The sequence below is a fragment of the Trichocoleus sp. DQ-A1 genome, from assembly GCF_039961955.1.
GTDB lineage: Bacteria > Cyanobacteriota > Cyanobacteriia > Cyanobacteriales > FACHB-T130 > FACHB-T130.
In genome coordinates this window covers 57,672-109,845 of record NZ_JAMPKE010000020.1, presented here as the reverse complement: position 1 = coordinate 109,845, position 52,174 = coordinate 57,672, and the positions used below count along the sequence as shown (strand labels likewise).

Sequence of the window (52,174 nt, the reverse complement as noted above, 5' to 3'; positions counted from 1 at the left end):
TTCTCGATTAGTCCGCAAAACCCTGTCGTTTTCAAAGTCATTAGAGAATCACCTTGGCGCAATTTGGTACTTCATCCATCATTACAATGCATCATTACTTCTTTAGCACTACCCATATGCCCAATCTACCCTAGAGCACTTTCCTGCTCGCTGGATCTTGCGGTTTCTAGGTGCCCTTCTGCCTGATTTACTGACAGCGAGGATGACGCCCTCCTTGGTCGCAAATCAAGCCAATTTGCTTGGCATCTAAATTTTTCACTTGAGAAAAATCGACGCCTTGAACGCGAGCTAAGGATGCTGCATTGGGTGCCTCTTGAATGAATTGATCCGACTGCACGGGTTTTGGGGCGGCAAAGGTTGCCCCCTTCAAATTAGCTCCTGCGAGATTCGCCCCGCGCAGGTCTGCCGCACTCAGATTTGTGTTTTGTAAATTGGCATTTTGCAGCTGAGCCTGAGCAAGATTGGCACCAACCAGCCTGGTGGCGCTGAGATCGGCTTTTTGGAGATTGGCGTTCTGAAAATCTGCTTCCGAAAGGTCTGCTCCTTGCCAGTTGGAGTTCGTCAGCAGCGCAAAGGGAAACTTAGCCCCGACAGCGCTAACTTGTCCGAGACGGGCGCTAGAGAGATTGGACTGGGTAAAGTTGGCATTGGCTAAATCTGCACCCGTCAGGCTGGCATTTTCTAAGACGGCTTGACGCAAATCTGCACCGATTAGCTTGGCACTACTGAGGTTGGCTCCGACGAGTTGAGCCTGGGACAAATTAGCCCGATTCAAGGTGGCACGGATTAGGTTGGTGCGATTCAGGGGGACACGGCTCAAAAGAGCGCCACTGAGGTTCGCTTCTTTAAGATCGGCTCCATTGAAGTCGGTAATCCAATCGTCAAAGGTGCCCAGACGCCCATCCTCACCGGCACCCAAGAAGCGGCTATTCCGTAAACTGGCACCTGTGAGGGAGGCTCCTTTGAAGAGAATCCCAGAAAGGTCAGCTTTGTCTAGAACCAGAGTAAATGGAGCAGGCTCTTGGCGTACCTGTGCGAGGTCGGTGCGACTGAGATCGACCTTGTGGACTTGAGTGGGGTAGATGCTGAGAATTTTAGCGATCGCGCGTTGAGTGCCCACGAGCCGCCTTGCAATCAACTGTCGCTCTACGAATCCACTTCCTTGCAGCAGCGCTTCGTCCTTTTGCAGGGAAAGATTTAAGCGCTGCAAGTAGGGTAAAGCTTCCGGACCCGTACTGACTAAGGTTTGCCCAATTGTCTCCATCAAAGCAGGTACCCTTTCTTGACCCAGCAAATCTACTAAGAAGGGAATCGCCCGCGAGTCGTCCAACCTTGCCAGCGCCAGAATAGCACTCCGTCGTTCTTCTAATTGGTTAGGGGAAGATTGACTTAACCGCTCGACCAGCGCCAAAAACACTTTGTTATTCTGTTGCTTGGACGAGCGCCAATTTGCCTGACTTTGAATGTACATTTGAGTGCCGACGAAGGTTCCCAAGACAGCACTCATGCAAGAAAAGCCGACAATTATCAGCGTCAGACTGGGGTTTTGGCGCATCCAATCCCAAAGATGCAGCGATCGCTTGGAAGAGGGTTTGGAAGATTGAGAAGTCAGGGCAATGCTTGTGATGGTTTCCCTTGCTCGCTTCGCTGGCTGTTCGGTTCCCGGCAATTGGTTTAACTGAGGAGCATTCCGCGACCGATCGGGTACAAAAGCCCTGGCTCCATCGATGACAAAGGTTCCAGCGATTCTATCGTGCAAGGTGCGACGTTCGGGATTGAACAGCGCGATCGCATTTTCCCCCAGCCACATCAAAGCAGACAATCCCAGCAAAATCCCCAAATCCGGAAAAGCACCGCTGTAGCGCCAAATCAGATAAGCCGTCGAAAGCGGCAATCCCCACCTGCCGACTCCCTCTCTCCAAATCGCGCGAATCAATCCTGGCGGGTCACCTGATGCTTGTACTACTTGGACGCCTAGCCAGCCCTTGGGCGAAGTTTGCCCGGTTTTTCCCAATTTATACAGTTGCCAGCCTACGACCAGGACAGGAGCCACCAGCGCCCCGCACCAAAACAAATTGGTGAGTGGAGCAACCCGTTGGTTGCTTGCGCGCCGGGGAATTGCCAACGTTTGAGCGATCGCATCCTCGGTGGTTGCTAGCACTGGGTTGAGAGGAACGGTTTCCGGAGAGACACACGCGCCAGCATTCGTACAAAACTTGGCGGCAAGACCGATGCTATAGGGAACTAAAGCACTCGCAACCACCAGCGAGACTTCCACAATCGTGGCAGCACCCCGTCGGGTACCCAGTGGTAGTCGGTGCATCTGTATCCGCCAAGACGGGCTTTTGCGATTCGAGCTTTTTTTCACGCTTTGGGTAGCCATTCGAGCATTCCACAAATAGCAGTTAGCTGTTCGCTTCTAGCAGATTTTGTCCGGGCAGGCAACCCTTATTTTGCTGGTAAAGGTCCGCATTAGTAATGAACCTGCCCTACGTCCTTAGATGACTATACTCGTCCGGAGTCCATAGTCCTCATTGCTACCCAAAAAATTAAGACTTGCTAATCGGGGGACTTGGGGGCAATAAACAGTTTGTACGCCAAATAGACTAATCCTGCCAAGATGCCGAGACTTATCAGGGATGCAACTAGATACAAAACGCTTCTGATTAGCCCAAAACCAACCAAAGCCGCGACGGCGACAACAGCAACTTTACCAGCACCAGGAAGCCCTTGAAACCAGTTAGCAATTTTGTTGAACAGAGACTGAATTGATTGAGATTCTTTAGGTTGAACCTGGAGAGGTTTCCCCGGTTCGGTTTCTATCATTGGCGCGGGAGGGTTGCTCTGATTGATTTGAGCATCTAGTTCTTGGAGTTTACGCTCCCAGTCTTGATTTTCTTGAGGATTCATCTTTTGTTTTTATAGTGAGTGACGAAAATGACGGTTACAAATGAAAAACTGACAGTCAAGCATGTATTGTCTTGGTGATTTAAACAAAAGTTTGTTTTAGCAACACCATGACTTAAAAAAGAAGAAATTTTAGCGCCCTCTCAGATACGTGACACTTTAAGAAAAGGAACACACTCGAAACACCTTTATTTACTTCTGTAGGACACTTATAGTAAGACTTCCTTAAAAAGGCAAGGGGATGACGAAATGAAGATGCTTCGCAAATGGATAGTTATTCCCACAACCTTGGCGTTAATCTTAACAGGCGCTGGGGCGGCTCGTAGTGATGCCCCAGTGTTAGAACTGTCGTCGAAGTTGTCGAACGATCCGGTCGTCCTCAACGGGGCTTCTGGCGGTCAAACAAGTAGTAATTGCGGTTATATCTCCCAAACCCCGAATCAAGTTGTTCGGGTAACGGCAGATCGGATCGATTACTTGCGGTTGAGTATCCAAAGCAGTGGCGAGCCTACGCTTCTGGTTGATGGCCCAGGAGGACGATTCTGCGTGTTGGCAGATAGTGTTTCTGGAGATAAGCCGGAGATTTCAGGAGTTTGGCTTCGGGGGGATTATAACGTTTATGTCGGCGATCGCGCGGGTGGCACCCATCCTTATACTCTATCGATTACTGGACAGACTAAATAATCAGTCATTCGTCAGTCGTAATCAATCAAAAACGAGTGACGAATAACTTGATTTTGTTCTAGTCTTCCAAAGAGCGGGCAGATACCTCAACGGCTTCAACGTCAATCGTTCCGGGAGGCGTCAAACGGTTAAAGTGTCCCTGTTCGATTTTGAGCGACTCGCCACAATTGGGGCACTGGCACTCGGTTCGATTCAAAGCTGTAAATTCATAGCTACAGACGGGACACTGGTCGGCAATGAGGTTGCGTTGCAACCACCAGCGAAAGCCCAGGAAGGCAAGGACTGGTGCGACGAGGATTAAACCTATCAGAATTAGAAAAGATTTTACCAACCAGCCAAGCCCAATCGACCCCAGCAACCAAATGATGAGCAGCAAGGTAAGCCAAGAGCCGACCCCAGAAAGCTTGAATTGAAAGGAATTGGGGCTGTTCTGGTTCACGGCAGTCTCCAACAAAAGCAAGGTAGTATGGACTACTTCCATCCTAAATCAGAATCGATTCTCTCTGAGAACAGAGGCCGTTCAGTATTGATTTTCAAACGTGCCTAATCGCATTTAAACAAGCAATTGTTTTAACTGCTGGGCAAGGGCATCTTTGCCAAACAAGGTGAGGCTTTGTTCTCGCAACCACTGAGAGTTGCAGCGCTGGTCGTCCCCTTTGAGGATTTCAATACAGGCATTTGCCACGGCTTCTGGATTGCGATGGGGGACGCGCCAGCCTAAACGTCCATCCTGAAGGGGATCGGCGGAGCCATCATCGTTACCGGATAGGACGGGGATGCCACAAGCCATCGCCTCTAAATAGACAATGCCGAAGCCTTCTTGGGAAGGCATGATGTAAGCATCAGCGACGCGGTAATGGTCTACCAGGTCTTCGGTGGGAACGAACCCGGCAAAGACAACCCGGTCGGCAACTCCTAAATCTTTGGCAAGCTGTGCCAGTCGGGGTTGATCGTCGCCACGACCGATCACCAAATATTTGACTTCTGGAAATACTTGGGCGATCGCAGGGATGGCTCGAATGGTAACATCTACGCCTTTGTAGATATCGCCCGACCACAGCCGCGCTACAGTCATCAAAACTTCGGCACCGCCAAGATTATACCGTTCGATCAATGCGGGTGGCTTCGGGCCTGGAGTAAAGTAATTCCCATCCACCGCACAGGGTAGCATTTGCACTTTCTTGGGGTCTAGGTCATTCACCGCGCAGGCGCGATCGCGGCTATAGCGACTAATTGTCCAAATTCCCTCCGCCTGCTTGAGTGCCCTTCGTTCTTGATTGGCTAAGGGTTCCCAAAATTCTTTTCCGTAAGTCAGCACCGTATAGGGAATCCCCAGCGGCTGACACAGCAGCCTCACCAGCGGTGACAGATTAATATGACCGCAAAAAACATGATGGGGACGGCGTTGTAACAGACAAGCTAGCAGTGAAGTTGCTAGCCTTAAGCGTCCCTTTTGGGGATTTTGGCTTTTGAGATAATGAAATTTGAGGTTTTTTCCCTCAAAGGGATTTGGGCATCCAACGCTATCCCGTAGCAAAAATACCTCGCCTTTGGCTTGATTTCCCAATGAGGTATAAGACTGCAAAATATCCTTAACGTAGGATTGAATGCCCCCTTCGCACCCAAAAACTTCCAGAAAAATAAATATATGGTTAGCGACTGGTTTAACAGTCGGCTCTAAATAATCTATCTTTTCTCCCACTTCAATACCCATGAATTTTAGGAGTTTTGTTCCATCTGGGCGATGGACGGCACCTCAGCACTTTGTAAACGTTCCAAGTCCTTCAACACCATTTTTTCCAAAAGACCCTCGAAGCTAACTTGCGGTTCCCAGTTGAGTTGGCGCTTGGCTTTCTCTGGATTTGCCACCAGATAGAAATGTTCATCCGATCGCAGAAACTTGGGATCGACAACGACATAACGAGTCCAATCTAGCCCCACACACTCAAAAGCAGTCGCCACCAATTCCCGAACGCTGTGTAACTGACCCGTCCCAATCACGTAGTCTTCCGGTTCATCTGCCTGCAACATCCGCCACATTGCTTCCACATGATCGCCAGCATAACCCCAGTCGCGTTTGGCGTCCAGGTTGCCCATTTCCAGGCGATCGCTTAATCCCAATTTAATCGATGCTGCCGCTAAAGACACCTTCCGCGTGACAAAATTTGGAGGTCGTCTCGATGACTCGTGGTTGTATAAAATACCGCTACAGGCAAACCAACCGTAGCGCTGTCGGTGATGTACCATCGTCCAATGGGCGTGCAACTTTGCCGCTGCGTAAGGGTTCATCGGACGAAAAGGCGTATTCTCATCTTGAGGCGACCGATCCACCTGCCCAAACATCTCGGAACTGCTGGCTTGATAAAATCGCGTGTTCAATCCAGCCAGACGCACTGCATCTAACAGCCTGGTCGCCGTACCCGTTACCAAGTCCAGCGTTCCCAGCGGGTCTTGCCACGAATCTGGGACGAAACTGGGAGCTGCTAAATTATAAATTTCTTGAGGCTGTAGTTGTTCCACCACTTCCAACAGAGTCGCGCTATCCCTCATGTCAACCGCACAAACCTCAATTTGGCTGGCGAGGGAACCCAGTTTAGCCAGACTGGATTGGCGGTGCAGCGGTACCAACCCAGCCACCCGATAACCCCGTTTCAAGAGTAAACGGCTGAGATAGTAGCCGTCTTGCCCAGTGATTCCTGTAATTAGCGCTGTCTTTGCCATGAGTCGAGTTTAACCACTTAATGTTGCGTTGGGGCTGGAGTTGGGTTCAGGCAGCTACATCCTATGTTCTTTTATACTTTGCTTTTTCGGAAGCGACCAGATAATACTTAACGCCTGTAGATGCTTCAAAAGCAGCACAAAAGCACTGCTTTTGAAACCCACAGGCGTCAAAGGTAACAAATAATTGTCTTAAAACAGACCCAATGTCAGAGATTTGTCAATGGGGAAGGTGGCACCAATACCCAACCAGAGGGTAAAGAAGGTTCCAAACAGGAAAACCGCCGTGGCGACTGGCCGACGGAAGGGATTTTGGAATTTGTTGACGTTCTCAATGAAGGGAACGAGAATCAAGCCCAAAGGAATCCCTGCCATGCAGGCGATACCCAGCAGTTTATTGGGTAAAATCCGCAGAATTTGGAAAACAGGCCAGAAGTACCATTCTGGGAGAATTTCCAGAGGAGTGGCAAAGGGGTTTGCCGGTTCGCCAATCATCGCTGGGTCAAGCACAGCCAGACCCGTACACAGTGCAATCGTCCCCATAATTACTACAGGGAAAATGTAGAGTAGGTCGTTGGGCCAAGCGGGTTCGCCATAGTAGTTATGACCCATGCCTTTGGCAAGTTTTTCACGTAACTGCGGATCGGTTAGATCCGGCTTTTTTTGGGTTCCCATTGTTCTATGTGTTCTCCTATGCGTTTTGAAAGCTTTGAGCTAAGCAAGAGGCAAAGTGGTCAGGGGGTAATAGGAGGATAGATGATGCAGGGAAGAAAAATGACTTTCCCACTTTCTCTCCTCTCCCCATTGGGCGCTGGACATGGGCTAGATATCTCCTGCCCTGCTGTAGGGACGGAGATATCCCGTCTCTACAGCACTCAGTACTCTTTACAATGGGCCAGAGATGCCTTGCTTGCGAATCATCAAGAAGTGCAGCAACATGAAGACGGCAATCAGCCAAGGCAGCACAAAGGTATGCAGGCTGTAGAAGCGTGTTAGAGTGGCTTGTCCAACACTGGTACTCCCGCGCATCAGCTCGACGATTTGATCGCCGACCAAGGGAATCGCAGCAGGGACGCCAGAGACAATCTTAACGGCCCAGTAACCAACCTGATCCCAAGGAAGTGAATAGCCGGTGACGCCGAAAGAAACGGTGATCACAGCCAGAGTCACACCCGTCACCCAGGTCAACTCGCGGGGCTTTTTGAAACCGCCTGTGAGGTAAACCCGAAAGGTGTGCAAAATCATCATCAGCACCATCATGCTGGCAGACCAGCGGTGGATGGAGCGAATCAGCCAACCGAAGTTGACGTCCGTCATCAGGTACTGGATAGAGGAAAAAGCCTCGGTGACGGTCGGCTTGTAGTAAAACGTCATAGCGAATCCAGTGGCAAACTGGATCAAAAAGCAAGTCAGTGTAATTCCACCCAGGCAGTAGAAGATATTTACGTGGGGAGGCACATACTTGCTGCTGACGTCATCGGCAAGCGCCTGAATCTCCAGACGCTCCTCAAACCAGTTGTAGGCTTTTGAATCAGTTACCTGCTTAGAAAACATGAACCCAGAGTTCCTAAAAATTTATTGCTGTTTTTGACACGAGCCAACCCCATGAGACAGTTTTCCGCTCTTTTCGGGGGCATGAAGCTGCAATGGGGATCGGTAGACACCGCGATAGAGAGAAGTCTAGGCGTAGCCTCTACAAAAAATGTAACATAGCCCGAAAGGGGGATTCTGTGTCATGCACAAACGAGTGTTAAGGGTTGTATTCGTACTAATCATACAAACTATCTTTACGTTAAGTTGGTGGACTTCGCCAGCGATCGCTTTAACGGAGGAACAGCAGCTTTTATCGGAAGCATGGCGAATTGTCAACTATGCTTACGTGGATGACAGTTTCAATCAACAAAACTGGTGGATGGCTCGTCAGAAGGCGATCAAGCAGCCTCTGTCTAATCGTGAGGCGACTTACACGGCAATTCAAAATATGCTCAAAACTCTGGAAGATCCGTTCACGCGGTTTTTAAAACCCGACCAGTACCGAAGTTTACAGGTGAATACTTCCGGAGAGCTTCAAGGGGTGGGACTGCAAATTGCCCTTGATGCCGAGACGGGCGAGTTGCAAGTGGTGGCACCGATTGACGGTTCGCCTGCTGCGAAGGCGGGAATCCGATCGCGCGATCGCATCCTGGAAATTGATGGCATCCAGAGTGCCCAACTGACCCTCGATGAAGCCGCCGCGAGGATGCGGGGCGCTGCGGGCACAGAGGTAAGGCTCCTGATGCAACGGGAGACAAAAACGCCTGAAGAAATTACGCTAGTGCGATCGCGAATTGCCCTCAACCCCGTTTATGCAGTCTTAGATTCCAGCAGTTCTCGCCTCCCGGTGGGTTACATTCGCCTGAGTCAGTTTAGTGCCAATGCCCCAACTGAGCTGGCGAATGCCGTCACCAAGTTGGAGAAACAAGGTGCACAAGCTTATCTGCTCGATTTGAGAAATAATCCAGGAGGGCTTTTGCAGGCAGGCATTGAGATTGCTCGGATGTGGTTGGATGAAGGCACGATTGTCTATACGGTCAACCGACAAGGCATTCTGGGCAGTTTTGAGGCGTCTGCACCAGCTCTTACCCACGCTCCTCTCGTTGTTTTAGTGAATCAGGGAAGCGCCAGTGCGAGCGAGATTCTGGCTGGGGCACTTCAAGACAATGGTCGCGCTCAATTGGTAGGCGCTCGAACTTTTGGCAAAGGCTTAATTCAATCTTTGTTTGACCTCTCAGATGGGTCAGGATTGGCGGTGACGGTTGCCAAGTACGAAACGCCAAACCATCACGATATTAACAAGCTAGGCATTACGCCAGATCGGGAAGTGCCTCTGGAGCCAATTACGCTTGACCAGGTGGGTACGGAAGCAGACCAGCAATACAAAACGGCGTTGGAGGTGTTAACCGCTAATGCGGTCGTTGCGGATGCGGCTTGATTCAGGAGTTAGGACTGAGGACTGAGGGCTGAGGAGTTAGGACTGAGGAGTTAGGGCTGAGGAGTTAGGGCTGAGGGCTGAGGAGTTAGGAGTTAGGACTGAGGAGTTAGGAGTTAGGACTGAGGAACTGAAGAGGCACAGGTGCTTCAGGGGCAGATGGATTGAGAGAATTCTTGCTTAGTGCTTAGTCCGTGCTTGGCACCGAACACAACGACTATAAACATTAACGGATATCGCCTAACGGCTGATAATAACAGCCTTCAGTTTTTTTATTTCTGTTGTGAGTAATACCAAAATCGCAAAAAAAGAAAATCTAGATAAAACTTAATAGTGCATTTACCGAAGCGAGTGCAGTAAGTTTGATTCCACAATGAAAGAGCAGTGTAAATTGGGAATCAAGCAATGCTCGGCTTGAGTGGAAATAGATTCTAGAAAAATCTGAGGCTGAGTGGGTTTTAACTGCGATCGCACGGGCCCATGCGATTGCTTAATTTTTAAGGCACGCCTACCACTGGTGAGAGTTTTTACCCCTAAATATAGCGATCGCGCTCATGGTTTTCCTGGCAAACGATCTTAGATACTCTATCAGTCGGTCAACAGTTTTATCTGTTGCCCACTCATTGCTGAAGTTTTTAGCTTCACAACCAGATTCCAGAGTGGTACTCATCGCCGGGGGTAAGTCTGACTTTACTCCGAGCGACCTGTGCCCGGAGAGACAATCAAAAGGAGCGCGGTGCGGGTATGCATCCCCAGAAGCAGGTGCTTTGGGCTTGCCGGAGCTGCTGACCCCGCCCAACTGTTTTTTGAATCTGGCAATGGGGAAGCCATCAGCAACCCATTGCGAGAATAAATGTGAGAATCAACACAGATGGTTGCCTTGTTCGTTGAAGCTGCGGAAGTTAACTCGAACCCTTAGCTCAACTCCAGAGACTCAAAGCAAGGTGCCCTCGTTGGTAATTTTGGGACTGGGCGATCGCTTCAATGTGATGTTGCACAGCTACAAAACCACTGAGAATTCTGAACTAAACGCCAATCCTTACGAGCTGTGTTTTGGCTTCGATCCGGCGATTGTGGGCAGTATTTGCGCCGAAATTTCTCGCGGGTTGCACTTAACCCCAGAAATCTCCCCTCTTTTCGAGCGAGCCATTGCCGATTGGTTCCCTCAACCCAATCTCCCAGCTTTGCAGAGCGAATTCACATCAACGCTGGTGAGTGCTATCTTAACCAGTCAAATTAGCACTCAGACTCCAGAAAAAGCAGATACAAATGCTTGTAGCAGTGCTGGGGCGAGTTTAATCGGCAATCCTACAACCGACATTCAGATTAAAACCGCCTTGTTGAGGGAGCCGGGAATCCAGGCGCACCTTGTCCAACCCCCCATTCCCCAGGCTGTAGTGCCGAGTTGGCAACAGCCAGAAAAGTTACTCCAAGAACTGCTACGAATTAGCTGGTCAAGCCAGGGAGCGCAGGTAATTTTGCAGCGTTCGGCGGTGTTGATTCAAGAGACTTTTGGGGTTAGTCGGTGTTTAATTGCGTTCTATAGCGCCAAAGATGAGCGTACCTTGTGGAGTGCGATCGCCCACGATTCATCTATCCCCCTTTCGGCTCGGCAAACTCACGATCCTGAATGGGCAAACATCGAACAGTGCCTTCTCAAACATCATCAGGGCAATCCTTGGGCAACTGAGCGAAACATTGGCTCAACGGCTGCCGAATCTATCTTTTTGACCTGGTTGCATACACACCCGCAGAAAATCGAGCCGCGAGAGATGGCATCTCTACACGGTGCGTCTGGACTGGTTGGTTTGCTACTGCTTGAGCAATGGGATGAGAAGCGGGAGTGGCAACCGGGAGAGCGGCAATTACTGCATCTGGCGCTGCAATTGGTAGAGCGAGGACACAACCTGGCGACGCTTTACCAGCAAGCGGAGGAACGAATTACTCATGCGGCGCTATTAAATCGGCTGGTTGCCCAAATCCGGGCTTCTTTAGAACTGTCCCATATCTTTGAAACGGTGACGCTGGAACTGGGTCATCTTTTGGTGGCAGATCGATGTTTGATTTTTCAGTATTTAGAGGAACAGCAGTGTTGGAAGCCGCTGACTGAATATCGCGCTCATGCTGATATCCTCACAGCCATGAACTTGATCGTTCCCGATCAAAAAAACTGTTGTTCCAGAACGCTGCGAAATCTACAGGTTGTCCAGGTGAGCGATACGCGCTTAGTGGATGACCCGATGAATCGCTCTTTGGCGGCAAAATATCCGGGCGCTTGGTTAATGGTGCCAATTCACCGACAGCAAAAGATTTGGGGCTGCTTAACCTTCGCTCAGGATCAATTTCCCCGTTACTGGCACGAGTCGGAGTTAAGATTTATCACGACCGTTGCCGACCAACTAGCGATCGCTATCTACCAAGCAACCCTTTACCAACAAATTCAGGCGCAAAACCAAACCCTAGAAGCCTTGGTACGAGAACGCACCGCTGAGCTGGAAAGTTTCTTTGATGCTCACCCAGACTACATTTTTGTGGTCGAGCGCGAGAATCTGCGTCTGCGCTTTTGCAATCATGCTTTTGCTCAAAGGATGGGGTTTGACAACCGATATGCCGTTCAGGATCGGTCGATTCTAGAATGCTTCCCGCCTCTGATTGCTAAGTCGTTTGCCAAACAAAATTTGCGGGTTTTTGAATCGGGAGAAACGCTACACGAACAGGAAACCCTAGTTTTCCCAGATGGGATTCACCACTTCGACACTTCCAGAGTGCCGTTGAAGCACTCTAATGGTGAGGTTTATGCTTGCTTGGGGACTTTCCGTGAAATTACGGAGCTAGTGGAGACGAAGCAGGCGCTATCTCTGAGAACCGAGCAGTTGCAAGATGCCTTGACTGCTGCGAATGCAGCTTCTCAGGCGAAAACTGAGTTTCTAGCAACCATGAGTCATGAATTGCGGACACCGCTCACATCTGTGATTGGGATGTCCTCCGCTTTAATGCAACCGTATTTTGGCGAACTGAGCGGAAAACAGAAAGAATATCTCAAGATTATTCACAATAGCGGACAGCACCTGTTGCAGCTGATTAACGATATTCTCGATTTATCTAAGATTGAATCCGGTAAGGCGTCTTTAACCCTCAGTCAGTTTTCTCTGCGTCAGGTAGGGATTGAAAGTTTGGAACTGCTGCAAGAAAAGGCTCAAGTCCAACAGGTGAAGCTAACAGGGGATTTCGCTGAGTTGCCTCCCGCCGATGAATTTTGGGGGGATGAACGGCGCGTGCGGCAAATCTTGCTGAATCTACTCTCGAATGCGGTAAAGTTCACACCACCAGGGGGTGAGGTATGGCTGCGGATGCAGTGTGAAAGTAACCAGGCGATGATTGAGGTGGCAGACACGGGAATTGGGATTCCGATGGAGAAACAGCATCTTTTGTTTGAGGCGTTTCAACAAATTGATAGCTCTCTGCATCGGCAGCACGAAGGGACTGGGTTGGGATTGGCTTTAACTCGCCAGTTGGTGGAGATGCATGGCGGCACGATTAGCTTCCATTCAGAGGTAGATGCGGGAACGGTATTCGTGGTTTATCTTCTAGCCCAAAATCCAAAGTGAAGGGGTGAGAGAGAATCGGTCGCAAAGAATCAATAAAATCTAGCGACATCTAGCGACTCCCGACTTTCTTTTCGGCAAACCTTCAAAACAATCGGTCGGGATATCCCCTGGGTTTTCTACAATGGAATGGGGTGTTCCATCCGATGTGTCCCGATTGGGTGGAGATGCACAAATGGTGTTAAGGATGGTGTCAAGGATAGCCCGTTAAAGTTTTACGTGCTGGATGCGGCTGTTCCTTCGAGGGGTTATAAGTCGGGATGGTGGCGCTGTATTCTGGAGAATCTGCTTGCACTTTGCTCTTTTAAGCAATTGGCTGGCACGTTAATTGCCAATCTGGAATGGCTAATTGCTAGCCAGTTAATTCTCCTGTAGACCAATTCAGATTTAGATCATGGAACTCTGGTTGCTCCTACTGTTACTAGGACTGTTTACTTACTTCATCGTGAAGCGCAGTGTTGCCAGCATCACCCGAACCCCAATCTGGCTTTTGTGGATGGTGATGATGACACCGGCATTCATTTGGAGTGCCTGGATTTTGGTCTACGGTGAAGATAAGCGAATGCCGCCAGCTTTGGAGATTGCCCCGTTTATCATTTGCCCGATATTGTACTGGCTGCTGATTCAGTGGGGGCGTCGAGATTTTACCCCGCCGCCAAAACCGCAAGAAATGGTGGCGGAACAAGCTCAGAATCCATCTGAGGTACAGCCTGTTTCTGCTAGCGACGCAGGAAGTACTGTCCGTCCGATTGATAAAACGGAAGAAACGAATCTTCGCAATTGCTTTCCCTGGTCTATCTATTACCTCCAGAACATCGATTACCGACCCCAAGCGGTAATTTGTCGCGGCAAGTTGCGAACGAATCCGGAGGTGGCGTACCAGACAATTCGGGAGAATATTGAGAAATTATTTGGCGATCGCTTCTTTGTTGTCTTTCAAGAAGGTTTGAATGGGAGTCCGTTCTTCGCACTGGTTCCCAATCCCCAAGCTCACTCGCAGGCACAGCAGCAAACCGAACCTTTAAAACGACCGGCTTTAGCCTTAGGGCTGCTGCTTGTAACTTTGTTTACCACTACTTTAGTTGGGGTGGAAATTTCAGAAGTTTCTAACGCCGCACTGCAATCTAACCCAGCTTTGCTGTTAAAAGGACTGCCCTATGCTTTGGCATTGGTGGCTATCTTAGGCATCCACGAACTCGGTCATTACCTGAGTGCCCAATATTACAAAATTCGCACCACGCTGCCTTACTTTATCCCCGTTCCTTTTTTCTTGGGCACATTTGGAGCGTTCATTGGGCGGCGATCGCCCGTACCCAGTCGCAAAGCGTTATTCGATTTGGGCATTGCTAGTTCCGTCGCTGGTTTTTTGGTGACGTTACCGCTATTGTTTTGGGGATTAGCCCACTCGGATGTGGTTGCTGTGTCGGAGCAGTCGAGTATCTTAAACTTCACTTCTTTGAATCCCCGGTTTTCCCTGTTATTAACTTTGCTAAGTAAATGGGCTCTGGGATCTGAACTGACAGCAAACATGGCAATCAAGCTTCACCCAGTGGGAGTGGCGGCTTATATCGGTTTTATCTGGACAGCGTTTAAGTTGATGCCGGTAGGACATCTGGATGGCGGTCACATTGTCCATGCCATGTTTGGACAACGAAATGGGGCGATGATTGGTCAAATTAGCAGACTGTTGATGCTGGGATTGTCTTTAGTTCAGCCAGATTTGTTTATTTGGGCAATATTCTTATTCTTGATGCCAGTTTCTGATGAACCGGCGCTGAATGATGTGAGCGAACTTGACAACAAGCGCGATCTCTGGGGATTGTTAGTTTTGGCGCTTTTAGTGAGCATTCTATTGCCAGTGCCAGGAAATCTCGCGCAGTTGTTGAAGGTTTGATTCAAATAATTGAGTAAACGGTAATTGGTAATTGGTAAAAATTTTTAAGGGAGACGCGATGAATCGTGTCTGAGTTATGAGTTGTGAATTCAAGAATTTTCTTGTAACTCATCACTCTCATTAGCCATTAGCAAAGGAATAAGAACAATGGAAAAACAGCCGATTCAGGTGATAGGTGGTGGTTTAGCGGGGACGGAAGCGGCGTGGCAAATTGCGAATGCGGGTGTGCCAGTGGTGCTGCACGAAATGCGACCGTTACGGTTTAGCCCCGCCCATCACTCCGAACACCTGGCAGAATTGGTGTGCAGTAATTCCTTTGGGGCAATGTCGAGCGATCGCGCAGCCGGTCTTTTGCATGAAGAATTACGTCGTCTTGGCTCAATGATTATTAGTAAAGCCGACGAACACGCGGTTCCCGCTGGGGGTGCCTTGGCGGTGGATAGGGGCGTATTTAGCCGCGAATTGACAGAAATCCTCGCGAATCATCCCCTGATTGAGTTACGACGCGGTGAATTGCGCCAAATCCCCACAGAAGGCATTGTCGTCCTCACCAGTGGCCCGCTAACCAGTCCCGATCTGGCTGAAGATTTGCAGCAGTTCACGGGCATGGAATACATGAGCTTTTTCGATGCCGCCAGCCCGATTGTGGTGGGAGAATCGATTAACCGGGATGTGGCTTTCTTGGCTTCTCGTTACGACAAGGGAGACGCGGCTTATCTCAATTGCCCGATGAATCGGGAGCAATATCTCCACTTTAGGCAGGAACTTTGTAAGGCTGAACAAACGGAACTGAAAGACTTTGAGCGGGAAACGGCTAAGTTTTTTGAAGCTTGTCTGCCGATTGAAGAACTGGCGCAGCGGGGGGAAGATACGATGCGTTATGGCCCGTTGAAGCCGGTGGGACTGTTTGATGCCCGTAAAGGCGATTTCCGCGCTCCAGAAAATCAGTCGCAACGTCCTTATGCGGTGGTGCAGTTGCGTCAAGAAGATAAGGTGGGGCAGTTGTGGAATCTGGTAGGATTTCAGACGAATTTGCGCTGGGGCGAACAAAAGAGAGTGTTTCAGCTGATTCCAGGGTTGGAAAATGCTGAGTTTGTGCGGCTGGGCGTGATGCACCGCAACACGTTTATTAATGCGCCCCAACTGTTAAAACCTTCTTTGCAATTCCACAAACGCGCCACGTTGCTTGCGGCGGGACAGTTGGTGGGGACTGAGGGCTATACGGCAGCGGCGGCGGGTGGCTGGCTGGCAGGGACGAATGCGGCGCGGCTGGCTTTAGGCAAAGATCCGCTAACGCTACCAGGAACGACGATGATGGGGGCGTTGTTTGAATTTATTAGTTCGGCGTCATCAAAGCATTTTCAACCAATGCCGCCTAATTTCGGAATTTTGCCGGAACTGCCGACTCGGATTCGCAATAAGCAGGAGCGATATGGAGTTTATCGCGATCGCTCTTTTGCCGATTTAGCGAGTTGGAAAGCTGCGGCTAAATTGCTCGTTCCCAAGCTGAGCTTGGAACGAGAAGCAACAAGCGCTTCCATTGAATAAGGAACGGGGATTTAATTAACCTCCCATTTTGCATAGGGAGATGGCGCTGCCATCCCCTACAGAATGGGAATGAGTGTAAGTGATTTGATCCACCTTCCTCAGTAGCATTAAGATCCCATGAGTCCGAAATAATAACTTGCAGCAACCACGAGAATTGTTAATACTCCGATTGTCGTGCTGATAAGAAATTGCTTAGAGGTTTTTTGATTAAGCTCCTGTTTACTTTCACCTTGCTCAGTGGTAGCCCCACGATTGGTTGCTTCGTTAGTTTTCATGGTTGTTAATGGTTTATGGTTATTTAGTACCCAGTTTGCTACAACTGCCAGAAACTTCATCTAACTTAAGAATTATCAAATAAATGTATACAGCGATACTTAATAGCTTTATACTCAGTTGTCTAACAAGCAGAACTGGTTGCTTATGAATTGAATTTAACAATCTTTTGCTAAGGCTTTTTTAGGCTTTAAATTACCTAAAGCAGCTTGTACAAATGATTTTGTGATAGTATATTTTTATAATGAAAATCTGTGCGTTCAGGTAAATTGTTTCTCAATTAGCCGTACTGCCTCTACAGCACCATTAGGATAATCCGCAGGGCGATTGGATACCTGATTTTGCAGCATTGCCACAGTCGCGATCGCGTCCTCAATCTCTTCAACACAGTAGGCGCATCGTAAAGCCCTAACTTTTTGACGGTCATATAGTCGCTTAAAGGCAAAAGCGACTAACGGGACGCCCACCGCAGCACATTCATAAACCGTGTTATAACCAGCGCCGCCGACAACGACATCAGCCGCTAGGAGGCATTCGATTCCTGGCGAGTGAGACACCCACAACTGCGGCGGACATCCATCTGGACAGACAGGTGCTAAGACACGCACCGCTGCGTCTGGAAACGCTGCATTCAGGTGAGTTGATAACTTACCAAAGAAAGATAATTCGGAAGCTTGTCCGGCGGCACAGACAAGGATAATCTTTTTTCTAACTCCCGCCGGTGGGGTTTGTTGAATAAAAGCGAAGCAACTTCTGCCCCCCTTCTTCTTGAAGGGGCGTTGGCGTAGCCGCAAATTAGATCCGCTTGGGCGATCGCAATCCAGACCAAGTGCATTCAGGCCCAGTAGCGATCGCGCCTTCATTCTATTCGGCAGTTCCTCAGCATTGCGAATTAGCCAGGGACTGGTGTAATGGACAATTGGTAAATCTGCTAGCGGTGAATCTTCTCCTTCTCCCGGCACAATAACCGCATCGAAGTTTTCTTTAACAAAAGAGCGCAACGCGAAGCGGTGAATATAAACTGGGCTGATATCGCGGTGAATTAAAATTCGGGGGATGTGTTTTAACTGGGGCAAAATATCTGCCAATTCACCACCCAAACCGCGAGGAAAAGTATCAACAATTAAACAGTCGTACCGGGTGTTTAATAAAACATCCCGTACTTGTTCGCAAGTCGCCGCAAAACCAACGTTAGGTGCAATGATTTGCACATCGCAACCCTCACCGCCCAAGTAAGTTGCATAAGGGGTATTCGTAAGAATTTTGACGTGATGGTAACGGGTAGCCATTCGTCCGAGAGATAAGCTACGGGTAAGATGTCCCCAACCGCCTCCCAAAGCATAAATTAACCAAATTGACATTTTTGGAGTTTTCAACGCAAAGAACACAAGGGTAAACGCAAAGGTACGTTAAGGAATCGTTTTTTCTTGGTGTGCCTCTGCGTTATCTTGGGCGTCCCTCTGCGTTAAAAATTTAACTTGCCCCCATATCCATCTCAAAATCGGCATCCATTTCCCCTTCTAGACTCATATTGTCTGCTTCGGTGAAATCGACATTGCCAGTTTCCGGGTCATAATCATAGCGATCGCGGTTGTCATAGTAGTTGCTGCCCCAATAACCGCGATTGTAGTTACCATATCCAGAGTAATAGGAATAATCGTAGTAATAGGGGTTATTATCTGGGTAACTACAATAAGGACAGCCAATGTTCGTAGTGCGTCCGCAGCGACGTTTGAAGAGAAATCCCACCATGCGATCGCATTCTCCACTTGCAGCCATCCCCGATGAACTGGTAGCCTGACTGCTGCTGGGATTGAGTTGAATTTCGTAGGGGCCAATTTGCAAGCGATCGCCATCTATTAGCGTACTACTGGGCAACCGGACGCTGTTAATTAAGGTGCCAGTACTGCTATTTTGATCGACTACGATTAACTCGCCATTCGCTACATCAATTAGAGCATGATATTCAGCCACTTGCTCGTTGGCTAACACAATTCTAGCAACCCGATTGCCATCAATTTCTTGGGGCATTGAGGCAAATTCTCGGCCCAAGGCGACAGGCGTTTCTAACATGGGTTCTCGTCTTTCGCCGGTGGCTGGATCTATCCAACTCAGTTGAATTTGCAAGGATTATTTCCCTCCCGAACGATTAACTGCGTAAGCTAAAGCGGCTTTTTGTTCTTTGCTTAAAACGTCGAACCCGAAGCTAGCGATCGCAATTGCGCTTACCTGAGATTTTGTAGAAAAAACTGGTTTGTCGGCTGCATTGATCAGAGAAGTTTTACCATTCTTTACTTTCACCTTGTAAAGCGACTGTTTATCCGGTGACTCAACCTCAAAACCGTAATCTCGCGCTTTAATTCTGTAAATTTCTTTATCTGTCGCATCTTCTAACTTGTAATCTCCATCATTCTGTCTTCGCAAAACATACAATTCTTTTGTTTGATCTGCATCCTCAATCTTCCAATAACCCTCTTTTGTTACAACGTAGCCTAAAACTTGATCGGCAGGATTCTTGATTTTTACTTTTCCCCCATCATCAACATTAAATCGAGCTAATTCTTTGTCCTTTCCATCAAGCAATTTAGCCCCATCTACCTCTGGTTTTAGGGCAAAATCTTCCGCACCCCCCTCTTGTTTAAATTTTATCTTCTCTGTATTAGTCGTCACCGCTGACGAATTATTTTGAGCAATTGGAGATGTTTGCGGGTTAGATGTTGTAGATACTTCTGGTGCCTGCTTAACAGAATTACTACAAGAACCTAGCAGTATTACCGCTGCCAAAGCTAAGCCGGAGAAAAATGTTCTGTTCATGTTATTCATTGTTCAAGTTTTCACCAAAATCCTTTCTTTATTTAGTAACAGTTTGCATAATTAATGTTCCGGATTTTTGCAAACAAACTAAATATGTTTTTACTTTTACTTACTTTGCCTTAGATAACATCCGAGCTAAATTTAGAACTTGATACAGGCTGAGAAACATCATCGTGATAGTTTGATATAATGTTTCTTCGTTCCAAGGCATCGAAGGTGGCATTTTCACAGCTAAGTTTATTCCCTTATCCGTCACTCTCATCCGTTTTACCTTAGTCAGTTTTGGAATTTTTACTGCATTCACAGCTTCATTGTTCAGAACTTTGATTGCCCCGTACCGTCGTTGCGGATAAGTTAAATCCAGACTGATATCTAATCCCTTGGCTTTCGATTTCGTTTTGTATTTTGATTTGCCGCTTCTAGAAGTTTTCCATCCATAAGCGGTCTGATTTAGCTCAGAAGTTGTTAATACAAAACGAGTTTTATCTAAAAATTGTCCTTCCATTTTTAGCCAATCATCTTGGAAAATATCTATTTTAAATCCTGATTTCGAGGGATGGGCAACTGTTTTAATCTGCTTAGATTTTTGATGGGCTGGACTGAGATCTAAATGAACACTGACCTTAGCTTCCTTATCCATATCTCGCTCCAGCATTTCCAAAATTTTTTCCGTTAATGCATAGCGATGATTTGGTAAATTTAATCGGCTATATTTACTCCTCCTTATTCCTGCATAAATCGCTACGATCGTACATCCTAATCCAACAAACAATAATAAAACAGTTACAATATTTCCAAATAATTGAAGCCCATCTCCCATCTCTCCTACAACTATCATTAAAATGAACGCTATAACAATTGAAGTAATCGCACCAATAACACATTTGGTTGCTAAACTTCCAAACTCTGTTTGCTTTGCCTCCGAGGCTCTATCTAGGGTTGCCATTTCCCTTAAGTCTTTGACAATATCAGAAACAGCAGCCGTCACCGAATAAGTCAGAGATTTGCGAAAGGTTTCTAAATTTATTGACATTTGTAATAAAAATTCAATATCAATGAATCGGGGATTACGGAAGGTAGCGATCGCTTACCTAAAATCACACTCAAACGCTTTGATAACAGATACGTTCTCGGAAGTGGTAATTATCGTTACAAAAAGTTAGAATCTTAGGGCAAAATTGAGTCATAGTTTAGTTGATGAACGATTCTAGAATAGTTTACGTTTCTTTTGATACCGTACCAGCGCCCAAGGGAGCCGCAATTCATATTTCTGCTTTTACTCAAGCTTTGGCAGATGCTTTTGGCGACATTCAGCTAGTGACAGTTTCCCCGACAGCCTACGCAGTAAATCAGAGGGAATCACCCCATGTTATCCAATCCATGTTACCTGCGCTAGGAGATACATTAATTAATCGAGTGCTTTATTTTCGCGCGATGCTGGGCAATTGGTGGCAGAATCAGTGGTTTGAGACAGTGCATATCCGTTCTATTTATGAAGGATTTCCCATTGCTCTAAACAAAGAAAAATTATGTAAGTATTTAATTTTTGAAGTTAATGGATTGCCATCAATTGAACTAAAATATCGCTATCCAGCAGTAGCAGAAGATCGGGAATTATTACACAAATTAAAGGCACAAGAAAAAATTTGTTTAGAAGCATCAGATTTAATTTTAACGCCTAGTTCCGTAACCAGAGACTATCTCCAAATAAGAGGGGTTCCCGGCTCAAAAATCCGCGTCATTCCCAATGGAGTTGATTTAGATATATTTACTTATCGTCCTTCAAAATTTAGGGATGCCGAGTATCCAAATCTTCCCTATCAGGACAAGGAAACGCCACCCCTACAGATTGAAAATGATTCAATAAAGACTCAGCCTCGATTTCAGGTGTTATATTTTGGGACATTTTCCCCTTGGCAAGGGATTAATCTTGCTGTTGAAGCACTGGCACTTGCTGACCGGGATTTTCCTACTCAATTAACAGTCATTGGACAAGGTCGCGACTTTCAGATTTTAGCCTTAAAACGGCTAGCTTTAAAACTAGGAGTAGCAGAGTCTCTCACGATTTTAGACCCTGTATCGCAAGCGGAACTCGTCCAAAAAATTCATGCATCTGATGTAATTTTGGCTCCGTTGACGCCCAATGACCGAAATCTGGTTCAGGGTTGTTGTCCTTTAAAAATTTTGGAAGGAATGGCGACAGGTACGCCGGTAATTGCTAGCGATTTACCTGTGGTGAGAGAATTGGGTGTGGATGGGGTACATTTCCTGCTCGTCAAACCAGGTTCTGCAAAGGAAATTAAAGATGCCTTGCTGAGGTTAAAAACAGAACCGGAATTGGCAATAAACTTAGCAAGGAATGCCCGTCATCAGATTGAAAATGATTACACTTGGAAACACGCCGGTGATGCTTTGGTAGCAGCTTATGAGGAACTTGGAATTAAACGATCGATAACAGTTTGAAGCCGCTGATTTTCATGTTTTAGAGAAAATTCAGCGAGAATGCGATCGCGCCCTGCCATCCCAATCTGACGCCTAGCACTTGGAGCTAAATCCAAGCACTCCAGCACCGCCTCACCCAGTCGATGTAACTGGGAACGAGGCAGCAAAAAGCCACTTTTTCCATGCTCAATGATCTCTGGAATCCCACCCGCATCGCTGGCAATACAGCAACAACCACAGGCGATCGCTTCTAGCAGCGCATTCGGCATTCCCTCCCATACCGACGGTTGCAGATAGACATCACACAGCCGCAGATGCCCCGCTACCGCCGCAGGACTCGCTAAATGTCCGGTAATAATCACCCGCTTAGCGTCTTCTGGATGCTGAGTCGCATACAGTTGTAGTGCTGCTTCTTGAGACGCCCGCACTTCCCCGATAATTAACAAACAGGCAGGACGTTGGGCGCGGACTGTGGTTAAGGCATTCAGAAGAAACTGCTGCCCCTTCTTTTCTCGTAATTCTCCGGAAAATCCCAGTACCGCTTCATCAGGAGCGATGCCTAAAGATGCTCTCAGAAGAGATGATTCATGAGTTGCGCCGATAATGGGGGGCGAAAATACCCGCTCATTGACGCCATTTTTCAAAACCATCACATCATCCCGCTGGGCGAGTAGCTGAATCTTTCGGGCCATATCAGCACTCACCGCCGTAATCAAACCGGCATTTAACAACGTCCATTGCAGTCGCGCAAAATCCCCCGGTGGAAACATGGCTCGATCGATATCATTCCCACGGGCGCTTACCGTGCTGGGAAGGCCATTTGTCGCTGCAAACCAAGTAGCTAAGAACCCACTGGGGAAGACATAGTGCCCCCAAACAGCATCGTACCCACGGCACTGATGCAGCCAGTCGAGGACGTTAAGCGTATGAGGCATCGTCATATCCCAGTGGCGATATAGCCCCACCCGATAGACTTTGAGATGTTTGATAGTTTGGAAATTTTGACTTTCGGCGTGCCCAGTTGCCTTGCTAGCTACGTCTGAACTCCGGACTTCTCCCGGTTGCAAGTAACGACTCCACGCCACAACGTCTACTTCAATGCCCAACTGGCAGAGGGCGGCGGCGATGCGTCCGGCGCTACTCGCTAACCCGCCAATATCTGGGGGAAATCGTTCCGTGAGAAAAAGAAGACGTCTCAAGGGACTCTAAAGAATTGCTACTAGGACTGTTTAAAGTCTAAAGTCTAAAATGCGATCGCTCAGTTGTGAATCTGATTCCCTTAACGTTTTGTCTAACCTAGAGGGATTTCGTTTAATTCAGGAAAAATCTGAAAAACCCAGGATCTTATTCCCTTTCTGCGAACGAGTTATTCAGCGCTCAACGGAATGAGACAGCTAATCCCCATTGGCGGGGATTAGGGGCAGGGAGCCGCAGGCGATGGTGGCGTGAGTTTTTTAAGGACGGGGAATCACCTGACCGCTATTCCTGCTCAGTCGCCCCCCTCAATCGCTACCAGCACCACTGTAATATTGTCTCTGCCCCCTTTATCTTTAGCGGACTCGACAAGGGCGTCGGCTGCCTTTTCCAAGGAAGTAACCTTGAGGTGAGTTGCAATCAACTGATCCGAGAGTTCTTCTGTAAGTCCATCGCTACACAGCAGCAGTCTGTCGCCTGCTTGCACATCCAGCGGTTGGATCTCAATCAGACGCAGATCTTTACGACCCAGACACTGAGACAATACGTGACGCCACGGGTGCATTTTAGCTTGTTCGGAAGTCAGCTCCCCAGCTTTCATCGCCCGTGCCACCCAAGTATGATCCTCAGTGATTTGCTCTAGAGTTGCCCCTCGCATTCGATAAAGGCGAGAGTCCCCCACATGAGCGACCCAAGGCTGCTGTTGGCGAAACATCACTACAACGCCTGTCGTGCCCATATCTGAGCGTTCTGGATGATTCGCTTGATCTTGTAAAATCGCCTGATTTGCATCCAAGAAGGCTTTTTCTAATAACGCTGGGCAAGTCTCGTCGGAATGCCAATGCTCATCTAGATAGGTGTAAATAGCCTGAGTGGCGATTTGGCTTGCCTCCTGGCCTCCTGCATGTCCTCCCATGCCATCAGCAACTATAAAAAATCGCCCATCAGGGTCGATATGGTAGTCATCTTGGTTGACGGAACGAAGAAGTCCCGCATCAGAGAGGCCCGTGGAGCGACGAATCATATATTGTCTGCTGGCAACAGCAACTTTACTTTACCTGAATCAAAACATCCGATCAAATCGGTCAAGGCGCATGAGCAAGCGGATGAGGACAAACGCGATGGCAGCTGCCCCCAGAGCAACCACAACTGCTAGCCCCACATAACCCTGAACGAAGAGGATGGTGGCTGACAGAGTGAAGGCACTGATGAGCAAAGTATAGTTCGTTCCTAACTGAATACTGCTCATGCGCCGAAGAATGCGGTCGCTTTCGATAGAGCGCACTCGAATCCGCAGGTCGCCCTGCTCTAATTTCTCAATCGTATCCTCAATCCGCCGCGGCAAACTCAAAGCCGTACTGCTAACTTGAGCCGCTTGCCGTCCTAATTCATTCAAGAAGCTACTACTGGTACTATTACTGCCATTACTATCTGCCATAAGCTGCATTGCAAAGGGTCTTGCAATCTCCATAAAGTTAAATTCCGGGTCTAAGCCTTTTCCAACCCCTTCTAAAGTTGAGAAAGCTCGCATCACAAAGGTAAAAGTCGCCGGAAACCGAAAAGGTTGGTCGTAAGCAATTTCATAAAGGTCTTCACTAATCTGACTCACCGATTGGTTTTCAAACGGCTTATCCATAAAGTGATCCAGCATATACTGAATCGATCTCCGCACGGGTCCCATATCATCAACCTTTGCCAGCGCCCCCATTTCCACCAGCGAATGCATCACTCGGTCGCCATCTTTTTGGGCAATGCCAAACAGCGTTTCCATCAGTTGCTCGCGGATGTTGGCCTTGATCCGCCCCATCATGCCGAAATCATAAAAAATCAGGGCACCTTCGGGACTGACAGCGATATTGCCAGGGTGAGGGTCGGCATGAAAAAAGCCATCGTTGAGCAATTGTTGCAGGTAAGCCTTAGCACCTAGGTGAGCCAGTTCCTTTCGATCCAGCCCCGCTGCTTCCAGCGCTTCATAGTGACTAATTTTAATGCCTGGAATGTACTCAAGAGTGACAACCCGTGGCGACGTATATCGCCAGTAGACACGTGGCACTTTTACCCACTCATAGGCGCGGAAGTTGCGGCGAAACGTATCGGCGTTACTGCCTTCATTCAGGTAATCAATTTCTTCCCAAAGAATTCGGCTGCACTCCTCATAGATTCCTAGCCAGTCACGACCCCGACCCCAGTCGGGATGGTTTTGAAAGAAACGGGCAATTCCTCTAAGAATTTGCAAATCAACCGTAAACAGCTGCTTCAATGCGGGTCGTTGTACTTTGACCACGACTTCTTCGCCGCTGTGGAGCGTTGCTTTATGTACCTGTCCCAAGCTAGCCGCCGCCAGGGGAATCGGGTCAAAAGTGCGGTAAAGCTGCGAAACTTTCTTGCCGAAGTCCTTCTCAATCAGCATTTCAGCTTGTTCGTAGCTAAAAGCAGGCACCTTGTCTTGCAGCTTAGAAAGTTCATCCACATACTCCACGGGGAATAAATCGGCACGGGTGGAGAACAGCTGCCCGACTTTAATAAAAGTCGGCCCCAAGTCTAAGAACGTCTCTCGAATCCAAATGGCTTGCGCTCTGCGTCTGTGGGCTTGTTTTTCCTCTGTAATTCCGCCCGGATAGCTCCAAGATTTGTTGTAGCGCCAGAGCTTAAACATTAGGGTTAAAACAAACCCCCAAATATCTACGAAGCGCCGTTGATAGGAGTAACTTTCGCGGTTCCACCGATAAGCCTTATCCTTACGGGCTTTATCAGTGGCACGCTGGGCACTCGGCGTGCTAGCCGCGTATCGCTTCAGTTTAGGGTCATTAGGATAGGCTGACACTCGGATTCCTAAGTCTGTTTTTTCAAGTAATTGGGGCGATCACAGTTGAGGTTGTGAGTTTTGGATAACTAACAACTCACAACTGAATTCCCACTCAGCACGCGAACAGAGTGCCGCCCGCTGCGCTGACAGGATTTATAATGAGCGGCTGCGATAGTGTTGTAATTCGGAGCGAAAGCGAGCGACTTCTGCCCGAAGTTCATCAATCGTCGCTTGCAAATCTGTGGTTTGGGTGCCTTGAGGCACAATGGTGGTAGTGGTTCGTCCCCGCATCACCGTTTCAGCTTGGGCGTCAGAGCGTTCGGTCACTCGTGAGGTGAAGTGCCGCAAAGACTCTCGTTGTTCAGCATCAAATTTGCCGAGTTCGGAGAGAGCATGGGTGACGGCGTTTTCTACCTGTTCATTCAGAGCTTCTGCAACCGCTCTGCCGACAAAAAAGGCATGAACTACAGGATTAGTCATGAAAAAATCTATTTGTGCGTCCGTAACAAATTATAACTTGCTTGCTCTCAATACTTCCTACAGCCTAGGTTACAGCTTAGGCTTTGGCAGTGTATCTGGAGAAGGGGGTGCGGGTGCGACAACAGCAGCCGGGGGTGATAGCAGGTTGGCGCTGGAGGCCGGAGCAGGGGTGTCTGAGATAGGCCAGTCGTCGCGGGGGGGAAAGGATTGCTCGGTGTGCAGGATAGTAGACCCTGGCCCCATTGCTCCGTTCAAGCGAACTGCCAAGCCGAATCCGGCACCCGTACAGGTAGCGATCGCCGCTGTCATCATCAGCCCTCTAGCGAGTGTCAGTTTGGGAAACTTTAAGTTTTGTACGCGAGGAATGCCCGGTGACGAGCCAAGCTTTGTAGAGACGCGATTCATCGCCTCTGGAGTCTTAAAATTTTTTAACGAAAAAGTTTTTAGCTTGGCGAGGGCAATCGGGAAGTTTGCCCGTATCGCTGTTTTGAGTTTTTTCGGGGCAGCACTCACTTTGGCTAGTCGAGTTTTGTAAGGGCGGGTTTTGCCCGGTCGCTTCACATCCTGGCTAAGATTCCAGTTCACTCCGCTAGCAAGCGATATCTTCGGTTTCGTGTTGCTGGCTGGTTGCGGCTTTTGGGGGGCAGGCTGAGATTTGGGGATTACAGGGCGACGAGCCGTTTGGGTCGCGCGGGGAGCCTGTGGAGCCTTGCTAGCTGGCAACAGGGAGAGCCAATCTTCTACTTTTTGGGGACGCTTCTCGGCTTTGATTTCTAAGCCACACAAAATGGCAGCGATCGCAGTCGGGCTGAGTTTGGGTTGAATTTCCCGTAAATTTGGCAGAGGGATGCGATCGCGTAGCGGTGCTGGAACCGGCGGTTGACCCGTCAGCAAGCAATACAAACTTGCTGCTAAAGCATAGACATCTGTCGCTGGGGTGAGTTTTGCCTGGGAAAAATATTGTTCGATTGGCGCATATCCGGGATTTAGTAAACTGGCTTGGGTTTGCGTCACTCCCGGCGTCAATTCATCACAAAAACCAACGTCAATCAGCACGACATCATCAGTTCCTTGACGCCGGATGATGTTTTGGGGTTTGACATCTCGGTGCAGTAACCCTGCCTTGTGAATCACCGTTAAGGCACTGCCAATTTGATGAATATAGCCAAGGGCTTGGGCTTCTGGCAAAATCTGACCCGCTGGCAGCGATTCAGCTAGGGTCTGCCCCGGTAGGAACTCCATGACGATGAAACATCGCCGAAATTCCTCAAACAAGTCGAGAACCCGAACCAGGTGAGGATGCTTGCAGCGAGCGAGGCGACGTGCCTGGGTGAGAAATTGCTGCCCAAACCGCTCAAAATCGGGATGAGTCCTCAGACTGTCGTTGAGGGTTTTGACGACGACCGCTTTCCCCGATTGAGTATGAGTCGCCCGGTAGGTGATCCCAAAGATACCTTGACCCAGTGGGGCGTCGAGGACGTATTTGCCGTTCTTCAGGACTGCTCCAGCCGTTAAGTTCATTAAAGATTTGTTACAGTTTTCCCAACTATGCTACCGTCTTGGTACGAATTTTGAGTCTCAGGAGGGAGGGAAGCGGCGGTTGATTACCGGGCTTGCTTAGGGCGGGTGTTTCCGCTCCTGGATTTGACTCTTAGCCGCTTCAAAGTGGATAATACTCTGCCAAAAATTTTTCAGCATCAGCGCGATCGCGGATTTCTCCATCCAGCGTTGCTGCCAACAGACGATCTAACATGGGTTTAAATTCACGCCCCGGTTTGTAGCCGAGGGCTTTCAAATCATTGCCGTTTAATATCGGTTGAATATTCGCCCAGATAGTGAGATATCGCCAAATTAGCCGCCGAATCAGACGCGAATTTTTGACAGCAATCAAAATCAACGTAGGCAATTCGTACCGTCTCAGCAACACGACAATTTGACTCGGTCGGTGACATTCGGGCAAAAATTTCACCACATCCGCTCGATCCCGATCGAGTTGCTCTAATCGTTCGATACTATCTGTCGGTAATTGAAGATTGATTGCCACTTTCGCGCGATATTCGCCAGCGAGGTAGGCAATTAAAATTTCTAGACGCATCTGCCAATGATCGAGGGTTTTCTGGGGATCAAATCGGCGCAGACACCGATCTAGTAAACGCACCTGCTTCCATAATGGCTCATCTAACTCTAGCGTGGGATGGAGGCACCGCAACGCCCCCAGATCGGCAAGTAACTGCAACGCGGGTTTCCAGTAGGGCGCTTGTAGGATATATTTGAGTTCTGCTTTCAGCCGTGTTTGCAGCGCCGGAGCTTTGCTATTTTCAGAGAGCGATCGCTCGTAAATTCCACTCTCTAGCGCATAGCGGATATATCCTTCCGTCTGTGGCTCAATCTGAAATCCCAGGCGCACTGCAAACCGCACGGCGCGATAAATGCGCGTCGGATCTTCGATAAAGCTATTGGCATGGAGGACGCGGATTTGGCGCGATCGCAAATCTAGCATTCCGCCAAAGAAATCTAATAATTCACCCGCGCGGGGTGGCGTCAGTCGCATCGCCAAGGCGTTAATAGTGAAATCTCGCCGATATAAATCTTGGCGAATTGAACTTGCTTCAACTTCTGGGTTCGCCGCTGGGTAAGGGTAAAACTCGGTTCGAGCTGTCGCAATATCTACCCAAAGAGAGTCTAAAACTGGGTCATTGTGCCACAGTAGCGCGGCTGTTTGAAATTGACCGTGGACTTCTAGACGGGCATTTGGATAGGTTTGTTGAAGTGCTTTCGCCAGTTCTACTCCAGCACCGACATCCGCCGAACGGTGAAAGCCATCTACTACCAAGTCAATATCTGAAAGCATCAAGGTTTCATGGGGATTGGCGAGCAGTAAATCCCGTACCCCTCCGCCAACCAGATAGAGATGCCAGCCGCGTTGTTCTGCCTGCTGGGAGGCTCTGGTGAGAAATTCCCACAAGGGAGGAGCAAGGCGATCGCGCAAAATATCGGTCAGGGGTTGATGAGTATTCGGAATTGATAATCGGGAATTGGGAAGGGGATTTTTTCTCTCGTCATCTGTAACATATCCTCCATTCCCTCTTCCCTGATGCAACTGCCGTAAGACATCGGTGCGCGTCACCATTCCGACAAGTTGCCCATCTTGCAATACTGGCAACCGCCCGATATCGTAAGTCACCATAATCGATTCAATCTCTGGCAAGGACGTATCCGGGGTAATCGTCTTCAGATTGTTAGCCATGTAGCCTTTTACCGGCGCATGACTAAAGCCATGATGCAATGCCAGATCGATATCCCGCCGGGAAACAATCCCCACCAGTTGGTCTTCGGAATTCACGACCGAAAGACCAGAATGCCCATAACGTAATAAAATTCTCTGGGCTTGCTCAATGGTCGTGTCCGGGCGAATTGTTCGCACTGGCGATGACATCAATTCCCGAGCTGTCAGCGGCTGGGGAATTTGATGTTTTAGCTGACTGACGAGCTGCTCCAGGGTTGCCTGGGAATCGACGCCGCGAAGTGTCACCGACGCCGCCTGGGAATGCCCCCCGCCACCCAGCGGTTGAAATAATTCATTGAGATTGGTGCCTTCAATACGCGATCGCCCAATGACCGTAAATCGCTCTTCACCTCCATCCCCCACTGGATACGCCGTAGCGAGTAGCAAAGCATCGCTTTCGCCCAGATCCAGAAGTCGAGTCGCAAGCGTTGACAAGCCGGGAACGTAGTCAGAGGTTTTGAGCAGCACCCAAGAAACGGTATAGCCGCACGTTGTCGCTCTTTGCAAGTTGTCCAGGGCTTCCGTCAACAGTTCCTGCAATTGAGGCGATAAACCCGGCTCAACATAATCGGCAATTAAGCGCAAGCTTGCCCCCTGTTCCATTAACCAAGCCAACGCGATCGCATCTCTTGCCGTCGCCCCTTCATAAGTTAACGATCCTGTATCCACATGGATTCCCAACGCCATCACGGTTGCCTCAGAAGGTGTCAACTGGATGCCTTCTTGCTGGAGTTGCTCGGCAATCAGAGTAGTGGTTGCACCGACAGGCTCAACTTGGGTGCGGGTAGCGGGGATATCTCCGTCCCCATCTGGGTGATGGTCGTAGACGACAACTTCCCATAAATCCGGTAAATCCAGCCATTCAGACGCCTTTCCCACGCGATCGCGTTTTTGAGTATCCACAACGGCAATCGACCGAATCTGCTCTGGGTTCACAGCGCGACGCTCAATCAGCGCATACTCATCTCGGTGCAACGCCAAAAAATCCCGCACTGCTGGATGGCAACCGCCGGTCAGCACAACCCTAGATCCTGGCTGGAGACGGGTTAGCCCCACCGCCGCTCCCAAGGTGTCAAAGTCTGCTGTTGTATGGCACAAAATCACATTCATCATCATGAGTCCTTAGTCATTAGTCCTTTGCCCATGACCCATAACCAATGACCCATGACGAATGACCAATGAGTGTCGATTTTTGATACGGTACTACTGTATAGAATTGCGGCTGAACTATTTCTATCCAGCCCATTGCTGTCTTGGGAGAAGAGAAAATGACAATTTTATTTCAGTTGGTACTAGGTGCTTTAGTCTTTTTATCATTCGTCATGGTCATTGGGGTTCCAGTTGCCTATGCCACTCCTCAGAACTGGGATCAGTCTAAGCGCCTCCTTCTTTTAGGATCTGGAGTTTGGATTGCTCTGGTATTTCTGACAGGTGCCCTAAGCTATTTGGTAGTTTAAGGATAGTCAGAGTCAGTCATCGGTCAGGGTTCGATGGTCATCAGTCCACTGCACCCGACTCAGGACTAAAGACAAATGACTGATGACTCAAAACAACTGACAAAAAGCTTCTTATATCTAAAATCATGGCAGTTTTCGAGGGAACGTTTACTCAGACTCAACCCCTACGGTTTGCGATCGTCATCGGTCGCTTCAACGATTTGGTGACGACTAAACTATTGGAGGGGTGTCAAGATTGTCTGAAACGCCACGGCATCGATGTCAATCCTCAAGGCACTCAAGTGGACTATGCTTGGGTTCCTGGGAGTTTTGAGGTGCCTTTGGTGGCTCACCAGTTGGCACTCACGCGCCGATATGATGCTGTAATTTGCCTGGGTGCAGTCATTCGGGGTCAAACTCCCCATTTTGATTATGTCTCCTCGGAAGTCTCCAAGGGGATTGCCAATGCTGGGTTTCAAACGGGTGTGCCGATAATTTTTGGCATTCTTACGGTAGATACAATGCAACAAGCCTTGGAAAGAGCTGGCATCAAAAGTAACCACGGCTGGGAATATGCGATGAATGCCCTAGAGATGGCAAGCTTAATGCAGCAGCTCAAAGGGAATGTAGGTGGCGCATCCTACGGTAATAATGCGGTTCATACAGTAACAACTCAAGCACTGCCAGTTTCGCCGAACCTGGCGATTTCTCCAGAGTCAGCAGTTGAACGCAACGCATCTGATTCTCTTTGATCGTTGCACTGTGAGTCGGGTGCGCTGAGAGCTGGGGCGGGGTTTTCCCGCCCAGAGCTGCGAATTTAGGCCGCGAATTTAGAAAGATTGATCTCTCGTCTTTCATGCCAACCCTTCGGGAAGGGCAAAGCCGAACATCCTTCATTTTTGCCCTAGCACTTCTCGTCCTAGGTAAGGTTGCAGCGCTTCGGGTATCTTGATGGTGCCATCTGGTTGTTGATAGTTCTCCAGAATCGCTGCCATTGTGCGCCCGATTGCTAATCCGGAACCATTCAACGTGTGGACAAACTGGGTTCCTTTTTTTCCAGCTTCTTTGAAACGAATGCTGCCGCGTCGAGCCTGAAAATCCATGAAGTTAGAGCAGCTAGAAATCTCGCGGTATTTCTTAGCAGACGGCAGCCATACCTCTAGGTCATAGCACTTTGCTGCCCCAAACCCTAAATCCCCAGTGCATAACTCAAGGACGCGATAAGGCAGCTTCAATGCCTGCAAAATTGCCTCGGCATTTTGTACCAACGATTCATGTTCTGCGGCTGAGTTATTGGGATGGACAAGTTTTACCAACTCGACTTTATTAAACTGGTGCAGTCGAATTAGCCCCCGCGTGTCTCGTCCGTAGCTACCTGCTTCCCGGCGAAAACAGGGAGTATAGGCACAGTGATAGATAGGCAGCTGCGACGCCTCTAAGATTTCGTCTCGATAGAGATTCGTCACCGGCACTTCAGCAGTGGGAGCTAGCCACAAGTCATCTTGAGCGCATTTAAAGCTTTCGTCGGCAAATTTGGGCAGCTGACTTGTGGCGGTAAGCGATTCGCTGTTGATCAGAAAGGGGGGAATGACTTCTACATATCCAGCCGCGATTTGCCGGTCGAGCATGAAGCTAATTAAAGCTCTTTCTAAGGCAGCACCAGCACCAATTAGTGTGACAAAACGACTTTGTGCAACTTTCGCAGAGCGCTCAAAGTTGAGAATTCCTAGTTGTTCGCCGATTTCCCAGTGGGGAAGAACTTCGGAATTTTTAGGTAAGTATTCATCCCCCCAACGGCGGACTTCTACATTCTCTTCTTCAGTTTTACCAATCGGTGTGGACTCACTGGGTAAGTTAGGAAACGATAACAAGAGCGCTTCTAACTCGGCTTTCAGGGTTCTTTCCTGGGGTTCAAGTTCGGCAATCTGGTTTTTGATTTGGTTGCCTTCTTCCCGCAATGCTTGGATTTCTGAGCCGTTGGGATCGCTACCCGATTTAATTTTTTGACCAACTAATTTGCCGATTTCGTTCCCACGAGCTTGGAGCTGACTTCGCTTTGCTTCTAGTTCTCGTTGCTGCTGGTCGCGCTGCAAAATCGGCTGTATGTCATATTGCCCGCTCCCGCGACGATTCAGGCGCTCTTGTACACCTTCTGAATTTTCCCGTATCTGCTTGAGGTCTAGCACAGATTTTTTCCAGCTTTTTTTGCCAATTAATCAGGATACACTGCGATCGCGCGATCGCGATGATACAGCCGAGAGTCTGTATGCGCTCTCAGCCTTCTTTACTTGCTGATGCCGCAATTCGACCCTTTGCCTCCATTACTGTCGGTTGATGCGACTATACAACCACAAGGAAACAACAATCCCGGCAAAATGAGCGGTAATTGTATGTGTATTCGCCAGCACCACAAAAATATCTAAAGGTTGAATCAACCGATTAATAAATTGGGGATCGTAGATGGCTACCCCACCTTGAGCCTGAGCCAGCGACTTTGCCAGCAGAGTGCCGGTAATCGCTTCTGCGCCCAGAACTGCCAATAATAAGCCCCCTAAACTAACGAGTAATCCAAACCTTAAAACTTTAATCGTATCTGCCTTTTTCGGGCGGAGGTTGGGATTAGGATCTTTTAGCTGTATGCCCAAACGGGTGTAACGCCAAGCTTGATAAACACTGAAATACAGCACTAAAAGACCGCAAACTGCAAAAAAGATACTGCCACCTGTCCCTGGGCTAGCAGCGGCAGCGCCACTGGCACGCGGCTGGGCGGCGGGGATGGCAAACAAGAAAATTATGCTCGAAACAACGGCTAGGACTAACTGAACCCAGAAGCCAGCCCAGCCAGCGATCCGAAAAGAGCCAGCGATTCGCTGTAGAGCTGAAGGAACGGGAGATGAATCGAACTGTTCTCGCATAAATTGATTTTAAATCGGTTTAATTCCGGATTTATCTATAAACAGAGCGTTTTGTTGAACAAGTAATGCAATCCCAAATTTATACGGTAATCTTCCTAACCACCAGTTTGAGGCAATGGGGCAGCAAAATTCAAAGATGTTTAACCTCTGGAGAACTTTTAACCCAATGGAGCCGTCTTTCTTTCGAGAGCAGGCTTCTAATTTACTTGGCTTTGATGACGGCCTGCCATTTCCAGAGCAGCCCTCTCGAAGTGGAAGCAGCATGATGAAATTCCTGCAACCAAATCTCAGGAAGCATTTACTCTCCGTCGCTTATGCAGTTGCTTTGGTAGGTAGTTTGGCAGCCTATCAAAGGACGGTGATACCGAAACCGCTTTCGGTAGCGCAAAAACATTGGGCAGCGATCGCTACGGAAAACCCGGAGCGAACAGTCACGCAATACAGTGACAATGCCATTTTAATGCGCTCCTATGGTGTTCTGGACGAAGTCTATCAGGGGAAATCCATCTACCCAGCCTGGGAAGAATTCTTCTCAAAGTACAAAATCCAAGATTTCCAGGTTGTTAAACAACAGCAACGCGATCGCGCTGTCGAAGCAGTCATCACGATCTATGCCAAGTCCAAGCACGGAACCCCTGTTGTTTTGTCGCTTTCCTACCAGGTGCAATTTGATAAGGATGGCAAAATCATCCGTGAAGTCTGGCAGGCCAACCCAGAATTGAGTGTCTAAAATTGATGGTATCGTTCTGTCATTTTGCCAGCTGACATCACGCGCTGCTTTTGATCGTTCGCGGTCTTAATACACCAGTGATAGCAGCCTTGTTTGGGGTGTGTTTTCTGATTGATAAAGGCATCGTTAGATTGGGCAAACCGATCCTAATCCAATTTATTTGGCTGGGAGTTCAGTGAATTATGCAGATGAAATTTGAGGATATTTATCAGTTTTTTCAAGACCCTCCTCCCACTTATCTCAACAAGGAACTAGCGGTGTGTTATGTCCTTTCAGTTTTGATGAGCGGAGAATCCTATGGAACAGAACTCATCGGGCGACTAGAGAGTGAATATCCTACCTATCGGCTTTCTGATACCGTTTTATACAGCGCCTTAAAATTTCTGGAAGACCAAGCCGCTATCACAGGGTATTGGAAAAAAGTGGAAGGCAGAGGAAGACCTCGTCGAATGTATCAAATTCGCCCAGAGTGTCTGGAACAGGCTCATGACCTGGCTCGCCTTTGGGATGAATACACAATGAGAGAATCTCAAGCCATCTGAGCCAATCCCAAAGAAGCTCTCTTGCGATAGGCTATAGGTTATAGGCGATCTTGTATCTCTTGGACAAGAGCCTATTTTCCATTGTCCTATCTAGAAATTCGTGAATACGACAATTCTCTTTTCAACATTTCTGCTAACACTGTTGTTAGCAGTCGGTCTATTTTTCTTTATTCGAGCCTCCGCTAAGGATCGAACGCAACAAGTGAAACTGATTGCGGAGCAACCAGAAGAATCAATTTTAATTCAATTGCAACAATATTTCGATCGGCGTGCTTACCGGATTGCGGCGGTGGATGCAAAGCAAAATCAAGTTACATTCCAAGGCTTTGTCCGCCCCAGCTGGTTTTTGGCAATTTTTCTGAGCTTATTAGCTTTTTGTGGCTTTCTTTGTTTGGCGTTGATTTTAGCAATTTTATTTCCCCAATTCGCTAAAATCTTTCTAGGTTTGGTTCTCCTTTCACCAGCCGCTGGCGTTTTTTACTGGAAAAAAGCTGGACGCAGCGAACAAGTTTCCCTGAAGGTGGAAACATTTGCAGGTGTCGAAAAAGAGACCAGAAGTTTAATAACTGTCATCGCCCATCGTGATGAATTGGCTCAATTGCAACAGGAACTGCAATTAAAGCCTTGCGAATGACAACTCTCTGGCTAAAAATCTTAAAAAATTCCAAAACCTGGTCAGTTTGTGAATCCAAAAGAATTTTAATTAACCTGAGTTCGGGATAAGAAAGGGAGGGGCTGTGTAAGCTAAAAGTTGTCAAAACCATCATTCAGCAAGCCTCTCCCATGATTAGTCTAGAAGAACTTTTCTGCAATATCGATGATTTCTGCCAACACTTTGAACCCCAGTGGCGAGCTTCTCTACTAGGGCAGGGGGTTCAGCAACGAGTGCGCTCTCGCGCCTTGAGTCTAAGTGAAATCATGACCATCTTAGTCGCTTTTCACCAACAGCACTACCGCAACTTCAAGGCTTACTACCTCCAGCACGTCAGTATGTACTGGAAAGACGCTTTCCCGTCATTGGTGAGCTATAACCGATTTGTGGAATGGATGCCTTCGGCCCTACTGCCATTGTGCATTTACCTCAAGCACTGTTTTGGGGAGTGTACTGGCATCAGCTTCATCGATGCCACTAGCCTCAAGGTTTGCCACAATCGTCGTATCCCACGACATCGAGTATTTTCCAATCTGGCAGCAAGAGGCAAAACCTCAGTCGATTGGTTCTTTGGCTTCAAGCTGCATCTGGTAGTCAATGAGTGTGGAGAGCTGCTCAACTTCACCCTCACCCCTGGCAATATTGATGACCGTAAGCCTGTTCCAGAGCTGCTTAAAGGCCTCTTTGGCAAAGTTTTTGCAGACCGAGGCTATGTCTCTCATGCCCTAGCTCAAACACTTTTTCAAGCCTATGGCATTGAATTCTTTGCCAAGCCTAAACGCAACATGAAGAACCGCTTGATGCGCTTAAGTGACAAGTTACTCTCCCGCAAACGGTCGATTATTGAAACTATCATTGACCAACTGAAGAATATTTCTCAGATTGAACATTCCAGGCATCGCAGCCCGGTCAACTTTATGGTGAATATCCTCTGCGGATTGATTGCTTATTGTCATCAGCCAAAGAAGCCTTCACTCAATCTGGATTTCACTTTGCCTCAAGCTGCTTAACCCGAACTCAGGTTAATTAGAAGGAAAAATTCAAAATTCCTCCTATAAAACAATAGGGGCGGTTCGCAAACCGCCCCTATAACCGAGTTTTCACGTTTAATGCCTAAAACTTCAGCTGCTACGAACAGCGGCGAGGGTAGGCTTTTCCACAGGATTGTCGATTATCCTAAGGCTAGGAAACAGAAAATGATTTTCTTCAACATATTGGGCACCAAATAGCCCCTTTTCCGCCCAAAAGTACCGATCTGTGGTGTGTTCGTTCCGCTTCACGAGCAGCAAAGCAGGCGGAAGGATTCCTTCGGTTTGAATAAACTTTCGCGCGGCGGTGACTGGTTTATCTTCGCCACTTTCAATACTATACTGAGGGACATGCTCTAAAATTCTACGTCCTTCCTGGCGACGGCGACTTTTCCGCTTGCGTCTTCTAGCCAACCTCCTTACCTCCCCTTTAATTCTGACAGTTGTAATGATAGATACAAAAACCGTCGCAAGTATATCGGTTTGAGTTCAAAATATCAACCGCTTTTTACCGATTGATACAAACATTACAGCCCTCAGAAATTAAAATCGACAGCAGCAGAACGGGCAATAGACGCTATATATGCAAGCTTGTCCAAACTAGAGCCTAGATATAGCGTATAAAGGGCTATATTTATTCGACCTTGACAAAATTTAGCCAGTTTGGAAGCAATTTCCTAACCAAACTATCATGAAAGCTCGCTAAAATTTTTGTAATAAAAAGAAACAAAAATGAGGTTTTTGCACGACCTTTGCCGCTTCAGCGCAATTGCGTGTCAGGATCGACGGAAGAAAACCCGAGCCGATGAATGCAATTTTCCTCGCTGTCAAGTACCCAAGTATAAGCGAATGTGTCTATGTCTACCAGTTCAGAATTCATAACTTTGTGCCAATCACAAGTAGCACTATTAACTCAAGGACTGGAAGCTGCCTTGAGTGTTGTGTATTTAACGGAAGAACTGGTAGAGGGCGTCCCAACTAAGCTAAGGCCGGTTGTTGCTTACCCACAGACAGCGGTGGAATGGGAAACGGATGAGATTTCGGCTTTGGGATTTTCCGATCGACCGTTGGCATCCATTCCTCGGTTATTGTCAGCGGCATCTCCGGTTCCTCAGGAGTCCGATGCGGTTTCTGAGACGGGTTCAACGGAATCGGCGGCTGAAGTCGGGAAAGAAGAAACGATTGATGAATTGCAGGCAAAGACGGGGACATCGCCCCTCCAGCGATCGCTCTTCGCCGATGCTGACCTGAGTAGCTCCTCGCGCCAAATTGTGGTGCCTTTGTTGCATGAAGGTGTGGTGATGGGGTTGCTGGTGACAGCTCGTGAAGATAGACCTTGGAACCAGCGGGAACGAACCGCGATTGAACGGATTGCCGATACACTGGCGAGCGCTTGTATTCTGGATCGGCGTTCCCAATGGTTTGAGCAACAACTGAGTCAGCAACGTCATCTTCAGGCTCAACAGCGCGATCTCATGGACGATCTGATACATCAGTTTCGCAATCCCATGACCGCCTTACGGACGTTTGGCAAGTTGCTCCTCAGACGATTGGTACCCGGAGATGCGAACCGCGAAGTTGCTAACAGCATCGTGCGTGAAAGCGATCGCTTGCAAGAGTTGCTTCTACAGTTCGATCGGGCAGTAGATATGGACGAAGGAGAGTTAGTGCCTTTGTACGGGCAAATCGCGGATCGTTCTTACGATGCAGTTCCGGTGCCGATTGCCCCGTCCTGTCCGCTTCCCCGAAAAGGTGAAGATTTAGGAAATCTCTACTCTCCCTTGGGATTGGAGCCTCAAACAATTCCGACGAGAGCGCTGGCATTGGAATCCTGCTCGGTGGCGAAAGTTTTGGAACCGCTAGTGGTGACATCCAGCGCGATCGCCCAAGAAAAAAATCTGGCTTTATTAGCAGAAATTCCTCCGAATTTGCCGCCAGTACAAGCCAATGCCAAAGTGCTGCGCGAAGTGCTAAGCAATCTGATTGACAATGCTTTGAAATATACCCCGGCGGGTGGGCAAGTTTACATTCAGGCAGGAAATCAACGACATACTTCTCAAGGAGATTTTCAGGCGATCGCAATTAGCGATACTGGCCCTGGCATTCCCGTGCAAGATAAAGAGCATTTGTTTGAGCGACATTACCGAGGCGTCCAGGCAGAAACTGAGATTCCGGGGAGTGGATTGGGTTTAGCGATCGCGAGAGATTTAGTAGAACAAATGCAGGGCGAAATTGAAGTCATTAGCCCCGCCGAACGCAACTGGCTCGAGCGGAGTATTCCCCACACTCAAGGACCCGGAACGACCTTTATTGTCTGGTTACCAACTGAAGCCTTAAAGGGCGAGGATGAAGTTTGATAAGTTGCTCTTCCATTTATTTGTATTTGAGCTGGTAATTGGTAATACGATTACTTATCTGGGGCGATGGGTCTGCATGGTATAGCACTCATCAATGATTTGTGAAGACGAGATGCCCGACTTCTTGGAGAAGTCGGGCATCTGAACTGCTGGCATCTCACAACTCAAATAGGATTGCGATAAGACGCCATTTAGAATTAAAAACCCGGTTCCTTCTAGAAACCGGGTTTAGAAAATGCTTATTTCTTTGTGCCTATCTGCTTAGGAATGAAGCGATCGCTAGTCAAATAGAATTGCACGCTTCATTCTGCAAATATTACTGCTCTAGCACTAACTCATCATTTAACCGCAGATTCAGATCCGTATCCGGGTCAATCGCAATCAGATCGACTCTATCCCGACCGAGGAACAGTCCAATGAGTCCACCAATTCCCAGACCACCCAAGACTTCCTCGGTAGCGATCGCTTTGTCACCCGTCACAGCAGAAACCGCAGCAGCAGCAGCAGCACCTAATGCGGCATTCTTGAGGATACCACCAACGCTAGTACCTTTAGTAACGGATTCGGTTTTGGTAATGGTTTGAGAAGTAGCATCGATAGCCACCCGTTGACCGTTCGTGAAAACCAGTTCCTTCGCCACAAACTGAGAGCCTCCCTGAGCCGGTTGCAATTCACCGACCACTTGGCTTCCAGAGGGGATTAGCACCGTTCCATCAGATGTGGTGATATTTGCTGCTACCGTTAGCGTCAGCGGTGCCCTTTCGTCCTTTGTAACCAGAATTTTTTCTTTCTCGTACCTAACTGGAATAGTGGTTCCAGCCGGAATCGCGACTGTCGTGTCCTCTGGCGGTGTGTCGTTGAGAGAGACAATATAGGGCGAGTTAATTGCCGCTACTTGTCCAGAACTCACCAATGCCTGATAGATGAAAGCTGCTACCTCCGCTCTGGTGGCATTCCGAGTTGGATTCAGCGTCTGGAGAGTCGGATAGTTCACCACAATGCTCTTTTCTGTTGCCGCAGCAATGCTACTGCGAGCATAGGTAGAGATGGAAGAAGCATCGTTATACACTTGCAAATCAGCCGATACGGGATTGCTGGCAGTGTAATTCAAGCCATTCGCCAAGGAAACTAGAACTTGTTCGCGGGGAATATTTTGTGTAGGTCTAAAGACGTTACCGGGATAACCCGACAAAAATCCCATTTCGTAAGCTTCACGGATAGCCGAGTATGCCCAGTAGGTCGATGAAAGATCCACAAAATTAACAGCATTGCGGATTTTATTCTTGTTGAAGGCCTTACGAACCATCGCCGCGAATTGGGCACGAGTCACCGGATCGTTGGGTCGAAACGTACCATCGGGGAACCCGGCAATTACATCACGTTGTGCCAGTTCTTGAATAAAACTAGCAGCCCAGTAGCTTGAGGATACATCACTAAAATTGATAGCTTGAGCAACAGCTGGTGCCGGTGACATAATTGTTTCTACTAGGGGAGCCATCGAACCTGCCGACATTCCCAGCATTAGTAGTAAAGCTGTTCCAGATTTCAAGCGCTTTAAGTTAGACATTGAGAACTTCTCCACTTTTCGCATTCCTTTGATTATTTAGACCTAAGATTACCTGATAGGTTCCTAGAAATTTCAATCTCAACAAATTTATTTACTGCCGTGACAGATTATAGAGATATAGACAGTTTCAGCGGAAAGTTCTGGACTGCCTAAGAAGGAAAGACGCATATTTTGCAAAAATAGTTGCTTGTTGTAGAAAAAATTGGCTTCCGGAGCCTCTAGAAGCCGATCACAATATAGATTGGGAATGCAAAAAAAAGGCACGCTATGTGTAGCGTGCCCTAACTTGTGGAATGATGATGTCAAAATTCGGGTCTTTATCTATTAGTCTTAAAGCTAGTTCTGATGGTCAACCCACCGACGGTAGAGTTTTTGAATCGCTTTGAGGACAGGACTAGGGGCTGACTTCTGAGAGGCACTGTTGGGATCTAGAAGCTGTAATCGAGTTAGGAGTTTAGCTTCCTCAATCGCTACCTCGCCATCGCTATAAATTAAAGCGCTGAGGGCTTCGATGAGGCGCTGGTAATCGTCGGTGCTGGGGCGATCGCCTAAATAATCTTGCACCCAATTGTAGACCTCGCTTGGGCTTACAGCGACGAGTTCATACAACAAAGGCTGAATCTCTGGATCGTCAGCAATGCCCTTTTCCTTCGCCACTCGCTGAAGATATTGCCGTTCCTCTGACTGAATTTTGCCATCAATCCAAGCTGCGCCGATGAGAATTTTAACAAGCTGTTTAACACTAGAATTGGCTACCATTGGCTTTTCCCTTATTTCCCCTAACAGATTAATCCATCAACAGATTTCTGCAACCACAACTACCATAGAGGTTTAGCTATTTTTCTTCTGTAGCCGCACCATAAAGAATCCATCCATTTGATGCCGGTGGGGCCAGACTTCGATCCATCCAGCAGGGGTAGTATAAGCTGCCGCTGGTGAATTGGGGTTGGGGGGCAAAATCTGCCACTGGGGGTAACGCTCTAAAAAGGCGCGAACAACACCTTCATTCTCTAATGGATGCAAGGTACAAGTTGCATAAACCAGAATGCCATTCGGTTTAACCCAGGTAGCCACTCGATCTAATAGTTCGCCTTGCAGAATTGAAAGTTCCTGAACTGTCTGTAGAGTTTGCCGCCAACGGGCGTCAGCATGACGATGCAGCGTCCCCAGTCCAGAGCAGGGGGCATCGAGTAATACCCTATCAGCTTGATTGATAAACTGGGGTAGGTTGCGGCTGTCCCCCTCCTGAATTTGAATCGAGTGCAAACTTAACCTTTTGGCATTTTCTTGCAGTTTCCGGAGACGGGAAGCAGTCTTGTCACACGCCCAAACAGTTCCCCGATCTTCCATCAATTCTGCGATGTGCGTTGTTTTTCCCCCCGGTGCTGCACAGGCATCAATGACTACTTCGCCCGGTTGGGGATCTAGCAGATAACTGACTAGCTGGGCACTACTATCTTGTACCGTCCACCAACCTTCGCTAAAACCAGGTAAATTTTGAATTGCACCTGTGCCACCAGTTAGCCTCAAAGCTTGCGGTAGATGGGGCACGCGACTCACTGAGATATCCGCAGCTTGCAGTGCTGCCTCAACTTTCTCTATCTCAGCGCGAAGGAGATTGACCCGCAAGTCAATTGCTGGGGTTTGGTTCATCCATTCACACAGCTGTTCCGTTTCTTCTAAACCCAGACGTTCTAGCCATACTTCAATAATCCAGTCGGGATAGCTGTGTAAGATGCCTAATCGTTCAACTGGGTTTTTTGGCAGATGTAGCGGGTCAGATTCTAAGTTCTGAACTTCTCCTCCCGGGTTGTCCTGCTTTTTGCCTTCCGCTAGACGAATATACTGTCGCAATAGACCATTGATAAAGCCGGAAAGCCCAGAAAATCCGTTGTCTTTGGCTAATTGCACGGTAGTATTCACAGCTGCCGACACAGGAATTCGGTCTTGATAACGAAGCTGATATAAGCCTAGATGCAGAATTGCGCGGAGGTCTAGGGGTTGTTGGTGGGCTTTCTTTTTACCTAGATGGTCGATGAGTGCATCGAGCGATCGCTGTCTTCTCACACTCCCATAAACTAACTCTGTCACTAACCGTCGATCGGTAGCACTCAAGTCTGCTCGGCGCAGCAGTCGGTCGAGTGCCACGTCAGCAAAAGCGCCTTTACGGTGGACATCCCGAAGTGCCAGAAATGCTATTTGACGAGGATTTTGCATACTAAATAGTATGCGTTAGCAGATGCATTTGGAAGCATTTCTGTCTCAGTTTGACTCAGCAGTCTCTCTACGTCTTCATTGAAACAACGATTTACACGTTCTCTTCAACTGTCTGTGTCACTCTCTTAATTGTCCCAGCGACCGCCAGAAGGCTTCAGGAGACTCAGAAAACTTCTCTTAGCCCGTCAAACCCTATTTTTTCTCTGACAGAACGTCTGTGCTTTTTCTGGAAACAACTCACAAGGGCTTGTTTCCACTTAATGTCACTCCAAGTATTGACACACCACCTCATCAGTTTTCTGCTGACGGTTTTATACAGTAGAGAACGTAAGTAATTAGTCATTCATCCATCTCAGAAACAAAATGCACCGCATCCGTAAATCAGCTTTATTTTCTTTTTGCTTGTTATTAATAGTTTCGGGTATCAGTGCTTGTGACACTCAAGTTACAGATGCCGCACCCTCCTCAGAAACACCCAAAGTCGTAACCGAATCATCAACCAAACCCTCGACCGAACCAACTCAGCCCCAATCAAGCTTAGAAGTATCTTCTTCAGAAAAAACCGCTCAAACTAAACAAGCTGTTCAAAGCAGCTTCGAGCCGGTGAAAGCAACTCCAAAAAAGGTAAAAGTCTTTTTTCCTAAAAACCCCCAAAGCGGGCAAGATTTCACTTATGTTGAGCCAGTTTGGCGAACAACAAACAGTCCGAGTACAGCCCAGTTTGCCATTGAGCAATTAATCGCAGGGCCTACAAGTCAGGAAAAAGCTCGTGGTTTAATCGACCCTATTGAATTCAAGGGCAGTTCCAACTGCGGCAAAGATTTTACGATTTCCATCACGAATGGAATTGCTAAACTGAAATTCTGTAAGTCGGTAATTTCAGGAGGTACTGGAGATGATGCTCGTCAAAAATTCTCTATTAATACCACCCTTAAGCAATTTCCAACTGTCAACTCAGTTATTATTCTGGATAGAAACGGCAAATGCTTAAACGATCAAAGTGGCGAGAATACTTGTCTAAAGAAAGCCGAAAAACTGACAACTGAATCGGGGCTATCGATTGACGGACTTGGGTCAGTTAAAATTAACATGACTGTTGCTGAGGCATCAGGCGTTGCTGGGACTCCAATCGTGCCATCCCGGCAAAATCCCAATCGCGTCTGTGACTATTACAAGCCAGCAAATGGGCCTGAGGGTGTTACTTTCATGGTCACTCAAGGTCGTATCGCTACGGTAGAAGTTGAAACCAATAAAATTACCACTGTTCATGGTATCAAAGTTGACGATACAGAAAGCACGATTAAGTCTGCCTATCCCGGACAAATTCAGGTAAGTCGTCTTCTCAACAGCGAAAAAGGTAAAGCCTGGGTCGTTCAACCAAGCAGCTTTGCTAACAAAGACTTCCGTCTCGTTTTTGTCTCTCCGAATGGCGAGACTGTATCGCGCATGATTGCTGGTAAAGTTCCAGAAGTTAATTATGCAGAAGGCTGTCTTGATGTTCGCCCTGGTTGATAGGGTTTTAGTGTAAATTTGTTAACCCAGCTACCAAAACTAGCTGGGTTTCGCGTTTTAGTGGAAGGTGGGAGAGCGATCGCGCTTTTTCCCATCTGCCAAAAGTAAAGATTTAAGAAGTTGAACCGCGAAGATGCTGAAGATGCTAAGGACGCGAAGGAAGAGAAATAAAGAGCGATCGCGCTTCCATTTTTCTCCATCTGCGCCTAGCTGAGATAATTCAGTTTTTGTAAAACTCTAGCGCTATATCAGCAAAAACCCTCTGATGAACTGACCAGAGGGCTAAAAAGGCTAATTATTAAGGAATATTGAACTTACTGAATAACTAAGGTTTGTAAATTCTACCATTAGGCATCTTTGCCCCAGTTAGGTCAGCTCCTGTCAAGTCCACCCCACCTAATTTGGCCCCTTGAAGATTCGCTCCCATCATGTTTGCCTTGCTGAAATTTACTCCGTTCAGATTAGCTTCACTGAGATTATCACCAGTCAAAGCTACTTGATGTAAATCCGGTTCTAATAGCTCAAGTAAATCCTGTTTGCTCAAAATCGGCGTAGCTTGGAACCAGCCACCCCCAGTTAGGTTAGTCTTGACTAAAGCTACTAAGTCTTGCTTGCTCAACTTGATCCCACTCAAGTCTACGCCGCTAAGGTTGACTCCTTTCAGGTTGGCTCCAGTTAGAGTTGCCCCACTGAAATCTGCGCCACTCAGATTAGCTCCACTAAGTTTGGCTTGAGTAAGATTCGCTCCGCTAAGATTTGCCTCTGTCAAATTTTTACCCTGTAGGTTTGTGTCTGTCAGGTCTTTTTCACTGCGGGTTTTACCTTCAGATTTTACTAATACTGTTCCTCGATCTCCTTTCTGATCGCAACCAGTGACAATCCAACCACTGCAATCATCGGCTCTAGCCTGCTCAGGCGAGCTTATCATGCCGACAATCAGAAGCAATGTAACTAGGCAAACCGAAATTAGTTTTTTGGCGGGTTGAAAAAACATGTCTTGCATGGCAGTTCTTCTATGGAGCTGGTGTTGAACAAAACTGGCAAAAAGCTGTGAATCTTGGCTGGCAACCTCTAAAGTATTGTGGGAGGAGCCACCTTAGTTTAAAAGCCGAAACTTAATAATGACCTCAGTAGATTCCGCAAACCATAAAAAAGCCAAAGCCCTCAAACCCTCTAGCCGTCGCCCTGCTAAAGAACTCTGTAGCGAGTGTGGGCTATGCGACACATACTATATTCACTATGTCAAGGAAGCGTGTGCATTTCTTAATCAGCAGATAGCGGAACTAGAAGAAGAAATCCACGGAAGAAGCCGCAATCTGGATAATGCCGATGATTGGTATTTTGGGGTTAGTCAAGAGATGATGGCGGCGCGTAAAACTGAGCCAATCGAGGGGGCGCAGTGGACGGGAATTGTCAGCACCATTGCCATTGAAATGCTCAATCGCGGCATGGTTGAGGGCGTTGTCTGCGTCCAGAATACGAAGGAAGACAGATTTCAGCCGATGCCGATAATCGCTCGCACGCCAGAAGAAATTCTGGCAGCGCGGGTGAATAAGCCAACGCTGTCGCCTAATCTTTCGGTATTGGAGCAAATTGAGCAATCTGGGATGAAGCGGCTGTTGGTAATTGGTGTTGGTTGCCAAATTCAAGCATTACGAGCCGTTGAGAAGGAACTGGGATTAGAAAAGCTTTACGTTTTGGGTACGCCCTGTGTCGATAATGTTAACCGCGCCGGGTTGAAAAAATTCTTGGAAACCACTAGCCGTTCCCCGGATACAGTGGTGCATTACGAGTTTATGCAAGATTTCCGGGTTCACTTCAAGCATGAAGATGGCTCTACGGAAATGGTGCCTTTCTTTGGACTGAAGACAAACCAGTTAAAGGATGTTTTCGCTCCTTCTTGTATGAGCTGCTTTGATTATGTGAATTCTCTGGCAGATTTAGTCGTAGGTTATATGGGCGCACCCTTTGGCTGGCAGTGGATTGTGGTGCGGAATGACACTGGCAAAGAAATGCTGGATTTGGTGCAAGATCAGATAGACACGCAGCCAGTGATGTCCCACGGAAACCGCAAAGAAGCGGTACAACAAAGTATTCCCGCTTACGATAAAGGCGTTACTCTCCCGATGTGGGCGGCAAAGCTGATGGGAGTCGTGATTGAAAAAATTGGCCCCAAAGGTTTAGAGTATGCCCGTTTCTCAATTGATTCCCACTTCACCCGCAATTATTTGTATGTGAAGCGCAATCACCCGGAGAAGTTAGAGGCGCACGTACCAGAATATGCCAAGCGAATTGTCGGGCAGTATAAATTGCCGGAATCTTGAAGGTTTCGCGCCAAGACGCAAAAGCGCAAAGTTTTTCTTGGCGTCTTGGTGCGAAATTATTCTAAGCTGGCCCCACAGCTTCAATTGCGGCTTCTAGCGCGATCGCTACATGAGTCCAATGGGTTCCCCCTTGAGAAAATACAACGTATGGCTCTCGTAGTGGTCCATCGGATGACAATTCAGAGGTGCTGCCTTCAATAAAGGTACCTCCAGCCATCACTAGCTGGCTCTCATATCCCGGCATATCACCGGGTATCGGATCGACATAGGAATCGATGGGTGAATGCTGTTGAATGGCTCGACAAAAGGCAATCATCTTCTCACGCGAACCCAATTTGATGGCTTGAATCACGTCTCGACGGGGTGCCATTGGTAAAGGATTCACTGCATAACCCAGCCGATCGAAAACGTAAGCCGTTAGGTGATTTCCTTTCATGGCTTCCCCGACCATTTGCGGTGCGAGGAACAATCCTTGGAACATCAGGCGATGTTGATCGAAACTGGTACCGCCACTACTGCCAATCCCTGGTGCAGTCAAACGACAGGCAGCGGCTTCTACTAAGTCTGCCCGCCCCGCAACATAGCCGCCAGCGGTTACGATAGTACCACCAGGATTTTTAATCAAAGAACCAGCCATTAGATCGGCACCGATAGCGGTGGGTTCCTGTTCTTCAATAAATTCCCCGTAACAATTATCGACAAAGCAAACTGTGTTGGGATTTTGTTGTTTAACCAGGAAAACAATTTTTTCGATGTCGGTAATCGAAAGACTGGGACGCCAGGAATAGCCGCAGGAACGCTGGATTAAGACGAGACGGGTGCGATCGCTAACTGCTGTCGCCAGCGCTTGCCAATCAATAATTCCTTCTTCCGTAAGAGCCAATTCTTTGTAACTAACGCCAAAATCAAGTAAGGAGCCTTGGCCTTGCCCACGCAAACCAATAACTTCTTCTAGCGTGTCATAGGGGGCACCGACCACTGCCAGCATTTCATCTCCAGGACGAAGAACGCCAAATAAGGCACAGGCGATCGCATGAGTACCGGACACAAACTGCACTCGAACCGCAGCAGCTTCGGCACCCATCACGTCCGCAAATACCCGATCGAGCGTCTGACGCCCTAAATCATCGTGACCGTAGCCGGTGACACCAGCGAAATGGTGCGCCCCCACCCGATGGTGACGAAAGGCTTCCAGCACTCGTTTGAGATTTTGCTTGACTGTTGCGTCAATTGCGGAAAAAATCGGAAACAGTACCTTTTCTGCTTCCTGTAGCTGTTGAAAGCTGTTCATCAATACCTGGAGAAAGAGATTTCTTATTTATTTTAGATTTTGGAGCTTTTGGCAATGTAAAAATTTGCATTTCCAGTAAAAGCAGGGCAAACAAGCCGCCCTTACAAGACCAAGATCAAAATCCCAAATCCAATAGCAGGTTGGGCTGCACAATTTTTATCAAGGTTACTGCATGACTGTTGCGACCACAACTAAAGATCAAGAACAGGTGAGACAAGACTCGCCTCTCCGTCCTGATTGGGTCATTATTATCTACATGGCTGCGTTACACATCGCAGCGCTTTTCGCCCTATTTCCCAGTAACTTCAGTTGGGCTGCGGTTGGTGTCGCCGTCTTTTTCCACTGGGTAACGGGTGGCTTGGGAATTACGCTGGGATTTCATCGTCTGGTAACGCATCGTAGTTTCCAAACGCCTAAGTGGTTAGAATACTTCTTTGTTCTCTGCGGCACCCTTTCCTGCCAAGGAGGTCCGATTAACTGGATAGGCATACATCGCCTCCATCATTTGCACTCGGATGAAAACTTAGATCCTCATGATTCCAACAAAGGCTTTTGGTGGAGTCACATGGGCTGGATGCTTTATCAAAACCCTGCGGATACAGACATCCCTCGGGTTACTAAAGATATTTCTGGCGATCCGGTCTATCAGTTTTTACAAAACTATTTCATTCCCATTCAGGTTGTCTTAGGTTTAATTCTTTACGCCTTGGGCGGTTGGCCTTTTGTGGTTTGGGGAATTTTTGTTCGGATCGTTGCAGTGTTTCACTGCACTTGGTTTGTCAACAGTGCAACGCATAAATTTGGCTATCGCACTTACGAATCTGAGGATCGCTCGACTAATTGTTGGTGGGTGGCTTTACTCACCTATGGCGAAGGTTGGCACAACAACCACCATGCTTTTCAATATTCCGCTCGACATGGCTTAAAGTGGTGGGAAATTGACCTAACGTGGATGACCATTCAATTTCTTCAGTCGCTCGGTTTAGCCTCAAAGGTAAAACTGGTCGAAGAGAGTAAACAATAAACAGTAAAAAGGCAATAAAAAGCGGAGAAAAGGATAAAGGATGAAGCAGTTTTTCCCTTCATCCTTCTCTATTTTGCCTTTTTAGTTGTGTCCCTGCACGACGTGCTTAACGGTGGTAAAAGATTCTAAGCCAATCGGCCCTCGGCGATGTCCTTTTTGGTTAGACATTCCCAGAAATAAGGAGTCTCCGCCCTTGGGGTTACGCGAAAATCGGGGAGAAGAATTGAGATAGACTGAGGCACTATTAACGCCGAGAGCAAATTGGCGGCTCTCTTGATAGGATTCAGAAACTAGACAGTCGGCGTGACCGCTGCTGTATTGATTAATGCAAATAATGGCTTCCTCGATACTCTCTACCAGTTTAAAAGCCACAATCTTATCAAGATAGGCTTGACTCCACTCTAATTCATCAGCTAGTTTCAAATCTGGAAATTGTGTCACCAAATCCCTATCTCCTCTGAGTTGAAACCCTTTTTCCTTAAGACTGTTCCAAAGCATTGTTAGAGAAGAAGGTTTGCAAGCTGGATGAATCAAAACCTTTTCAATCGCATTAACAGGGTCTGGCTCGCTTTGATGACTGTCTAAAATTGCGTTCCGAGCCATCTCTAAGCTACCCGTAGGCGACCAATAGAGGTAGCAGTTTCCCATCGCCGACTTCAAGACGGGTGCAGTTGAGAGCTGGATCACTTTTTGGACTAAACTAGGGCGACCATAGGGAATCACCAAATTAATGTATCGATCTTGAATGACTAAATCCCGAATGGAAGCGCCTTGCTCTGATGGTAGTAGCTCCAGACAACCAGGTGGCATACCTGCTCGTTCTAAGGCTGATTGTAAAACTTGGGCAATGACCGTATTCGAGTGGCTAGCTTCACTTCCACCTCGGAGAATCAGGCTGTTGCCAGTTTTCAGACACATCCCGGCAGCGATCGCTCCTAGCTCTGGAAAGGCTTCGTAAATCAATGCAATGACTCCCAGCGGCATTAGCTGGGAGTAAGTTTGCGAGTGTTCTAGCTGATAAGTCGCGTTCATCACCCGCCGGATTGGATCGGACAACTCAGCTAACCGTTGCAAAATGTGGATGGTGGTTTGCAGCCGCTCAGGTGTCAGCTTCAGCCAATCTAAAATCAGCTCATGTGCTGCCATTTCGCGACTGGCTTCCAGATCCAGGGTGTTTGCTTCCAAAATATCGTCTAAGGATCTCTGAAGTGCCTGCGCCATTGCGGCGACAGCACGGCTGCGCTCTACTCCCTTGGTAGTTGCCAATTCCAGGGAAGCTTCATAAGCGCGACGAACAGCGTTCATTGGGTCGGGGGTCGGAGTAATATCGTTGATTGCCATTGGGCTAACGTCGGTGAGTCAGCCAGATGATCAGCGCTGGCACCAATAGCGCCAACACGCTCACCATCGCACACAGCACAATAATGATACCAGGAGGGGCGGGAGGTGAAATCTGAGCTAAGCAAAGCCCTGCGATCAGTACCACCGCAATGATTCCTAAGGAAACAGGTAGGTAGCTGTCCCCAAGCCCTGGATGAGCAGTACTCCAGCGATGACCCGTCCACCGCCACGATCGCTTGTAGGGATAGCTTGTAGACAGTTGTTCGATCGCATACCCACTCTCTTCAACCACAAAGATTTGCTGACAGCGATCGCAGCCAAACGCTTCTGTCAGCGTAATCGGTACTAAACGCCCTCTACGTCGGCATGGGCACGGGTAATCGTTATTTAAGTCAATCTTCTGATCTTTCTGAGATGGCACAAGCGCTATTTAAACAAAGATATGAAAGTGTTAACTTAAGATTTTCGGAACCGGGTTCGTCTGTTAGACTTTTTTTAGTTTGCACCTAGTAGCCGCCTTTCTTCGGACTAGGTACCACTGAATACCTTTAAAGACACAGACAATCTAGGCGAATTTTAACACTGTAAACCTTTGCCTAGAAATGTTCCGACTTATAGATAATCAGATTTATCCTCTCTACCTCTAAAGACCTACGCCTGAAGAAAGGGCTACTTCTTATATGATTTTAACTTATATGATTCTTACGAGAAGAGCGGGTAACGCGATTCGAACGCGCGACATTCACCTTGGCAAGGTGACGCTCTACCACTGAGCTATACCCGCAAAACTTTATCTTTATCTAGACTCTCAAAATTTTCAGCATCTGTCAACTATCTTTTTTAATCATTTCATTACCCACCCGATGAAATTGGAAGTTGGCGAGAGTGGGAGCGCTTGGTGAAGCGATTTCTGCGGGGAGGCGAGGAAGGAATTCCTCTCTCTGTATTTTGATGCTTTCCGGCTCCTCTTCCCTGAACTCACCCAGCTTCCGGACGCAACACCGTAGAATGAAGAAGTATGTAGTTAGTTGAATTAATTATTAATATGCCTGTTTTTGCGGCGATCGCAGTCTTGGCGCTTTTGATTGTGGTACATGAGCTGGGTCATTTCATGGCAGCTCGTCTTCAAGGAATTCACGTCAACCGCTTCTCCCTCGGCTTTGGGCCGATCCTCTGGAAGTACCAGGGACCGGAAACCGAATATGCCATCCGGGCTTTTCCCTTAGGCGGATTTGTCGGTTTCCCTGATGATGACCCCGACAGTGATATTCCCCCAGAGGACCCCAATCTACTACGCAACCGACCCATTCTCGACAGAGCCATTGTCATTAGCGCTGGTGTCATCGCCAACTTGCTATTTGCTTACTTGCTGCTAGCGACTCAACTGGGTCTCGTAGGCGTTCAGGAATTTAATTATCAGCCTGGTGTCTTGGTTCCCCAAGTCGCCTCAGACGTAAGTTCGGCTGCACTCAAGGCTGGCATCAAAGCAGGAGACATTATTCTCTTAGCAGACGGTCAACCACTGAAAGCCTCCAAGGAAGCCATTCCAAAGCTTATGGAGGTCATTCAAAATAATCCCAACCAGCCGGTCCCCCTGAGCGTTGAACGTCAAGGTCAAA

45 protein-coding genes, 1 tRNA gene and 2 pseudogenes (1 of these 48 running past the window's edge) are annotated in these 52,174 nt (G+C 48.0%); 19 read left to right on the top strand and 29 right to left on the bottom strand.

Annotated features, from left to right (window positions below):
* Positions 1-106, top strand: a pseudogene (locus NDI33_RS18615) (IS1 family transposase); the annotation flags it as partial.
* Between the two features lie 81 nt (positions 107-187).
* On the opposite strand, the gene NDI33_RS18610 reads toward NDI33_RS18615, so the two are convergent.
* Positions 188-2,383, bottom strand: a complete 2,196-nt coding sequence (locus NDI33_RS18610; RefSeq protein ID WP_190676470.1) for a pentapeptide repeat-containing protein — start codon at positions 2,381-2,383, stop codon at positions 188-190.
* Between the two features lie 176 nt (positions 2,384-2,559).
* Positions 2,560-2,910 (bottom strand): hypothetical protein, encoded by a 351-nt coding sequence (locus tag NDI33_RS18605; RefSeq protein ID WP_190414387.1) that lies wholly within the window; start codon positions 2,908-2,910, stop codon positions 2,560-2,562.
* Between the two features lie 246 nt (positions 2,911-3,156).
* Here NDI33_RS18605 and NDI33_RS18600 point away from each other — a divergent pair, with 246 nt between their 5' ends.
* Complete coding sequence (locus tag NDI33_RS18600; protein ID WP_190526312.1) at positions 3,157-3,591, top strand: hypothetical protein; 435 nt, start codon at positions 3,157-3,159, stop codon at positions 3,589-3,591.
* A 58-nt stretch (positions 3,592-3,649) separates the two neighbouring features.
* Here NDI33_RS18600 and NDI33_RS18595 read toward each other — a convergent pair whose 3' ends face one another.
* From NDI33_RS18595 to petB, 5 genes are all read right to left on the bottom strand, one after another.
* Complete coding sequence (locus tag NDI33_RS18595) at positions 3,650-4,030, bottom strand: hypothetical protein (RefSeq protein ID WP_190414389.1); 381 nt, start codon at positions 4,028-4,030, stop codon at positions 3,650-3,652.
* A gap of 114 nt (positions 4,031-4,144) precedes the next feature.
* Positions 4,145-5,305 carry a glycosyltransferase family 4 protein gene (locus NDI33_RS18590; protein ID WP_190676468.1) on the bottom strand — a complete coding sequence of 387 codons (1,161 nt, stop codon included), beginning with the start codon at positions 5,303-5,305 and terminating at the stop codon, positions 4,145-4,147.
* Between the two features lie 5 nt (positions 5,306-5,310).
* Entirely contained in the window at positions 5,311-6,312 is a 1,002-nt protein-coding gene (locus tag NDI33_RS18585) for a GDP-mannose 4,6-dehydratase (protein WP_190676466.1), read from the bottom strand.
* 189 nt (positions 6,313-6,501) lie between these two features.
* Positions 6,502-6,984: a cytochrome b6-f complex subunit IV gene (petD, locus tag NDI33_RS18580; protein ID WP_190414392.1), complete on the bottom strand. Its 483-nt coding sequence runs from the start codon at positions 6,982-6,984 to the stop codon at positions 6,502-6,504.
* 210 nt (positions 6,985-7,194) lie between these two features.
* Positions 7,195-7,863: a cytochrome b6 gene (gene petB / locus NDI33_RS18575; protein ID WP_190414393.1), complete on the bottom strand. Its 669-nt coding sequence runs from the start codon at positions 7,861-7,863 to the stop codon at positions 7,195-7,197.
* A gap of 181 nt (positions 7,864-8,044) precedes the next feature.
* Between petB and ctpA the strand changes: the two genes are divergently transcribed.
* From ctpA to trmFO, 5 genes are all read left to right on the top strand, one after another.
* Positions 8,045-9,280 (top strand): carboxyl-terminal processing protease CtpA, encoded by a 1,236-nt coding sequence (ctpA, locus tag NDI33_RS18570; protein WP_190414394.1) that lies wholly within the window; start codon positions 8,045-8,047, stop codon positions 9,278-9,280.
* Between the two features lie 656 nt (positions 9,281-9,936).
* On the top strand, positions 9,937-12,885 hold the full coding sequence (locus NDI33_RS18565; RefSeq protein WP_190676464.1) for an ATP-binding protein: 2,949 nt from the start codon (positions 9,937-9,939) through the stop codon (positions 12,883-12,885).
* Between the two features lie 126 nt (positions 12,886-13,011).
* Entirely contained in the window at positions 13,012-13,257 is a 246-nt protein-coding gene (locus NDI33_RS18560; RefSeq protein ID WP_190430664.1) for a hypothetical protein, read from the top strand.
* 19 nt (positions 13,258-13,276) lie between these two features.
* Positions 13,277-14,776 (top strand): site-2 protease family protein, encoded by a 1,500-nt coding sequence (locus tag NDI33_RS18555; RefSeq protein ID WP_190430663.1) that lies wholly within the window; start codon positions 13,277-13,279, stop codon positions 14,774-14,776.
* 147 nt (positions 14,777-14,923) lie between these two features.
* The gene (gene trmFO, locus NDI33_RS18550) at positions 14,924-16,324 is read left to right on the top strand and encodes an FADH(2)-oxidizing methylenetetrahydrofolate--tRNA-(uracil(54)-C(5))-methyltransferase TrmFO (protein WP_190430662.1); all 1,401 of its coding nucleotides are present in this window, start codon (positions 14,924-14,926) and stop codon (positions 16,322-16,324) included.
* A gap of 107 nt (positions 16,325-16,431) precedes the next feature.
* Here the strand turns inward: trmFO and NDI33_RS18545 are convergent, their stop codons facing one another.
* From NDI33_RS18545 to NDI33_RS18525, 5 genes are all read right to left on the bottom strand, one after another.
* Positions 16,432-16,599, bottom strand: coding sequence for a hypothetical protein (locus NDI33_RS18545; protein WP_190414399.1), 168 nt, complete (start codon positions 16,597-16,599; stop codon positions 16,432-16,434).
* 258 nt (positions 16,600-16,857) lie between these two features.
* A complete protein-coding gene (locus NDI33_RS18540) occupies positions 16,858-17,958 on the bottom strand; it encodes a UDP-N-acetylglucosamine--LPS N-acetylglucosamine transferase (protein WP_190676462.1) in 1,101 nt (366 codons plus the stop codon).
* A gap of 112 nt (positions 17,959-18,070) precedes the next feature.
* On the bottom strand, positions 18,071-18,724 hold the full coding sequence (locus tag NDI33_RS18535; protein WP_190414401.1) for an FHA domain-containing protein: 654 nt from the start codon (positions 18,722-18,724) through the stop codon (positions 18,071-18,073).
* Positions 18,725-18,727: 3 nt separating this feature from the next.
* Complete coding sequence (locus NDI33_RS18530; RefSeq protein WP_190676460.1) at positions 18,728-19,411, bottom strand: hypothetical protein; 684 nt, start codon at positions 19,409-19,411, stop codon at positions 18,728-18,730.
* A 109-nt stretch (positions 19,412-19,520) separates the two neighbouring features.
* Positions 19,521-20,444 (bottom strand): hypothetical protein, encoded by a 924-nt coding sequence (locus tag NDI33_RS18525; protein WP_190676458.1) that lies wholly within the window; start codon positions 20,442-20,444, stop codon positions 19,521-19,523.
* Positions 20,445-20,608: 164 nt separating this feature from the next.
* Here NDI33_RS18525 and NDI33_RS18520 point away from each other — a divergent pair, with 164 nt between their 5' ends.
* A complete protein-coding gene (locus tag NDI33_RS18520; RefSeq protein WP_190676456.1) occupies positions 20,609-21,874 on the top strand; it encodes a glycosyltransferase family 4 protein in 1,266 nt (421 codons plus the stop codon).
* Here NDI33_RS18520 and NDI33_RS18515 read toward each other — a convergent pair.
* The 6 genes from NDI33_RS18515 to NDI33_RS18490 all read right to left on the bottom strand — a co-directional run bounded on the left by NDI33_RS18515 (position 21,835) and on the right by NDI33_RS18490 (position 30,729).
* Positions 21,835-23,052 carry a glycosyltransferase gene (locus tag NDI33_RS18515; RefSeq protein WP_190676454.1) on the bottom strand — a complete coding sequence of 406 codons (1,218 nt, stop codon included), beginning with the start codon at positions 23,050-23,052 and terminating at the stop codon, positions 21,835-21,837. The two genes, NDI33_RS18520 and NDI33_RS18515, sit on opposite strands and share 40 nt — an antisense overlap.
* A 290-nt stretch (positions 23,053-23,342) precedes the next feature.
* Positions 23,343-24,071 carry a PP2C family serine/threonine-protein phosphatase gene (locus NDI33_RS18510; protein WP_190676452.1) on the bottom strand — a complete coding sequence of 243 codons (729 nt, stop codon included), beginning with the start codon at positions 24,069-24,071 and terminating at the stop codon, positions 23,343-23,345.
* Positions 24,072-24,110: 39 nt separating this feature from the next.
* Positions 24,111-25,844, bottom strand: a complete 1,734-nt coding sequence (locus NDI33_RS18505; RefSeq protein ID WP_199302482.1) for an AarF/ABC1/UbiB kinase family protein — start codon at positions 25,842-25,844, stop codon at positions 24,111-24,113.
* A gap of 162 nt (positions 25,845-26,006) precedes the next feature.
* A complete protein-coding gene (locus NDI33_RS18500) occupies positions 26,007-26,333 on the bottom strand; it encodes a DUF6825 family protein (RefSeq protein WP_190676448.1) in 327 nt (108 codons plus the stop codon).
* A gap of 69 nt (positions 26,334-26,402) precedes the next feature.
* A complete protein-coding gene (locus tag NDI33_RS18495; RefSeq protein WP_190676446.1) occupies positions 26,403-27,854 on the bottom strand; it encodes a serine/threonine-protein kinase in 1,452 nt (483 codons plus the stop codon).
* 139 nt (positions 27,855-27,993) lie between these two features.
* Positions 27,994-30,729 carry a CBS domain-containing protein gene (locus NDI33_RS18490; protein ID WP_190676480.1) on the bottom strand — a complete coding sequence of 912 codons (2,736 nt, stop codon included), beginning with the start codon at positions 30,727-30,729 and terminating at the stop codon, positions 27,994-27,996.
* A gap of 158 nt (positions 30,730-30,887) precedes the next feature.
* Between NDI33_RS18490 and psbZ the strand changes: the two genes are divergently transcribed.
* Together psbZ and ribH are read left to right on the top strand one after the other, a co-directional pair.
* Entirely contained in the window at positions 30,888-31,076 is a 189-nt protein-coding gene (gene psbZ, locus NDI33_RS18485; protein ID WP_190414408.1) for a photosystem II reaction center protein PsbZ, read from the top strand.
* 125 nt (positions 31,077-31,201) lie between these two features.
* Positions 31,202-31,684, top strand: a pseudogene (ribH, locus tag NDI33_RS18480) (6,7-dimethyl-8-ribityllumazine synthase); the annotation flags it as partial.
* A gap of 264 nt (positions 31,685-31,948) precedes the next feature.
* Here ribH and serS read toward each other — a convergent pair.
* Together serS and NDI33_RS18470 are read right to left on the bottom strand one after the other, a co-directional pair.
* Complete coding sequence (gene serS, locus NDI33_RS18475; protein ID WP_190676444.1) at positions 31,949-33,241, bottom strand: serine--tRNA ligase; 1,293 nt, start codon at positions 33,239-33,241, stop codon at positions 31,949-31,951.
* A gap of 135 nt (positions 33,242-33,376) precedes the next feature.
* Positions 33,377-33,970, bottom strand: a complete 594-nt coding sequence (locus tag NDI33_RS18470; RefSeq protein WP_190427300.1) for a DUF3611 family protein — start codon at positions 33,968-33,970, stop codon at positions 33,377-33,379.
* Between the two features lie 136 nt (positions 33,971-34,106).
* Here NDI33_RS18470 and NDI33_RS18465 point away from each other — a divergent pair, with 136 nt between their 5' ends.
* From NDI33_RS18465 to NDI33_RS18450, 4 genes are all read left to right on the top strand, one after another.
* Positions 34,107-34,700, top strand: a complete 594-nt coding sequence (locus NDI33_RS18465) for a hypothetical protein (protein WP_242028912.1) — start codon at positions 34,107-34,109, stop codon at positions 34,698-34,700.
* Positions 34,701-34,888: 188 nt separating this feature from the next.
* Complete coding sequence (locus NDI33_RS18460) at positions 34,889-35,242, top strand: PadR family transcriptional regulator (protein ID WP_190414485.1); 354 nt, start codon at positions 34,889-34,891, stop codon at positions 35,240-35,242.
* A 100-nt stretch (positions 35,243-35,342) separates the two neighbouring features.
* Positions 35,343-35,876, top strand: a complete 534-nt coding sequence (locus NDI33_RS18455) for a cofactor assembly of complex C subunit B (RefSeq protein ID WP_190676442.1) — start codon at positions 35,343-35,345, stop codon at positions 35,874-35,876.
* 149 nt (positions 35,877-36,025) lie between these two features.
* Positions 36,026-36,904, top strand: coding sequence for an IS982 family transposase (locus NDI33_RS18450; protein ID WP_190676440.1), 879 nt, complete (start codon positions 36,026-36,028; stop codon positions 36,902-36,904).
* Positions 36,905-37,015: 111 nt separating this feature from the next.
* Here the strand turns inward: NDI33_RS18450 and NDI33_RS18445 are convergent, their stop codons facing one another.
* Entirely contained in the window at positions 37,016-37,336 is a 321-nt protein-coding gene (locus tag NDI33_RS18445) for a DUF3155 domain-containing protein (protein WP_190414413.1), read from the bottom strand.
* 443 nt (positions 37,337-37,779) lie between these two features.
* Between NDI33_RS18445 and NDI33_RS18440 the strand changes: the two genes are divergently transcribed.
* Complete coding sequence (locus NDI33_RS18440) at positions 37,780-39,279, top strand: GAF domain-containing sensor histidine kinase (protein WP_190676438.1); 1,500 nt, start codon at positions 37,780-37,782, stop codon at positions 39,277-39,279.
* A 316-nt stretch (positions 39,280-39,595) separates the two neighbouring features.
* Here NDI33_RS18440 and NDI33_RS18435 read toward each other — a convergent pair whose 3' ends face one another.
* The 3 genes from NDI33_RS18435 to NDI33_RS18425 all read right to left on the bottom strand — a co-directional run bounded on the left by NDI33_RS18435 (position 39,596) and on the right by NDI33_RS18425 (position 43,063).
* Positions 39,596-40,846 (bottom strand): S-layer homology domain-containing protein, encoded by a 1,251-nt coding sequence (locus tag NDI33_RS18435; protein ID WP_190414415.1) that lies wholly within the window; start codon positions 40,844-40,846, stop codon positions 39,596-39,598.
* Positions 40,847-41,182: 336 nt separating this feature from the next.
* A complete protein-coding gene (locus tag NDI33_RS18430; RefSeq protein WP_190414416.1) occupies positions 41,183-41,605 on the bottom strand; it encodes a TerB family tellurite resistance protein in 423 nt (140 codons plus the stop codon).
* Between the two features lie 72 nt (positions 41,606-41,677).
* Complete coding sequence (locus NDI33_RS18425) at positions 41,678-43,063, bottom strand: 16S rRNA (cytosine(967)-C(5))-methyltransferase (protein WP_190676436.1); 1,386 nt, start codon at positions 43,061-43,063, stop codon at positions 41,678-41,680.
* A 363-nt stretch (positions 43,064-43,426) separates the two neighbouring features.
* Here NDI33_RS18425 and NDI33_RS18420 point away from each other — a divergent pair, with 363 nt between their 5' ends.
* A complete protein-coding gene (locus NDI33_RS18420; RefSeq protein ID WP_190433362.1) occupies positions 43,427-44,575 on the top strand; it encodes a GerMN domain-containing protein in 1,149 nt (382 codons plus the stop codon).
* 325 nt (positions 44,576-44,900) lie between these two features.
* On the opposite strand, the gene NDI33_RS18415 is transcribed toward NDI33_RS18420, so the two are convergent.
* The gene (locus NDI33_RS18415) at positions 44,901-45,578 is read right to left on the bottom strand and encodes a pentapeptide repeat-containing protein (RefSeq protein WP_190676434.1); all 678 of its coding nucleotides are present in this window, start codon (positions 45,576-45,578) and stop codon (positions 44,901-44,903) included.
* A 118-nt stretch (positions 45,579-45,696) separates the two neighbouring features.
* Here NDI33_RS18415 and NDI33_RS18410 point away from each other — a divergent pair, with 118 nt between their 5' ends.
* On the top strand, positions 45,697-46,899 hold the full coding sequence (locus NDI33_RS18410; protein ID WP_190676431.1) for a Coenzyme F420 hydrogenase/dehydrogenase, beta subunit C-terminal domain: 1,203 nt from the start codon (positions 45,697-45,699) through the stop codon (positions 46,897-46,899).
* 61 nt (positions 46,900-46,960) lie between these two features.
* Here the strand turns inward: NDI33_RS18410 and NDI33_RS18405 are convergent, their stop codons facing one another.
* Entirely contained in the window at positions 46,961-48,190 is a 1,230-nt protein-coding gene (locus tag NDI33_RS18405; protein ID WP_190676429.1) for a methionine gamma-lyase family protein, read from the bottom strand.
* A 172-nt stretch (positions 48,191-48,362) separates the two neighbouring features.
* Here NDI33_RS18405 and NDI33_RS18400 point away from each other — a divergent pair, with 172 nt between their 5' ends.
* The gene (locus NDI33_RS18400; protein WP_190526262.1) at positions 48,363-49,214 is read left to right on the top strand and encodes an acyl-CoA desaturase; all 852 of its coding nucleotides are present in this window, start codon (positions 48,363-48,365) and stop codon (positions 49,212-49,214) included.
* An 81-nt stretch (positions 49,215-49,295) separates the two neighbouring features.
* On the opposite strand, the gene NDI33_RS18395 is transcribed toward NDI33_RS18400, so the two are convergent.
* From NDI33_RS18395 to NDI33_RS18385, 3 genes are all read right to left on the bottom strand, one after another.
* Positions 49,296-50,555: a glutamate-5-semialdehyde dehydrogenase gene (locus tag NDI33_RS18395; protein ID WP_190414424.1), complete on the bottom strand. Its 1,260-nt coding sequence runs from the start codon at positions 50,553-50,555 to the stop codon at positions 49,296-49,298.
* A gap of 4 nt (positions 50,556-50,559) precedes the next feature.
* Entirely contained in the window at positions 50,560-50,976 is a 417-nt protein-coding gene (locus NDI33_RS18390) for a hypothetical protein (RefSeq protein WP_190414425.1), read from the bottom strand.
* Positions 50,977-51,267: 291 nt separating this feature from the next.
* Positions 51,268-51,339: transfer RNA gene (locus NDI33_RS18385), tRNA-Gly, on the bottom strand.
* A 261-nt stretch (positions 51,340-51,600) separates the two neighbouring features.
* Between NDI33_RS18385 and rseP the strand changes: the two genes are divergently transcribed.
* Positions 51,601-52,174, top strand: the 5' portion of a protein-coding gene (gene rseP / locus NDI33_RS18380) for an RIP metalloprotease RseP (RefSeq protein ID WP_190526257.1). It continues 518 nt past the right edge of the window; the window shows 574 of its 1,092 coding nt (coding positions 1-574); the start codon lies at positions 51,601-51,603; the stop codon falls past the right edge of the window.

What these genes read in the sequence shown, in the direction of transcription:
- NDI33_RS18430 (WP_190414416.1), bottom strand. Translation starts at nt 41,605, where the DNA reads ATGGTAGCCAATTCTAGTGTTAAACAGCTTGTTAAAATTCTCATCGGC.
- NDI33_RS18495 (WP_190676446.1), bottom strand. Translation starts at nt 27,854, where the DNA reads ATGAACTTAACGGCTGGAGCAGTCCTGAAGAACGGCAAATACGTCCTC.
- NDI33_RS18395 (WP_190414424.1), bottom strand. Translation starts at nt 50,555, where the DNA reads ATGGCAATCAACGATATTACTCCGACCCCCGACCCAATGAACGCTGTT.
- psbZ (WP_190414408.1), top strand. Translation starts at nt 30,888, where the DNA reads ATGACAATTTTATTTCAGTTGGTACTAGGTGCTTTAGTCTTTTTATCA.
- NDI33_RS18500 (WP_190676448.1), bottom strand. Translation starts at nt 26,333, where the DNA reads ATGACTAATCCTGTAGTTCATGCCTTTTTTGTCGGCAGAGCGGTTGCA.
- NDI33_RS18545 (WP_190414399.1), bottom strand. Translation starts at nt 16,599, where the DNA reads ATGAAAACTAACGAAGCAACCAATCGTGGGGCTACCACTGAGCAAGGT.
- NDI33_RS18560 (WP_190430664.1), top strand. Translation starts at nt 13,012, where the DNA reads ATGGGGTGTTCCATCCGATGTGTCCCGATTGGGTGGAGATGCACAAAT.
- NDI33_RS18585 (WP_190676466.1), bottom strand. Translation starts at nt 6,312, where the DNA reads ATGGCAAAGACAGCGCTAATTACAGGAATCACTGGGCAAGACGGCTAC.
- NDI33_RS18540 (WP_190676462.1), bottom strand. Translation starts at nt 17,958, where the DNA reads ATGTCAATTTGGTTAATTTATGCTTTGGGAGGCGGTTGGGGACATCTT.
- NDI33_RS18460 (WP_190414485.1), top strand. Translation starts at nt 34,889, where the DNA reads ATGAAATTTGAGGATATTTATCAGTTTTTTCAAGACCCTCCTCCCACT.
- NDI33_RS18415 (WP_190676434.1), bottom strand. Translation starts at nt 45,578, where the DNA reads ATGCAAGACATGTTTTTTCAACCCGCCAAAAAACTAATTTCGGTTTGC.
- NDI33_RS18525 (WP_190676458.1), bottom strand. Translation starts at nt 20,444, where the DNA reads ATGTCAATAAATTTAGAAACCTTTCGCAAATCTCTGACTTATTCGGTG.
- NDI33_RS18530 (WP_190676460.1), bottom strand. Translation starts at nt 19,411, where the DNA reads ATGAACAGAACATTTTTCTCCGGCTTAGCTTTGGCAGCGGTAATACTG.
- NDI33_RS18405 (WP_190676429.1), bottom strand. Translation starts at nt 48,190, where the DNA reads ATGAACAGCTTTCAACAGCTACAGGAAGCAGAAAAGGTACTGTTTCCG.
- NDI33_RS18410 (WP_190676431.1), top strand. Translation starts at nt 45,697, where the DNA reads ATGACCTCAGTAGATTCCGCAAACCATAAAAAAGCCAAAGCCCTCAAA.
- NDI33_RS18605 (WP_190414387.1), bottom strand. Translation starts at nt 2,910, where the DNA reads ATGAATCCTCAAGAAAATCAAGACTGGGAGCGTAAACTCCAAGAACTA.
- NDI33_RS18425 (WP_190676436.1), bottom strand. Translation starts at nt 43,063, where the DNA reads ATGCAAAATCCTCGTCAAATAGCATTTCTGGCACTTCGGGATGTCCAC.
- NDI33_RS18450 (WP_190676440.1), top strand. Translation starts at nt 36,026, where the DNA reads ATGATTAGTCTAGAAGAACTTTTCTGCAATATCGATGATTTCTGCCAA.
- petB (WP_190414393.1), bottom strand. Translation starts at nt 7,863, where the DNA reads ATGTTTTCTAAGCAGGTAACTGATTCAAAAGCCTACAACTGGTTTGAG.
- NDI33_RS18520 (WP_190676456.1), top strand. Translation starts at nt 20,609, where the DNA reads ATGAACGATTCTAGAATAGTTTACGTTTCTTTTGATACCGTACCAGCG.
- NDI33_RS18435 (WP_190414415.1), bottom strand. Translation starts at nt 40,846, where the DNA reads ATGTCTAACTTAAAGCGCTTGAAATCTGGAACAGCTTTACTACTAATG.
- NDI33_RS18510 (WP_190676452.1), bottom strand. Translation starts at nt 24,071, where the DNA reads ATGATTCGTCGCTCCACGGGCCTCTCTGATGCGGGACTTCTTCGTTCC.
- NDI33_RS18465 (WP_242028912.1), top strand. Translation starts at nt 34,107, where the DNA reads ATGTTTAACCTCTGGAGAACTTTTAACCCAATGGAGCCGTCTTTCTTT.
- NDI33_RS18420 (WP_190433362.1), top strand. Translation starts at nt 43,427, where the DNA reads ATGCACCGCATCCGTAAATCAGCTTTATTTTCTTTTTGCTTGTTATTA.
- trmFO (WP_190430662.1), top strand. Translation starts at nt 14,924, where the DNA reads ATGGAAAAACAGCCGATTCAGGTGATAGGTGGTGGTTTAGCGGGGACG.
- NDI33_RS18490 (WP_190676480.1), bottom strand. Translation starts at nt 30,729, where the DNA reads ATGAATGTGATTTTGTGCCATACAACAGCAGACTTTGACACCTTGGGA.
- petD (WP_190414392.1), bottom strand. Translation starts at nt 6,984, where the DNA reads ATGGGAACCCAAAAAAAGCCGGATCTAACCGATCCGCAGTTACGTGAA.
- NDI33_RS18610 (WP_190676470.1), bottom strand. Translation starts at nt 2,383, where the DNA reads ATGGCTACCCAAAGCGTGAAAAAAAGCTCGAATCGCAAAAGCCCGTCT.
- NDI33_RS18440 (WP_190676438.1), top strand. Translation starts at nt 37,780, where the DNA reads ATGTCTACCAGTTCAGAATTCATAACTTTGTGCCAATCACAAGTAGCA.
- NDI33_RS18555 (WP_190430663.1), top strand. Translation starts at nt 13,277, where the DNA reads ATGGAACTCTGGTTGCTCCTACTGTTACTAGGACTGTTTACTTACTTC.
- NDI33_RS18470 (WP_190427300.1), bottom strand. Translation starts at nt 33,970, where the DNA reads ATGCGAGAACAGTTCGATTCATCTCCCGTTCCTTCAGCTCTACAGCGA.
- NDI33_RS18590 (WP_190676468.1), bottom strand. Translation starts at nt 5,305, where the DNA reads ATGGGTATTGAAGTGGGAGAAAAGATAGATTATTTAGAGCCGACTGTT.
- NDI33_RS18600 (WP_190526312.1), top strand. Translation starts at nt 3,157, where the DNA reads ATGAAGATGCTTCGCAAATGGATAGTTATTCCCACAACCTTGGCGTTA.
- ctpA (WP_190414394.1), top strand. Translation starts at nt 8,045, where the DNA reads ATGCACAAACGAGTGTTAAGGGTTGTATTCGTACTAATCATACAAACT.
- NDI33_RS18400 (WP_190526262.1), top strand. Translation starts at nt 48,363, where the DNA reads ATGACTGTTGCGACCACAACTAAAGATCAAGAACAGGTGAGACAAGAC.